Origin of the sequence: Nostoc sp. JL31 (assembly GCF_017114965.1) — a bacterium.
In the GTDB taxonomy this organism is placed as follows: domain Bacteria; phylum Cyanobacteriota; class Cyanobacteriia; order Cyanobacteriales; family Nostocaceae; genus Nostoc; species Nostoc punctiforme_A.
The window spans coordinates 1-57671 of record NZ_JABXKO010000119.1; the positions used below are offsets into that span (position 1 = coordinate 1).

General features: G+C 41.8%; 54 protein-coding genes and 1 pseudogene. 25 read left to right on the plus strand and 30 right to left on the minus strand.

The features are described 5' to 3' along the window. Positions 1 to 225: 225 nt before the first annotated feature. Both HWQ43_RS31525 and HWQ43_RS31530 read left to right on the plus strand, forming a co-directional pair. Positions 226 to 1113: a hypothetical protein gene (locus tag HWQ43_RS31525; RefSeq protein WP_292740938.1), complete on the plus strand. Its 888-nt coding sequence runs from the start codon at positions 226 to 228 to the stop codon at positions 1111 to 1113. An 87-nt stretch (positions 1114 to 1200) separates the two neighbouring features. Then, on the plus strand, positions 1201 to 1338 hold the full coding sequence (locus HWQ43_RS31530) for a hypothetical protein (protein ID WP_292741158.1): 138 nt from the start codon (positions 1201 to 1203) through the stop codon (positions 1336 to 1338). A 31-nt stretch (positions 1339 to 1369) separates the two neighbouring features. Here HWQ43_RS31530 and HWQ43_RS31535 read toward each other — a convergent pair whose 3' ends face one another. Both HWQ43_RS31535 and clpP read right to left on the minus strand, forming a co-directional pair. Continuing rightward, complete coding sequence (locus HWQ43_RS31535; protein ID WP_292740940.1) at positions 1370 to 1843, minus strand: hypothetical protein; 474 nt, start codon at positions 1841 to 1843, stop codon at positions 1370 to 1372. Between the two features lie 496 nt (positions 1844 to 2339). Beyond that, positions 2340 to 2951 (minus strand): ATP-dependent Clp endopeptidase proteolytic subunit ClpP, encoded by a 612-nt coding sequence (clpP, locus tag HWQ43_RS31540; RefSeq protein WP_094347831.1) that lies wholly within the window; start codon positions 2949 to 2951, stop codon positions 2340 to 2342. A 478-nt stretch (positions 2952 to 3429) separates the two neighbouring features. On the opposite strand from clpP, the gene HWQ43_RS31545 reads away from it, so the two are divergent. Beyond that, positions 3430 to 3585, plus strand: a complete 156-nt coding sequence (locus HWQ43_RS31545) for a hypothetical protein (protein WP_179065022.1) — start codon at positions 3430 to 3432, stop codon at positions 3583 to 3585. A gap of 245 nt (positions 3586 to 3830) precedes the next feature. After that, positions 3831 to 5888, plus strand: a complete 2058-nt coding sequence (locus HWQ43_RS31550; protein ID WP_292740958.1) for a thioredoxin domain-containing protein — start codon at positions 3831 to 3833, stop codon at positions 5886 to 5888. A gap of 102 nt (positions 5889 to 5990) precedes the next feature. Here the strand turns inward: HWQ43_RS31550 and HWQ43_RS31555 are convergent, their stop codons facing one another. Together HWQ43_RS31555 and HWQ43_RS31560 are read right to left on the minus strand one after the other, a co-directional pair. Further along, complete coding sequence (locus HWQ43_RS31555) at positions 5991 to 6413, minus strand: type II toxin-antitoxin system VapC family toxin (RefSeq protein WP_292740960.1); 423 nt, start codon at positions 6411 to 6413, stop codon at positions 5991 to 5993. Next, on the minus strand, positions 6410 to 6634 hold the full coding sequence (locus HWQ43_RS31560; protein ID WP_292740962.1) for a hypothetical protein: 225 nt from the start codon (positions 6632 to 6634) through the stop codon (positions 6410 to 6412). The genes HWQ43_RS31555 and HWQ43_RS31560 overlap by 4 nt, the downstream gene beginning before the upstream one ends. A gap of 93 nt (positions 6635 to 6727) precedes the next feature. Between HWQ43_RS31560 and HWQ43_RS31565 the strand changes: the two genes are divergently transcribed. Together HWQ43_RS31565 and HWQ43_RS31570 are read left to right on the plus strand one after the other, a co-directional pair. Next, complete coding sequence (locus HWQ43_RS31565) at positions 6728 to 7330, plus strand: molybdenum cofactor guanylyltransferase (protein ID WP_292740964.1); 603 nt, start codon at positions 6728 to 6730, stop codon at positions 7328 to 7330. 191 nt (positions 7331 to 7521) lie between these two features. Next, a complete protein-coding gene (locus tag HWQ43_RS31570; RefSeq protein ID WP_292741146.1) occupies positions 7522 to 8148 on the plus strand; it encodes a hypothetical protein in 627 nt (208 codons plus the stop codon). Between the two features lie 107 nt (positions 8149 to 8255). On the opposite strand, the gene HWQ43_RS31575 is transcribed toward HWQ43_RS31570, so the two are convergent. The 5 genes from HWQ43_RS31575 to HWQ43_RS31595 all read right to left on the minus strand — a co-directional run bounded on the left by HWQ43_RS31575 (position 8256) and on the right by HWQ43_RS31595 (position 14272). Further along, on the minus strand, positions 8256 to 9755 hold the full coding sequence (locus HWQ43_RS31575; protein WP_292740965.1) for a family 10 glycosylhydrolase: 1500 nt from the start codon (positions 9753 to 9755) through the stop codon (positions 8256 to 8258). Between the two features lie 895 nt (positions 9756 to 10650). Then, entirely contained in the window at positions 10651 to 11055 is a 405-nt protein-coding gene (gene psb27, locus HWQ43_RS31580; protein WP_292740966.1) for a photosystem II protein Psb27, read from the minus strand. 165 nt (positions 11056 to 11220) lie between these two features. After that, positions 11221 to 12366, minus strand: a complete 1146-nt coding sequence (cofH, locus tag HWQ43_RS31585; protein ID WP_292740968.1) for a 7,8-didemethyl-8-hydroxy-5-deazariboflavin synthase subunit CofH — start codon at positions 12364 to 12366, stop codon at positions 11221 to 11223. Between the two features lie 272 nt (positions 12367 to 12638). Continuing rightward, positions 12639 to 13808, minus strand: coding sequence for a hypothetical protein (locus HWQ43_RS31590; RefSeq protein WP_292740970.1), 1170 nt, complete (start codon positions 13806 to 13808; stop codon positions 12639 to 12641). Positions 13809 to 14080: 272 nt separating this feature from the next. Further along, a complete protein-coding gene (locus HWQ43_RS31595) occupies positions 14081 to 14272 on the minus strand; it encodes a CbtB domain-containing protein (protein WP_292740972.1) in 192 nt (63 codons plus the stop codon). A gap of 702 nt (positions 14273 to 14974) precedes the next feature. Between HWQ43_RS31595 and HWQ43_RS31600 the strand changes: the two genes are divergently transcribed. The 6 genes from HWQ43_RS31600 to HWQ43_RS31625 all read left to right on the plus strand — a co-directional run bounded on the left by HWQ43_RS31600 (position 14975) and on the right by HWQ43_RS31625 (position 19655). Further along, complete coding sequence (locus tag HWQ43_RS31600) at positions 14975 to 16000, plus strand: multicopper oxidase domain-containing protein (protein WP_292740974.1); 1026 nt, start codon at positions 14975 to 14977, stop codon at positions 15998 to 16000. Positions 16001 to 16161: 161 nt separating this feature from the next. Then, the gene (locus HWQ43_RS31605) at positions 16162 to 17199 is read left to right on the plus strand and encodes a helix-hairpin-helix domain-containing protein (RefSeq protein WP_292740976.1); all 1038 of its coding nucleotides are present in this window, start codon (positions 16162 to 16164) and stop codon (positions 17197 to 17199) included. 165 nt (positions 17200 to 17364) lie between these two features. Further along, on the plus strand, positions 17365 to 17799 hold the full coding sequence (locus tag HWQ43_RS31610) for a ferritin-like domain-containing protein (RefSeq protein ID WP_292740978.1): 435 nt from the start codon (positions 17365 to 17367) through the stop codon (positions 17797 to 17799). 170 nt (positions 17800 to 17969) lie between these two features. Further along, positions 17970 to 18938 (plus strand): FTR1 family protein, encoded by a 969-nt coding sequence (locus HWQ43_RS31615; protein WP_292740988.1) that lies wholly within the window; start codon positions 17970 to 17972, stop codon positions 18936 to 18938. A gap of 21 nt (positions 18939 to 18959) precedes the next feature. Beyond that, positions 18960 to 19112, plus strand: coding sequence for a hypothetical protein (locus tag HWQ43_RS31620; protein WP_292740990.1), 153 nt, complete (start codon positions 18960 to 18962; stop codon positions 19110 to 19112). A 105-nt stretch (positions 19113 to 19217) separates the two neighbouring features. Beyond that, positions 19218 to 19655: a hypothetical protein gene (locus tag HWQ43_RS31625; RefSeq protein ID WP_292740992.1), complete on the plus strand. Its 438-nt coding sequence runs from the start codon at positions 19218 to 19220 to the stop codon at positions 19653 to 19655. A gap of 376 nt (positions 19656 to 20031) precedes the next feature. On the opposite strand, the gene HWQ43_RS31630 is transcribed toward HWQ43_RS31625, so the two are convergent. Both HWQ43_RS31630 and polA read right to left on the minus strand, forming a co-directional pair. Then, positions 20032 to 20967, minus strand: a complete 936-nt coding sequence (locus HWQ43_RS31630; protein WP_292740994.1) for an ABC transporter substrate-binding protein — start codon at positions 20965 to 20967, stop codon at positions 20032 to 20034. Between the two features lie 333 nt (positions 20968 to 21300). Further along, on the minus strand, positions 21301 to 24243 hold the full coding sequence (gene polA / locus HWQ43_RS31635; RefSeq protein WP_292740996.1) for a DNA polymerase I: 2943 nt from the start codon (positions 24241 to 24243) through the stop codon (positions 21301 to 21303). Positions 24244 to 24798: 555 nt separating this feature from the next. On the opposite strand from polA, the gene HWQ43_RS31640 reads away from it, so the two are divergent. Next, complete coding sequence (locus HWQ43_RS31640) at positions 24799 to 25500, plus strand: choice-of-anchor E domain-containing protein (RefSeq protein WP_292740998.1); 702 nt, start codon at positions 24799 to 24801, stop codon at positions 25498 to 25500. Between the two features lie 321 nt (positions 25501 to 25821). Then, the gene (locus tag HWQ43_RS31645; protein WP_292741000.1) at positions 25822 to 26673 is read left to right on the plus strand and encodes a Cof-type HAD-IIB family hydrolase; all 852 of its coding nucleotides are present in this window, start codon (positions 25822 to 25824) and stop codon (positions 26671 to 26673) included. Positions 26674 to 26853: 180 nt separating this feature from the next. On the opposite strand, the gene HWQ43_RS31650 is transcribed toward HWQ43_RS31645, so the two are convergent. Next, entirely contained in the window at positions 26854 to 27801 is a 948-nt protein-coding gene (locus HWQ43_RS31650) for a DALR anticodon-binding domain-containing protein (RefSeq protein WP_292741002.1), read from the minus strand. A 312-nt stretch (positions 27802 to 28113) separates the two neighbouring features. On the opposite strand from HWQ43_RS31650, the gene HWQ43_RS31655 reads away from it, so the two are divergent. Next, positions 28114 to 28833 carry a Crp/Fnr family transcriptional regulator gene (locus HWQ43_RS31655; RefSeq protein WP_012412419.1) on the plus strand — a complete coding sequence of 240 codons (720 nt, stop codon included), beginning with the start codon at positions 28114 to 28116 and terminating at the stop codon, positions 28831 to 28833. A gap of 79 nt (positions 28834 to 28912) precedes the next feature. Here HWQ43_RS31655 and HWQ43_RS31660 read toward each other — a convergent pair whose 3' ends face one another. From HWQ43_RS31660 to HWQ43_RS31675, 4 genes are all read right to left on the minus strand, one after another. After that, complete coding sequence (locus tag HWQ43_RS31660; RefSeq protein WP_292741004.1) at positions 28913 to 29959, minus strand: PstS family phosphate ABC transporter substrate-binding protein; 1047 nt, start codon at positions 29957 to 29959, stop codon at positions 28913 to 28915. Between the two features lie 287 nt (positions 29960 to 30246). Then, a complete protein-coding gene (locus HWQ43_RS31665) occupies positions 30247 to 31644 on the minus strand; it encodes an ABC transporter substrate-binding protein (protein WP_292741006.1) in 1398 nt (465 codons plus the stop codon). Positions 31645 to 31945: 301 nt separating this feature from the next. Beyond that, positions 31946 to 33370, minus strand: coding sequence for a serine/threonine-protein kinase (locus tag HWQ43_RS31670; protein WP_292741008.1), 1425 nt, complete (start codon positions 33368 to 33370; stop codon positions 31946 to 31948). A 305-nt stretch (positions 33371 to 33675) separates the two neighbouring features. After that, positions 33676 to 34689: a LysR family transcriptional regulator gene (locus HWQ43_RS31675; RefSeq protein WP_292741010.1), complete on the minus strand. Its 1014-nt coding sequence runs from the start codon at positions 34687 to 34689 to the stop codon at positions 33676 to 33678. Positions 34690 to 34901: 212 nt separating this feature from the next. Here HWQ43_RS31675 and HWQ43_RS31680 point away from each other — a divergent pair, with 212 nt between their 5' ends. The 5 genes from HWQ43_RS31680 (at position 34902) to HWQ43_RS31700 (ending at position 43960) form a co-directional block, all read left to right on the plus strand. Next, positions 34902 to 35618, plus strand: a complete 717-nt coding sequence (locus tag HWQ43_RS31680; RefSeq protein ID WP_292741012.1) for an NnrU family protein — start codon at positions 34902 to 34904, stop codon at positions 35616 to 35618. A gap of 605 nt (positions 35619 to 36223) precedes the next feature. Further along, positions 36224 to 36610, plus strand: coding sequence for a thioredoxin family protein (locus HWQ43_RS31685; RefSeq protein WP_292741014.1), 387 nt, complete (start codon positions 36224 to 36226; stop codon positions 36608 to 36610). A gap of 198 nt (positions 36611 to 36808) precedes the next feature. Then, positions 36809 to 38917 (plus strand): NAD(P)H-quinone oxidoreductase subunit 5, encoded by a 2109-nt coding sequence (locus HWQ43_RS31690; RefSeq protein ID WP_292741015.1) that lies wholly within the window; start codon positions 36809 to 36811, stop codon positions 38915 to 38917. A gap of 917 nt (positions 38918 to 39834) precedes the next feature. Continuing rightward, complete coding sequence (locus HWQ43_RS31695) at positions 39835 to 41832, plus strand: MASE1 domain-containing protein (RefSeq protein ID WP_292741017.1); 1998 nt, start codon at positions 39835 to 39837, stop codon at positions 41830 to 41832. A gap of 550 nt (positions 41833 to 42382) precedes the next feature. Further along, positions 42383 to 43960 (plus strand): NAD(P)H-quinone oxidoreductase subunit 4, encoded by a 1578-nt coding sequence (locus tag HWQ43_RS31700; protein WP_292741148.1) that lies wholly within the window; start codon positions 42383 to 42385, stop codon positions 43958 to 43960. 166 nt (positions 43961 to 44126) lie between these two features. Here the strand turns inward: HWQ43_RS31700 and HWQ43_RS31705 are convergent. From HWQ43_RS31705 to HWQ43_RS31715, 3 genes and pseudogenes are all read right to left on the minus strand, one after another. Further along, positions 44127 to 44384, minus strand: a pseudogene (locus HWQ43_RS31705) (hypothetical protein); the annotation flags it as partial. A gap of 27 nt (positions 44385 to 44411) precedes the next feature. Next, positions 44412 to 46184, minus strand: coding sequence for an ATP-binding protein (locus HWQ43_RS31710; RefSeq protein WP_292741018.1), 1773 nt, complete (start codon positions 46182 to 46184; stop codon positions 44412 to 44414). Positions 46185 to 46226: 42 nt separating this feature from the next. Continuing rightward, positions 46227 to 47012, minus strand: coding sequence for a cache domain-containing protein (locus tag HWQ43_RS31715; protein ID WP_292741020.1), 786 nt, complete (start codon positions 47010 to 47012; stop codon positions 46227 to 46229). Between the two features lie 401 nt (positions 47013 to 47413). Here HWQ43_RS31715 and HWQ43_RS31720 point away from each other — a divergent pair, with 401 nt between their 5' ends. Next, entirely contained in the window at positions 47414 to 48136 is a 723-nt protein-coding gene (locus HWQ43_RS31720) for a Uma2 family endonuclease (RefSeq protein ID WP_292741022.1), read from the plus strand. 170 nt (positions 48137 to 48306) lie between these two features. On the opposite strand, the gene HWQ43_RS31725 is transcribed toward HWQ43_RS31720, so the two are convergent. From HWQ43_RS31725 to HWQ43_RS31740, 4 genes are all read right to left on the minus strand, one after another. Further along, on the minus strand, positions 48307 to 48516 hold the full coding sequence (locus HWQ43_RS31725) for a type II toxin-antitoxin system HicA family toxin (RefSeq protein WP_292741024.1): 210 nt from the start codon (positions 48514 to 48516) through the stop codon (positions 48307 to 48309). Beyond that, positions 48513 to 48713 (minus strand): type II toxin-antitoxin system HicB family antitoxin, encoded by a 201-nt coding sequence (locus HWQ43_RS31730; RefSeq protein ID WP_114084373.1) that lies wholly within the window; start codon positions 48711 to 48713, stop codon positions 48513 to 48515. Before HWQ43_RS31730 ends, HWQ43_RS31725 begins: the two co-directional genes overlap by 4 nt. A gap of 133 nt (positions 48714 to 48846) precedes the next feature. Then, positions 48847 to 49140, minus strand: coding sequence for a hypothetical protein (locus tag HWQ43_RS31735; protein WP_292741027.1), 294 nt, complete (start codon positions 49138 to 49140; stop codon positions 48847 to 48849). A gap of 73 nt (positions 49141 to 49213) precedes the next feature. Further along, a complete protein-coding gene (locus HWQ43_RS31740; protein WP_292741029.1) occupies positions 49214 to 49381 on the minus strand; it encodes a BrnT family toxin in 168 nt (55 codons plus the stop codon). 242 nt (positions 49382 to 49623) lie between these two features. On the opposite strand from HWQ43_RS31740, the gene HWQ43_RS31745 reads away from it, so the two are divergent. Continuing rightward, on the plus strand, positions 49624 to 49953 hold the full coding sequence (locus tag HWQ43_RS31745; RefSeq protein ID WP_292741031.1) for a hypothetical protein: 330 nt from the start codon (positions 49624 to 49626) through the stop codon (positions 49951 to 49953). Positions 49954 to 49964: 11 nt separating this feature from the next. On the opposite strand, the gene HWQ43_RS31750 is transcribed toward HWQ43_RS31745, so the two are convergent. From HWQ43_RS31750 to HWQ43_RS31775, 6 genes are all read right to left on the minus strand, one after another. Continuing rightward, positions 49965 to 50135 (minus strand): hypothetical protein, encoded by a 171-nt coding sequence (locus HWQ43_RS31750; RefSeq protein WP_292741033.1) that lies wholly within the window; start codon positions 50133 to 50135, stop codon positions 49965 to 49967. After that, complete coding sequence (locus HWQ43_RS31755; RefSeq protein ID WP_292741035.1) at positions 50101 to 50544, minus strand: DUF29 domain-containing protein; 444 nt, start codon at positions 50542 to 50544, stop codon at positions 50101 to 50103. Before HWQ43_RS31755 ends, HWQ43_RS31750 begins: the two co-directional genes overlap by 35 nt. A 34-nt stretch (positions 50545 to 50578) precedes the next feature. After that, the gene (locus HWQ43_RS31760) at positions 50579 to 50836 is read right to left on the minus strand and encodes a BrnA antitoxin family protein (protein ID WP_292741036.1); all 258 of its coding nucleotides are present in this window, start codon (positions 50834 to 50836) and stop codon (positions 50579 to 50581) included. Positions 50837 to 50839: 3 nt separating this feature from the next. Continuing rightward, complete coding sequence (locus HWQ43_RS31765; RefSeq protein ID WP_292741038.1) at positions 50840 to 51106, minus strand: BrnT family toxin; 267 nt, start codon at positions 51104 to 51106, stop codon at positions 50840 to 50842. Between the two features lie 82 nt (positions 51107 to 51188). Continuing rightward, positions 51189 to 51467: a LapA family protein gene (locus HWQ43_RS31770; protein ID WP_292741040.1), complete on the minus strand. Its 279-nt coding sequence runs from the start codon at positions 51465 to 51467 to the stop codon at positions 51189 to 51191. 138 nt (positions 51468 to 51605) lie between these two features. Continuing rightward, positions 51606 to 53030, minus strand: coding sequence for a phosphoglucomutase/phosphomannomutase family protein (locus HWQ43_RS31775; protein WP_292741042.1), 1425 nt, complete (start codon positions 53028 to 53030; stop codon positions 51606 to 51608). Between the two features lie 146 nt (positions 53031 to 53176). On the opposite strand from HWQ43_RS31775, the gene HWQ43_RS31780 reads away from it, so the two are divergent. The 3 genes from HWQ43_RS31780 (at position 53177) to HWQ43_RS31790 (ending at position 55617) form a co-directional block, all read left to right on the plus strand. Then, positions 53177 to 54040: a PD-(D/E)XK nuclease family protein gene (locus HWQ43_RS31780; protein WP_292741044.1), complete on the plus strand. Its 864-nt coding sequence runs from the start codon at positions 53177 to 53179 to the stop codon at positions 54038 to 54040. 97 nt (positions 54041 to 54137) lie between these two features. Then, positions 54138 to 54857 (plus strand): hypothetical protein, encoded by a 720-nt coding sequence (locus HWQ43_RS31785; RefSeq protein ID WP_292741046.1) that lies wholly within the window; start codon positions 54138 to 54140, stop codon positions 54855 to 54857. A gap of 214 nt (positions 54858 to 55071) precedes the next feature. Then, positions 55072 to 55617 carry a hypothetical protein gene (locus HWQ43_RS31790; protein WP_292741047.1) on the plus strand — a complete coding sequence of 182 codons (546 nt, stop codon included), beginning with the start codon at positions 55072 to 55074 and terminating at the stop codon, positions 55615 to 55617. A gap of 87 nt (positions 55618 to 55704) precedes the next feature. Here HWQ43_RS31790 and HWQ43_RS31795 read toward each other — a convergent pair whose 3' ends face one another. Further along, a complete protein-coding gene (locus HWQ43_RS31795) occupies positions 55705 to 57375 on the minus strand; it encodes a transglutaminase family protein (RefSeq protein WP_292741049.1) in 1671 nt (556 codons plus the stop codon). Positions 57376 to 57671: the final 296 nt, after the last annotated feature.

Sequence of the window (57671 nt, forward strand, 5' to 3'; positions counted from 1 at the left end):
CCCAGCCATACACAGATACACCCCTCTCATACGAGAAGTAGATTACCATATTTCGGTATTAGTGGGATAGGTTCATAGTAGGCAATTAAAAATGAATAAATGCAATATTCGCAGGCATCCTGGGTATCGAGTGGATGTAAATTAAAGTAAGGGCAACCGATCTCGCTTGAACATCCAGGCAGTATCAACCCCGTTATTAAAAATATTTAGATTGGTAGCAGTATTATGTTGGCTCAATTCCAGAGCTTGTATCCCAAAGGCAGTTTGATTTCTGAATTAGTGCAAATTTTTCAAGGAAAATATATTGTCCGGGCAAGCGTGCAAATTGAAGGTGTAACCCGTGCTACAGGTATGGCAGCAGCAGAAACAGTAGAAGCCGCAGAAGACCAAGCCAGAACTAGGGCGCTGATAGTTTTGGGTATGACAAACGCGCCACCAGAATCAGTGGTGTTGACCTCAAATCCAGTTTCCCCGGCACAGCTAAATCCCTCCTTGAATACTAAAGGTGGATTGAGTGAGCCTGCTGCTTATTCCTCTGCAAAAAATGAGAATTTTGTTAGTAGTCAGTGGCCAGCAGTCAGCGACAAAGAAATATCTATACCGCCTTCCAAAGAACGGAACATTAAACCAGAAATAGTAACAAGCAGTAACGAACAGTACGGGTACAGTAATGCTGCACCCCTAGCAAACGATACCTATAGCCAAGATTTAGGTCAAAACTTTCCTATGACTGCCAAGCAGGAGCTAGAATTTGATCCTCCATCTGAGAACTTGGAAATAAATTTTGATAACCAGCCAGAAAATCAAACCTTTCCCGCGATTTCTGCCAATAATGTCACACCATTTACACCCCGGAGTTACAGTCCTCAAGAGAATGCTGCTACCCCATCAGTGACAGGGAAGAGAAAGAAAAAAGCTGAACCCGTGGATTTATCAGATGTAATTGCTAAAACAGATGTCGAACTTCAGCGTTTAAACTGGACACCAGAACAGGGACGGGAGCATCTGATTGAAACCTACGGTAAGCGCGGGCGGACTTTGCTGACTGAAGAAGAATTACACGGATTCCTCAAATACTTACAATCTCAGCCAGACCCAATAGCGGGATTTTGATTTGTCATTAGTCCTTTGTCATTGGTCATTAGTCATTTGTAAGGACTAATGACTAATAACGTAGGCTATTGAAACTGTGGCGAAGCTATGGAACCTGTGAATTTTTCTGAGGTAATTGCTCAAACAGACGTTGAAATGCAGCGACTAGGGTGGACAATAGACCAGGGACGGGAACATCTCATAAAAAATTATGGGAAGCGATCGCAATTTTTACATAACTTCTAGTAATAACTAATATGAAGTTCTCAAAGATTGATTACACCCGTGCATCGACACTGACTTGATACTGAACTTTGTTTGAGCTAAACTGTCTGCTGCGGATAATGACGAAGTAATCTCCTGCGGCTAGATTCTGGCGTGTAATTTGGTGGGAAAATGAGTCGCGACTTTGGCCAATCACTTCGCCTTGATTACGATCAATTTGACCATTGTTGTTTGAATCCCTAACTAATAACAAATCTGTCCGTCCCCCGTTTGGGGCAACGCCTTCCAGTCTTAAACGTAAGTTAGAGCGCCCGGTGAGTAGCACTTTTCTAAAGTCTTCTAAGTCATCGGTGGTGGTCACATCGCCTTTGATCTGAAGAAATCCTTGACCACTATTCAAATTCCCCTCAAAATCCGCTGCAAAAATGCTATTGTCGTTATCGGGTGTCGCAAAAGCTGGGGAAACCAATCCACAAGTCAATAAAGTTAGCAACGTTAGCTTGAGACTTGATTTGAAGCAATTCATGATGTTTCTTCCTGAAGATAAATAATTTATTTTTGGTATTACACACTGTACAAAATGACTTAGTGTCTTTGTAACCTAAATCTAAATTAAGCTTTTAATAAAATAAATACAGTCTGAAAAAGACTTTAATAGTATGAAGTTGAAAATAAAATTCAAATTGCTTGGTATTATTTAGTCACAAAAAGTTTGTTTTGATAACATTTCTCTACTCCAGCAAACTAGTTTTGAGGCTATTGTAGAGCGACAAATTATGCTTATTTCCAACTTTTGATGATCCTATGTCAGGATCAAAATGTGTATCTTCAGACAATTAAAAGTTGGAATTTATTCAATATCTGCTACCGATTCAAGACTACCTTCATCTTGAAAAATAGGATATTGATCCTTTAAAATCGAGTTTTGAAGTCAAATAACCCCTCTTCAGTTATGAAAAGGGGTTATTTTTAGAGTTTAAGAGAATTAAAAGTGGTAAATCACCATTTACCAATCGTGACTATTAATTAACAGCAGCAACTGCTGGACGGCTACCAGCGGCGTGACGGTCAATCACTTGGTCAATCAAACCGTAGTCCCTGGCTTCCTCTGGCGACATGAAAAAGTCACGTTCAGTATCTTCAGCAATGCGCTCAATTGGTTGACCTGTATGTTCAGCTAAATAGTTGTTTAGCCGTTGCTTATGGTACAAAATTTCCCGCGCCTGAATTTCAATATCAGTCGCCTGTCCTTGAGCGCCGCCTAAAGGTTGATGAATCATAATCCGAGAATGGGGTAAACTCATCCGCTTACCCTTAGCACCCGCGCTGAGGAGAAAAGCACCCATACTCGCTGCCAATCCGGTACAAATTGTACAGACATCAGGGCGAATATGCTTCATAGTGTCAAAAATGCCCATACCAGCCGTCACCGAACCACCGGGAGAATTGATGTACATATAAATGTCTTTCTCCGGGTCTTCAGCATCCAAATACAGCAGTTGGGCAACAATCAAGTTGGCAATATTGTTATCAACTTGTTGTCCCAAAAAGATGATGCGCTCACGTAACAGCCGTGAGTAGATGTCAAAGGCGCGTTCACCTCGACCCGATTGTTCAATAACGATAGGAATCATGGAAGCGTGTTTGTGGCTACTTTAAATACATTTTATCGGTGACAGCACGAAACTGGGGCTGATCTCTACTATTCCCAAGTAGATATAAGTAAATCTTGGCTATTCTGTCTTTTTCAACCAAGGAGCAAAATGTGATTTTGCAATAGATTCAACCTCCAAGGGCACTTTTTAGCAACAAAAGCTGTCTAAGAAAATATCCCGGTCTAGCGAAGAATAAATCAAAAAACTTCAATTGTCGCCAATCTTATATCTCGGACTTTGCTGTACAACCTTGGCGATGTATTGATTAGACCGATAACCGAAATCCGATTTGCTTAGGGAATTATGTTAACTATCAGTAACATTTTAAACATTTTTTTAGGATTTCCTTCGGCATTTATCAAGTTATTTTTGTTAGATTCGGTAAATCGGGAGTACGAGGTGTATTTAGAATAACCAGTCGTAGTTGAAATGCTATCCATTCAGAGAGAGACGTGCCATGCTGGAAAAACTTATACAAGCCGCCATCATCACCTTCTTGCTCCATCTGATAGCAGGACTTAGCCCAAACACTTTAATTCAAACAAAGACAGCATCACCTATGCAAGAAACGCCACCAAATATTGTTAGCTTGCTATTGCGATCTTTTCAATAAGAATGTTTCAGAAGTTGCACAGGTATAAGTAAGTTACCGTAAATAAACTCAATATATAGATGCTTGCCTTGTAGTTAGCGCTAACTACAAAACTGCATTTTTTTACACCAACTTACTAGGCGATATTAAAAACAAAGGGATAATTCGCTCGTTGACTTTCTTACTTAATGTATATAGTTGTCTAGGCTAACAAGCCTGAGAACAGGCTAGACTGAGCAAAGAAGGCAACTAACTTGCGTTTGATTATGACTAATCGCCTTGCTGAAGCTAAGAGCCTCTATCTCCGCAAACACGCCGAAAACCCCATTGATTGGTGGCCTTGGTGTGACGAAGCACTTGCAACTGCAAGGGCGCAAAATAAACCGATTTTTCTTTCCATTGGCTATTCTAGTTGCCACTGGTGTACTGTCATGGAAGGCGAGGCTTTTTCTGATATTGCGATCGCTGACTACATGAATACCAATTATCTTCCCATCAAAGTAGACAGGGAAGAAAGACCTGACCTCGATAGCATCTATATGCAAGCTTTGCAGATGATGAGCGGTCAAGGGGGTTGGCCTTTAAATATTTTTCTTTCCCCAGAAGATTTAGTGCCGTTTTACGCTGGTACTTATTTTCCTGTAGACCCGCGCTATGGTCGTCCGGGATTTTTGCAGGTGTTGCAAGCGCTTCGCCGTTATTACGATACAGAAAAAGCGGAATTACAACAACGCAAAGCCTTAATTATTGAGTCTCTGCTCACGTCTGCGGTGTTGCAAGACGGTACAACAACTGAGCTTGAAGACCATGAATTACTCCGCCAAGGTTGGGAAACTAGTACAGGTGTAATTACTCCTAATCAATCTGGTAACAGTTTTCCGATGATTCCCTACACAGAATTAGCACTGCGGGGAACTCGATTTAATTTTGAATCTCGCTATGATGGCAAGCAAGTTTGTACCCAACGGGGACTAGACTTATCACTGGGCGGCATTTATGACCATGTAGGCGGTGGTTTTCATCGCTATACTGTTGACCCGACTTGGACAGTACCCCACTTTGAAAAGATGCTCTACGACAATGGACAGATTGTCGAGTATCTGGCTTATTTATGGAGTGCAGGAGTACAAGACCCAGCCTTTGAGAGGGCAGTTGCTGGGACTGTACAATGGCTGAAGCGGGAAATGACTGCGCCTGAGGGTTACTTCTATGCTTCTCAAGATGCCGACAGCTTCACAGAATCCACGGCAGTAGAACCAGAAGAAGGAGCCTTTTACGTCTGGAGTTACAGCGAATTACAACAACTGTTAACGCCTGAAGAATTAACGGAATTACAACAACAGTTTACGGTGACGCCTAACGGCAACTTTGAAGGACATAATGTTTTGCAAAGACGGCATTCAGGTCAACTGAGTGCAACGCTGGAAACGGCACTGAGTAAGCTGTTTACAGTTCGTTATGGCGTTAATTCTGAGTCGCTGGAAACATTCCCCCCTGCTCGTAACAACCAGGAAGCAAAAACTACTAATTGGCCAGCTCGCATTCCCTCGGTGACAGATACAAAAATGATTGTCGCCTGGAATAGCTTGATGATTTCTGGGTTGGCTAGGGCTGCTGGGGTTTTCCAACAACCTTTGTATCTGGAATTAGCAGCACGAGCGGCAAATTTTATCTTGGAAAATCAGTTTGTCGATGGGCGTTTCCAGAGACTCAACTATCAAGGAGAACCAACTGTTTTAGCGCAGTCTGAAGATTATGCTTTGTTTGTTAAAGCTCTCTTGGATTTACAAGCTTCAAACCCTGAGCATAAACGATGGTTAGAAAAAGCGATCGCTATCCAAGATGAATTTAACGAATTTCTCTGGAGTGTAGAGTTAGGTGGTTACTATAACACGTCAAGCGACTCTAGTCAAGATTTAATTGTTAGAGAGCGTAGTTACGCAGATAATGCGACACCATCAGCCAATGGAATTGCGATCGCTAACCTTGTCCGTCTCGCTTTACTCACCGATAATCTAGATTATTTGGATTTAGCGGAACTTGGTTTGAAAGCTTTTAAGAGTGTAATGGAGCGCGCTCCCCAAGCTTGTCCCAGCTTGTTTACAGCTTTAGATTGGTATCGTAATTCTACTTTAATTCGCAGCACCACTGAGCAAATAAACTCGCTGATCCCCAGATTTCTACCAACGGCTGTATTTGCCATCACATCTGATTTACCAGAGAGAAGCGTTGGCTTAGTTTGCCAAGGCTTGAAGTGTCTGGCACCAGCAGAAAGTGTAGAGCATTTATTGCAGCAAGTCCAGAAAAGTCAGGTGAGGGCGTGAAATAGTTTTATTTCTCCCAACTAGAATGTTACCAGCAGGTCATCCAGTCCCGATCGTAACTTTCTGCGCGGTTGCTCATTTGACCCCCTATAGTGATGATGCCTAAACAGACCAAGGATTAACCATTACAAGCCCTATCCCAGCAAAATCTTTTTCGTTACGGGTGACAAGTGATAAAGAGTTATGAATTGCGATTGCTGCAATAAGAGAATCCATGAGAGGTAGAGGTCGCCCATTCTGTTCTAGTTGCCCAACTAAATTTCCCCACAACACCATTGTTGAGACATCTATACTTAAGATTCTTTGTTGAAAGCGATTGGGTAGGGTTTCATTCAGCCAAGTTGTTAGAGATTCTTTGCGCTTAGATGCAGTAATTTTGCTGATGCCTTTAGCGATTTCGCCAATTGTAATGACGCTGAGGTAAAGTGTTTCTGGCACTTGGGCATCTAGCCAATCTAAAACTTTTTGATTTGGTTGTTTGGCAACAAGTTCGGAAATCAGGCAGGTATCAAGGAGATAAGTCATGGCGTGAAGGCATCGCGCGGAAGGGTGCGATCTCGACTAAGGTCAAGTTCTTCGGTGAGTTCAGCCAAGGGGGATTGACGGAAAAACTCTGAGAGTTTGCTTGGTTGATCTGGGTGGATGTTGTTGTGTGTGGTTAGGCTTTGGGCAAGGAGTTGGATGATGTACAGTTTATCGTTGGGGGAAAGCTGAAGGAGTTGTTGTTCGAGTTCTTGGATAGGCATGATGGGGTTTAAGTAGAAGATAAATTTATTCTACTTTCAGCGTCAGGGGTTAATTTAGTTTGACTCGTTTTTTACCCTCTGTTTTTTTGACGAATGACTATTAACTCATGTAGCAAATTAACAGCAATTGTATTAGCAGGCGGTAAAAGTTCTCGGATGGGTCAAGATAAAGCCTTGATTCCCATTCAAGGAGTGCCATTGTTGCAGCGAGTTTGTGGGATTGCCAAAGGCTGTGCTGATGTTGTTTATGTAGTAACTCCCTGGCCAGAACGCTATCAAGACTTGCTTTTGCCTGGTTGTGAGTTTATTCGGGAAGTGCCTTTGTCTGGAGAATCTTTAGCCCACGGGCCTTTAGTTGGATTTGCTCAAGGACTAGCTGAAGTCAAAACAGATTGGGTACTGCTGCTAGCTTGCGATTTACCAAGATTGCGGGTTGAAGTGTTGCAAGAATGGGTAAATAGACTTGATAGCGTGGGGGATAATGCGATCGCAGCTTTAGCTCATAATCCTAAAGGTTGGGAACCTCTATGTGGTTTCTATCGCCGTAGCTGTTTGCCACAACTCCTAGAGTTTATCAACCAAGGGGAGCGATCGTTTCAGCAGTGGCTTCGGCAATATCCGGTAGAAGTTTTGCCATTAGCAGAACCAGAAATGCTGTTTAACTGTAATACACCAGAGGACTTGGCTTTAAATTGAGTTGAAAAGTGGGGACTTAATCGTGAACTGAACCTGCCGAAACTTTGGTAATAAAGTCATTTTGGGGATGATCTACGCGCAGCGTCTTGATTCTGAATTCTGAATTCTGACTCCTGAATTCTTGCCTATTCAACATTTTAGCCCTAACGTGGAACTGCTAACTACATGTATAAAGGATGCAAGGAGGAATCATGGGGCAGACACAGGAGCTTGGACAGATTATCATCCTGAATGGTGTCCCGCGATCGGGGAAGTCGAGCATTGTCGCAGTCATTCAGGAAACATTTGATGGTCTGTGGATGAATTTGGGTGTTGATAGATTTATGCAAATGACTCCCGCACGATACCTGCCTGGGATCGGTCTGCGGCCAGGGGGAGAACGCCAGGATATCGAAGCCCTTGTTCCCATTCTGTACAGCGCTATGTATGAGTCTATCGCTGCTCACAGCCGTTTGGGTCTGAATGTCGTGGTTGATGTCGGACACCATGACGCCTACGCAACAGAACGGGGCATTCTGGCTGATAGTGCCCGACGTTTAAAAGGATTGCCGGTTTTGTTCGTAGGTGTTTACTGCCCCATCGAGATCGTTATGGAACGACGACAAAACACGGGGTGGAACGTGGGAAGTACATCTGACTCCGCGATACCACATCCGGTTCAGTTATGGCAACGTGAAGTCCACATCCCTGGCATCTATGACCTTGAAGTGGATACCTCTTTGTTAAGCCCAGGTGCTTGTGCTGAGATGATACGCCAGTACCTCGCAGATAGTCCAGCACCGTCGGCATTCCAACGACTCGCTACACACTATACTTAAGCTGTAGTTATGACTGTGTTAACTATATTTGGTATGAATTTGTAAAGTGTGTGATTCTATAAGTTGAAAGGGAAATTCAATCCCTTTTTACTAATTCTGCAAGAATTCTACTTAACTCGACAGAATTTGCGATCGCTATCACTCTGAGGATATTGCCAAGAATAGGCAAAGTGGCTAACTCCCTTCAGTTGGGGGGCAAATTTGCGAAGTGCTTGCATTTGCACTTCTAGGGATGGACGATTACTAACAGATTTTCCCCACTGACCGGCTAAAGCCGGGATTATCTGCGTACCCGGTTTTGCCATACTCAAAACCCTTTGCACTTGCGCCACAATGCAACTAACATTACCGCAATTCCCATAAGCCATAGGATGCCACTCTAATGAATTGGGGAACCGATCCCAAGGTTGCAAACGGGAATCATACCCTTGTCCTACAGTTTGGTTGCCATCAGGAAAAAACACCACTCCTGTGGAAACACCTTGCTGCTTTGCTGGGTAACTAGCGATGGTGACAAAATCTAGAATTCCTTGCATAGCATGGGCAACGGCAAGCTGCCACAACTCCCATTGTAAAATTGGTTGTCTATCGGTTGCAGACAGGATTGACTTTTGCGCTAGTGGGAGAGTGCGTCCTTGCCAAAGCGGTTCTCCTTCCTGGGGATAAAGTTTATCAATTTCGGTTATATCTCCACCAGTGACAAATCCCTTGCTTAAAAAGCGACGAATTAAGTCCAGCGCTTTGTAATTCTGTGCCCGTTTAAATAAAGCTTCTTGGGTTGCGGGACTAAATAGCCATAAATCTGAAACTTTAGTGGCGATAGAATCACTTCCAGCTTGGCGGGGATAACGCACGTAATCTAATAGCAAGCCATCTGGACGACGGCGCAAAACTTGTTGTACTAATTGGTAGTAATCGCGTTTTGCTTGTAGGTTGTAGGGATCGATAAATAGTTGAGAGCCATTATCTACTACATATAAACTCGTTTGACCTTTGCCATTACGAGCGATCGCAGCTTCTCTATCTGGACGCTGGGCGTAAGTATAGCCGAAATTTGTGGTAAACATCCAGGCGTAGACCTTCAAACCACGTTGCCGACCTTTTTTAATTGCTGTGGCAAGTATATCGATGTTTTCTGTCCCTGGAGTGCGAATCACAGCAGGCCAAACCGTTGGGTTAGCTCTTGCTGGTAATAGTACCTGCCCATCGTAAAATACTTCTAAATAAACTTGGTTATAGCCGCCATTAACAATCCGATCCATAATCTGATCGATTATTCCTGGCTGAATGTCACAGGGATACAAGCGTAACCAAATGGCTTGGGTTTGCGGCCAAGTTCGAGAGCGACATTGCTTTAATTTCTGCGCCTGTTCTTGTATTATGCTTTGGTAGCGTGTTTGAGCATCTTGTTTGCCTTTGAGCGCTAACAAACGCAAATTTTCTTTTTGTTGCGCCGCAGCCGATGATAACTGACAATACTCAGTTACTTGCGCCTTTGCTGGTTCGCTTCCCAAGTTGGGGAGCAACAAACTACCAGTAAAAAAAACAGCGAATAAGCGCCGCCAAAATAATGTTGATCTTGCAACGTTCAAGGGACAGTTAGACATACCTACCAGTAGATGAACAAATTCAAAAGAGTTTCAGACAGGGATTTAAATTCCGACTGTAACTTGCTTACCACAGGGTAACTGAGGAAAGACGTAGTGGCTCTAACTCTGAGCTACGTGTTGACGTTCGGTCTTAAAGCCTTTAATTTGCCATAATCATCGATCCCAACTCAAATAATTGTGGGCAACGTGTATCGAATTATATAGTTAAATACTAAGGGTTTTAAAACGAATGGCACTAAGAAAAGCCCAAAGGCTTGTGTGTCTTGTTCCCAGTCTGGAGGCTAGGAATGTATTTAAACTGGGCTTCTGCCTCTTGTTAAGCTACTGGAGGCGGCAGCCCTTCCAGAATGGGTTCCTAGCCTTTAGGCTTGTTCCAGTCAGAGCAAGGGCTGTATCTTTTCTTAGTGCCATTCGGTTTTAAAACCTATTTTTTTTAAGACTCTCAAAGGTCTATTTCTGTTGCCGTATTCTTGTATAGCGGTTTCCAGTGCATGAAGTAAATATTAAAACTTCACCCTCAATGTTAATGCGTCGGCTTGCATTGTTACAGCAGTTTTCAAGTAAATGAGCTATAAAACAATACAGTTCAGTTAAGCAATTTTTTCTTTCTCTTTCTTCTCTCTGCGTCCTCTGCGCCTTCTCTACGAGACGCTGCGCGTTGGCGGAAGCCTCTCGTAGAGAAGGCGGTTCGTTAAAAAACTGACTTGGATAACAGAGTTTTAGCCTTAACTGAACCGTATTGAGCTATAAAATGTAGGACTTACGCATCAGATATAAAGAGTTTCTGCCTTTTGCCTTCTGCCTTCTGTCTCCTGCCTTGACAAACAAAATAGTCAGGAATCAAAAGTTTTGACACCTGACTATTGATGATGGAGTAAGCAATAGTTAATAGCTAACCGCCACGTTTCAACGCCGTCTCTACCTGCTGCAACTCTTTCTCTAGACGATTTTTGAGTTTTTCGGGTACGGGACGATTTGGGTAAGAACTGTAGTGTCCAGCTAGGGAATTGAGGGCTGTTCGTATGGTTGTAAATGAGCCAAGACCAGAAACAGAGTTAACCCGCTGGTAGCGAGCTGAAAAGTCATTAATTTTTTGACGCGCTTCTGCTTGAATTGCTGTCTTATCTGGTGAATCTTGTGAAAGATCCAGAGCTTGTCTCATAATATTGACCACAGCTAAGGTGTCTTGACGATAATCCCCAGTCAAACTATCTGGACTGCCAGAACAACCCATTAAGCCGATAGCTACAACCAAAACCAGCGCAAGCAAACGCGACCAATAGCGCTTCATATGCATTAAGTAAAAGAATACGTAAATCAACGTCCATCCTATCTTGGATTGGTAACTTGGGGATCAATTGAGTGAGGAGTGAAGAAGGGAATAGGGTACAGGTTACAGGGTACACATTATTCCCTATCACCTTTCACCTATAACCTCTCCCCTAATCGCAATGCCCAATGCCTAACGACTAATAACTTTTTGATAAAGAGTATCTCGTTGTTGGTAAGGTCTTTCTAAAGAAGCGATCGCAGTTTGTAAGGTTTCTACTTCCATACACGTACCGCCTAAAGCACCTGCCATTGTGGTGATATGTTCCTCCATCAAAGTGCCGCCGATATCATTGCAACCCCAAGCTAAGGATTCTGTGGCACCTGCAAGCCCCAGTTTTACCCAACTCTGCTGATGGTTGGGAATCCAATTACCTAAATAAATCCGTGCTACAGCCCCTAATAGTAGTGCATCACTCAAAACTGGTTGATCGCGTCCGACACGGCGACGTAAAGATTTGGGTGCTTCTTGGCCAACAAAGGGTAATAAAATAAACTCTGTAATCCTGACTGGATATCCCCGATTGATGGCAGTTTTTTGGAGAGATCGCAATTTTTCTAAATGTCCGATTTGCTGCTCGTGGGTTTCAATATGCCCAGATAACATGGTGCTAGTGGTATGCAAGCCTAATTTGTGAGCGGTGCTGACAATTTCTAGCCAAGTGGCTGTGTCAATCTTCTCTGGACACAATATCCGCCTAACTTCATCGTCTAATACTTCCGCTGCTGTTCCCGGCATTGAGCCAACACCAGCATCGCGCAAAGCAGTAATCACCTCAGCATATTCAAGTCCGTCAAGTCTGGCGATAAATTGCACTTCTTGGGGAGAGAAAGCGTGTAAATGTATGTGGGGAAATTCCTGTTTAATGGTTTCTACGACTTTCAGGTAGTAGGGCAAAGATTTACCATTTATCTGCGCTTGTGGATTTAACCCCCCTTGCATACAGATTTCTGTCGCACCCCGTTGTACTGCATCTGTCGCTTTTTCCAAAATTTGCGCCGAATCTAACCAGTATGCATCGGCATCACCATCATCTCGACGGAATGCACAAAAACTACAGTGCTGCTCACAAATATTAGTAAAGTTAATATTACGGTTAATTATGTAGGTGACAGTATCGCCTGCTTGTGTGTGGCGGAGTGTATCGGATGTAGCACGTATTGCTGCGATCGCTTCTGGCTCAGTTTGTTGTAACAATACCACTCCCTCTTCGGGGGATAAGTCGTATCCCATCAAAGCACGTTCCAAAATTGTTTCAAACGCAATTTTTGTCAGCATTACTTTCTTAATTTCTCGGTAAATCTTAATTTATGAGCTTGTAAATAATAAAATTCTACTTAATAAATATACCAATTTATCGAAACTCCCAAGCTCGAACATAAATTTTATCTTTTAAGCTATTGCAATAGCTTGCCTTGTCCTGTTGCACTACTTTTTATAGTTTATACAACCCATTAACAAAAAAAATAGTGTGGTTAAACCACAACTATTTTAATTGATTAATATATATCTTTGTATTAGCAGGAATCTTTAGTAAAACTCTGATATTACTAATTTGTCCTTGCTTGTGGTTTTCGTCGATGTTGTATTAGCAATCCAATCGCCATGCCAATACCGACAAAGGCTGTAAAGTAGAATAAACCAATCAGTCGGATGTAAATTGGTGGTGCGATCGCTTCAACTTCAACTTCTTGCGCTACCTTCACTGGTGCAAATTGACGGCTAGATCCTGGTAGAGGAGTGGCTTCCACCTCGACTTTGTGGGGTGAACCGTCAAAAAATTGTTCAAGCCATATTAACTTCCCTTGTTCGTCGGGAATACCTTTGTAGTCAAAAACTGTTAAATTATGTTCTGTGGCGATCGCTTTCACCTGCAATGCTACATCTGTTATAGGCTGTCCGGTTGCAGCATCTTTCACCTGTAACGCTAAATTTGCAAGTTTTCCAACAGTTGCGTTTTTATCTCCGCCAAGGTTAATTTCTAATCCCTGAGATTTTTGAGATGATGGTGCGATCGTTTCAGTACTATTTGAGTGATGTTCACTGCCATGAGCTTCTGCAACTTCTGCACTAATGTTAATAACTATTAGAGTTATTATAGCTACTACAGTTAATGCACTTAATAAAAGCCGGACTGACTGGGGTGCAATTTCTCCTTGTTGTAGTTCTTCTTGTCCACCAATAATCCAACCACCCAACAATCCAAGTGATAGTAATATAGCTGCAATCACAGCAAAATATTTATATTTTACTGGATTTTCATGGACATTCAGATTTAAAGTTTGTTCATAAGCAGCAAAAGTATTTGCTACCAAGGGTGACACTTTAACTAACAGTTGGTAATTACCACGGATGGGTAACATCTGCTGAATTTCTAACTTACCATCAGGTGCGGTGGCATTCATTTGCAACAATTTTGTTCCCTCGACAATGGGAAAATCTGTTGTTAACCAAGGATTACGCGGCGGTGTCAGAATTTGTAAACTAATTTTGGCATTTGCTAAAGATTTACCTGCAGCATCAACAGCTTGTAATGTCAGTTTAACGGGAGACTGTGGTTTTTCTGCCTCTGCTTCAAAGGGGAGAATACGTTCTAAAGGTGGGTTGGTGGAAAGCAAGACTCTGGATGTAGGAATTTGGGAACTTCCCACAAAGGAATAAAGAACTGACAAAGTAATACAAACAGCGCTGATAACTCCAAAAAGCCGATATTTTTTCATAAAAGCTTACGGTAAATGTGAAACTTATGTAATTTCTACAATTGAAACTTTCATAGTAATGGATGAAAGTTACTCCAGATTATTATTAAGTATAAAAATTCTAGCCAACGAATTAGTCAGATATCATCTTAAATTAAGGTGATGTAGAGATGATAAACAAAGCATCTCTACAAAACCTAAAAGTTATTTACCAGCAAAAACACTGGCGCGAAATCCGCTTTATTTTAGCGTCAAAGCTTCATGCACCTAAAAAATCTTGGGATTATGATAATTTAGTGACATGCAACGCCTAATGTGTGGTGACGCGCTGAGTGTGCTGTGTTATGAACCGCAGGATAGGTGGAGAACAAAACAGTCCAGATAACTAAAGAAGATAGCAGCATATAAAGAGTTACCTGCACAGGCTTGGATAAGGTAATACCTGCGGTCTTCTGCAATAGCGAAATATGAGAAAAAGTAGTCATTTTTGACCTCCTAATAATAAATTTGGGTAATTGATCAATCAAAGGGCATAATGCCACTTGATTGCAAAAAGATATACCATCAACTTTGTATTTGACAAGTGTGTATCAAATGTCTTCTGTAATTCGACTTTAGTGAATACTATACTATCCTTTGACATTCGCTGATCGCGATGCAGAAATCTACACAGAAAGTCCATACAAATAACAAAAGAATGACACATGGTTTTGAGTGACGGCATTTTCAGCGCTGCTAACACGAAGGTAACAGATAAAAATTAAAAATTAAAAGTTCTCATATTACCAAGCATTCAAAATTCCTTGAAGAAGCGTGATTTATGTTATCCCTAAACCAATTAAATACACTACAGATTAGCAACAGTTTCTTGCTCGCGTCTATATTCAAGGTGCTATTATACTCATTGTTTATACTCTAAGTACTGCTGAAGCAATCAGCATATCAGGAATAGATATGAAGCAGTTAGTTTTATCTAACTATTATTTATACATAACTCAGCGTATAAATACAGTTAAAATTAAGAAAATATTGCGAGAGTTTTGAGAGCTTGATCTAGATTTAACAACTTAACTGACAATTTCTAAGCGCTAAAAAATTATTGACAATAATTATTAATTCCTCTAATATTTAAAAGCAATTGCAAATCTTTTGCAATTCTTTTTTGGTGCTAACTGTAACTAAATGTCATGCCCAACAACTTCGCTCTAGGTAACGGAAAACCCTGGAGCCGTCGTCAATTATTGAAACTGGGACTAGCAGGTGCTGGAATAACTGGTACAGCTGGACTTTGGCAGATGCTAAATCTACAAAGTAAGTCAATCGTTAAAGTGCCACCATTCGATAGGTCAGCACCAGACGATGTTACTAACCCAATGAAGATGTTAAGGGATTTTGATTATGGGACGGTAAAGCACGAAAATGGGCGGACTATCCGGGAATTTCAGTTAACTGCTGGTTCTTCCATCATAAAACTCAATAGTGCTGTCTCTTACAACATCTGGGATTTAAACGGTCGCATACCAGGGCCAACGCTACGGGCCAAACAGGGCGATCGCATCCGGGTACTATTTCTCAATAATGCGGGACATTCTCACTCTTTGCATTTTCATGGCGTTCATCCGGCGGAAATGGATGGTGTTCGCCCAATCAGCAATGGTAATGCCACAATCTACGAATTTGATGCTGAACCTTATGGCGTTCATTTATACCACTGCCATATTGAACCAGTCACCCGCCACATTGCCAAGGGGCTGTACGGAATGTTTATCATCGATCCACCGACTCCCCGTCCCCCGGCTGATGAAATCGTACTAGTGATGAGTGGGTATGACGTGAATGATGATAGCCATAACGATTATTACGCCTTCAACGGTCTGCCCCACTATTACATGCATAACCCGATTCAGATTTACAAAGATCAGTTGATTCGGCTGTATGTCCTCAACATCATTGAATACGATCCGGCTGTGACGTTTCATCTCCACGCCAACTTTTTTGATGTCTATCGCTACGGCATGACTATGACTCCTAGCGAGAAAGCAGATGTGATTACGATGGGTGTAGCAGAAAGGCACATCTTAGAGTTTGCTTTTCGTTACCCAGGTAAGTATATGTTCCATCCCCATCAAGATGCGATCGCAGAAAACGGTTGCATGGGTCAATTTGAAGTACTTACTGAGAGCAACTCTCAAAATCCTGTTAAGAGTTCCTGACGATATTATTTAATTAATTTATTAAAGTTTAGGTAAGTAGTTGATAAAAAATCGCATTATATGCAACAGTAAAATCTATGACAATCTGTCAAACAAACTACTTTCTAGTAATAGTTTGAAATGTTTCAATTAATACCTTTTAAGTTCTGTGAGGAGAAAAGATGATAAAACTTCGTTATATCTGTTTAACAGCAGCAGCAGCCGTAATAGTTAGCTTGAGTTCCTGTAGTGGTACACCAACCGCAGAAAATCCATCAGCACCAGTTACTAGCCCTCCAGCCACAGAGGCAGTAAGTAATAGCAGTCATAGTGGTCACGGTGGCAAAGAAAAAATTAACATTAACAGCGCTATATTGTCAGAATTGGATAAGTTTGAAGCCAAACTAGGTGTTCCGGCTTTATCGAACAAAATCCAGGCAGCTCGTCCTTATGGTAGCCCAGAAGATTTAGTTACTAAAAAAGTAATTACTCAAGAGCAGTTCGACCAAATTAAAGACCAGGTTGGTGTTCAAGAAGTGGTACTTACAGGTGAGGCAAAAGATGTTGACTATATGTCTAAATTAGGCTTAATGAAAGGGCATCTTTTGGTAGCCAAAGAACTGCTAGATCAGAATCAACCGAAACAGGCAGAACCTCATATTGGGCATCCAGTAGAAGAGATTTACGTTGATGTAGAAGATCAACTTAATGAACGAAAAGTCAAAGAATTTAAGACAACTTTGGTAAGTTTGCAAGATTTAGTGAAATCTAGTCCGAAAGATAGCAAAGTTAAAACTAATTTTACCTCTTCAGTGCAAGCAGTTGATGGAGCGATCGCAGCTTTGCCAGAAGCTCAACGCTCAAAACCAGGATTTGTGCTACAGGTAATTAACGAACTACTAGATTCAGCCAACTCCGAATATGGTGCGGCGATCGCAGATGGTAAAGTAGCCGCGCCAATTGAGTATCAAGACTCCCGTGGTTTTGTCTTTTACGCCAATGAATTATACAAAGGAATTTCTAGTCAAGTAGCTCAAGCAGATCCCGAAGCACACAAAGCGATCGATACTAGTTTCACTGAACTCATAAAAGTTTGGCCCGCCGCCATCCCACCAGCAAAAGCAGTCAAAACACCTAATGATGTTACCAAACTAGTGAAAACCATTGAGGAAAACTCTCAAAAAGTGGTTGACAAATCCAATACCCAAGCACAGCGATAACACTTTAATTTAATGGGAAGTATAGGTTAAGGAGTTTAAAATAGTTAGGAGCTAAGAGTTAGGAGTTATGAATTATGAGTTATGAATCTCAAACTACTAACTCTTAACTTCCAACTCCTCACTCCTAACTAATTACACTCCCTTCGTTACTTTAACTAACAACTGATGCAAGAACTTGACCATAAAAAGACTATTGACCTGCTGAACGCCATCATGGAATTTGAACTAGCAGGGGTAGTGCGCTACACACATTATTCTTTGATGGTAACTGGCCCTAACCGGATTCCAATTGTGGCTTTTTTCAAAGCACAGGCAAGTGAATCTTTACTTCATGCCGAACAAGTGGGAGAAATTCTCACCGGTTTAGATGGGCATCCTTCCTTGAAAATCGCCCCAATGGAAGAAACCTACCAGCATAAAGTCAAGGATATCTTGGAAGAAAGCTTATCCCATGAAAAAAAGGCATTGGAACTGTATAAAAAACTGCTTGATACTGTCACCAATGCCAGTATTTACCTTGAAGAATTCGCTCGCGGTATGATTGGGCAAGAAGAGATGCATAATCTCGAACTGAAAAAGATGCTACGCGATTTTAGTTAATAGTCATTAGTCCTTAGTCATTGGTCATTAGTCATTGGTTATTAGTCATTAGTCATTAGACAAAAACAAAGGACAAAGGACTAATGACAAGGGACTAATGACAAGGGACTAATGACAAAGGACAAAAGACAAAGGACAAAAGACAAAGGACAAAAGACAAAGGACAAAAGATGAATTTTAGTACTGCTCTACCTACTTTTGTAATCACACTCCGAGAAGGAGTGGAAGCTGCCCTTGTTGTTGGTATTGTGCTAGCTTTGCTAAAAAAAGCTAAACAATCCCGACTCAACTCTTGGGTATATGCTGGTGTCGGTGTTGGTATTGTCATCAGTGCCTTAATAGGCGTGTTATTCAGTTGGATAATTCAAGTACTGGGAGCCGCGAATCCTCAATACACCACCGTAGTTGAGCCAGCGCTAGAAGGTGTGTTTAGTGTATTAGCGATCGCAATGCTCAGTTGGATGCTAATCTGGATGACTAAACAAGCCAGATTCATGAAAGCTACAGTTGAGGGAGCAGTAACAGAAGCCCTGACACAAAACTCAAATGCTGGCTGGGGTGTTTTTACTTTAATTTTAATTGCCGTTGTCCGCGAAGGCTTTGAAACTGTTCTGTTTGTTGCAGCTAATTTTCAACAGGGATTAATGCCAGCGTTGGGCGCTATTGCTGGTTTGGTAGCGGCAACTGCTATTGGAGTGCTGCTATTTAAATGGGGTGTCAAAATTAACATCCGCCAGTTTTTCCAAGTAATGGGCGTTTTATTAGTGTTGATTGTGGCTGGATTGGTAGTTTCAGCCTTGAAACATTTTGACGAAGCTGTAGCTAACCTTGCCCTTAGCAGTCGTGCTACAGAAAGCCTTTGTTTCTATTACGAACGTTTTACAAAAGTCCACTCCTGTATTTTGGGGCCAATTGTTTCCAATACTTCCACAATCTTGCCTGACGAACAGTTCCCTGGGATTATTCTCAAATCTTTATTTGGCTATAGAGACAATCTCTATCTTGTGCAAGCAGTGGGATACGTGGGATTTTTACTCACCATTGGAGGATTATATTTCCGCAGCCTTGGAGGTGCTTCTCCTGAAGGTAAAAAAAATACCCCCTTTCCTCAAAAACCAATTAGTTCTGCAAAAGATTAAAAGCACAGTCAGTTACCTCGTTTGCAGTCTTCCTTATTCCCAGTCTATGACTGGGAATCGCCTTTGGATAGCTACGCTAATGTCGATTTAGAAGTAGCTGCCTTAGTTAAAACCACAGTTAATATTTTTGCCATTGTAATTGAATACAAATATTTTCAAGTAATACCAATTTGAAAAAATAATGCAACAAATCAACTATTTGTAAAGACGCGATTCATCGCGTCTTTAGCTAAGGACGTGTTGCAATCATTAATTGAATTGGTGTAATCAAAAAAGTAAATGAGCAAAATTTTTATATTAAATTCCTTATTGTTACTTTCTCAAATACCCAATCAAGAAGCAAAATTTTTAGATTTAAAAAATAAATTAGAAAATAAAGGGTTTCAGGTAATCATTGCATTACCACCAAAGCGAGGAGCTTATGGTTTACTAAGAGAAGCTGACAAAAAAATCTGGATCAATCCCGTAGTGTTTGAATTACATATTGGAACTCAAACACTAATCCATGAAACTGTTCATGCAGCGCAGGTATGTGCCGGAAAAGGAAAAATAAAAGCTTTAGGTTTAAACATTCAACCAAGCAATTATGCTCGACCATTTTTTAGGCGCTATACCGATGTCAAACGACAAGATTTAGAAAAAGAAGCTTATGCAGTGCAAACTCAACCTAATAGTTTTGAATTAGCTATATCTCTTCTTCAACAACACTGTAAATAGCTAGTTTAGTAGATGCAAAAGCTAAAGCGCCTTTATTTAACTGCTTTTTAATACAAAGTGTTGTTGAGTAATAATATTAAGTGCAAAGAATGCTTTAAAACACGAATTTATTAATGATTTTTTAATACAAAATAACAATAAAGATGCTTTGCAGCAGTTTCAAATTAATTTGAATGTTGAAGTAATCATAGTAATTGTAAAATTGATGTTGTCTTACTATCTATCGGGTACACGCATTTATAAGACGGTTTGGAAAACTAGGTTCTCTAGTGTTAACTTGACAATTCTTTTCTCCAACTTCCTTGCTGTTTTTGATAACTCCTATAAAAATTCTCTCTTGTTGTAACTCAAATCGGCAAACAGCGTCATCAGAAAGCTAAGTACCCTGTGGTGCAAATAACGCTTGCTTAAGCTGCTGACAAGCCTTTTCTATTGCATCTATACTACCTGGATTCACCAAACCAAAATAATCAAACACATAGACTCGGTTATTTTTAGTTGCTTGTAGTTGCTGCCAAAAAGTTTCCTTTTTCAACGAATCTAAAAGCGCCGCTTCCGAATTTCCTTGTGGAGCATTAACTAAAATTATCACCTCTGGATTTGCCTCTAAAACTTTCTCAGCAGAAAGCGTCACATAGCCACCAACTGGGCTTTTTCCTTGTAAATCTGCTGCTATATTTTTCACCTGAAACTTCGCCAGCAAATCCCCTGCCCAACTATTTTTATTTGGCGCTAAAATTGGTTGACGACTAACCAGCGCTAGAGTAGAAGGACTCTGAGTTGGCTTATCTGGCAAAAAAGTTTTATAACGGTTTAACAAAGACTGAGGATCGGCATTAATTAATCCAGCCAGTTTTTTAGTAAGTTCTTCTAGAGATTCCCAGCTATTCACCTTAGTGAGCAAAGTTTGAATTCCTAGCTGCTGAATTTTTTGAATTGGAATGTTAGAAAAACCTTCAGCACCAATAACTAAATCTGGTTTGAGTGCTACCACTTTCTCTAAATTTGGCGGACTTTGACCTTCACTAACGCGGGGAATATCCTTGAATCTTGAGTCATTCTTAAATAATTTACTACCAGTGATTCCAACAATTTTTGTTTGATCGAGTCGAGAGATGATATCAGCAGAAAGAGAAGAAAGAGCAACCACTCTTTTTGCCGATTCTTTTGCTAATTGCTGAGAGTTCGTGTTAGTCGCCTCAGTGGTATTTTCCACTTTGGTTTGTGCTTGCTGAGTATTTGCAGTGGTGCAAGCAACTAAAACTATACTCAACAAAATTGCTAAAGCAGATAAGAGCCAACGACGATGCATATTAAAATTCCTTATATAACTAAGAATGGTATAACAGAATGTTTGTAAAGCCCTGGCGACTAGAAGTCGCGGCTACACAGACTTGTGTTGAGCATCTCGACTTCGCTCGATGGAGCCGGAGTCGAAATACAAAACCTGCCTCCGCAGGTTAAAGACCCTTAATTTTTTCTTAGTCCACGGAGATGGACTTTGTTTGTGTAGCCGCAATTTCCAATCGCCCAATACTTTTAAAACATCCTTTAAAATTGATATCGATTAGGCCTGTTGTAACTGCTAAGACCAATGTACGCCCATCTCAATGTAATTCTTCCAGTCCCCAATCCCCAGTTAAACTTACTTCGTCTCCATCCAATTTTCACCAACACGCGCCTCTACCAATAACGGCACACTCAACTGGACTGCATTTTCCATCACCGATTTAATTTGCACGTGTAATTCTTCCCACTCATTAGGGGGAATTTCAAACACTAATTCATCGTGAACTTGCAACAACAAACGCGCCTGATATTTCTTCAAAACCTCGTGCAATCTCACCATTGCAATTTTGATAATATCAGCATTGGAACCTTGAATTGGTGCATTAGCAGCAGAGCGTAGTAAACCTGCATCGAAAGCACCCAAATTCTTCAATTTACTCAGATCGATATCTTCTGGATTACTGCCTTTTAATTTGCGTAAACTGTTATTAGTAAAGTCAAAATAACGACGACGACCGAAAATAGTTTCTACATAACCAAGAGCGATCGCTTCTTTTTTCACTCGCTCCAAATATCCAAAAACTTTCGGATATCGTTCATTAAACCGCTTAATGAACTCGTTGGCAATGTTTTTATCTATCCCAGTTGAGCGCGAAAACCTTAGAGAACCCATTCCATAAATCACACCAAAATTGATAGTTTTTGCCATCCCTCGTTCTTCTGAGGTTATATTTTCTTTCTCAAAAACTAATCGTGCGGTAACAGTATGAACATCTTCGTTTTGCTGATATGCTTGAACTAATATCGGCTCTTGACTCAAATGAGCCAAAATCCGCAATTCAATTTGTGAGTAATCAGCAGCCACCATTAACCAACCAGTTTCAGGCAAAAACGCCTTCCGAATTTGGCGACTAAAAGCTGTACGAATAGGGATATTTTGCAAATTCGGATTAGAAGAAGATAACCTACCAGTTGATGTTGCTGCTTGATTAAAATCAGTATGCACTCGCTGTGTATCTGGACGCACTAATGCAGGTAAGGCATCAACATAAGTAGACTTTAATTTAGATAGAGTGCGATACTCAATAATCGCCTCAACAAACCCAGTGTTATCATCTTCTTGAAGTCTTTCCAGAGTTGCTGCGTCTGTAGAAAATCCTGTTTGAATTTTACGAGAATGTCTAGTACTTAACCCCAACTTTTCAAACAAGATTTGGCTCAATTGCTTAGGAGAACCTAGGTTAAAATTTTCTCCAGCTATTCCAGTTGCTTCCTCTTTTAACCTGGCTAACTCAGTTTCTAAATGCTGCGAAAGTTCTTTTAAATAAGCTGAATTAATCCGAACGCCTGTATATTCCATTTCGGCTAAAACCGCTTCTAGTGGCTGTTCGACTTCCACTAATAGCTTAGACAAAGACGGAACTTTCTCCAGATCATCACGCAATTTTGACACTAAACCAAAGGTAGAATAAGCATCCATCCCGCAGTAGTCAGCTACGGCGGGAATATCTATATCAGCGATGGTTTTGCCTTTAGGAACTAAATCTAAATAACTTTTAGCCGTCAATCCCAAATATCGCTGCGACAAATCCATCAAATTATGACTTGAATCTGGATTTAAAATGTAACTTGCCAGCATGGGATCAAACACTACTCCTGCCAAGTTAATTCCTTGACACCTGAGAACTAAGCGGTCAAATTTGGCATTTTGTAAAGCTTTGGGATAATCGGCACTTTCAAGAATTGGGCGTAATGCTTCTAGCACCAAATTTTTATGCAAATTTTCCCCAGTTTTGTGTCCCACAGGAATATAGGCTACTTCATCTGGTTGCATTCCCCAACAGCAACCAATTCCTACTAACTCAGCATCTCTTGGTTCTAAAGCGGTAGTTTCAGTATCCCAAGCAACGGGTGTTTCTGGATTAGTGAATTTTTCTAAAAGTTTCACTAACTCAGTTAGTTTGGCTTCGGTGTTGATGATGCGTGGTGTAATTGGAGAAGTAGATTGTTGTGGAACTGCTGCTGTATCACTAGCACTGAAAAACCACAGATCATTATCTTCATCAGCGCTGAATTCTGAGTTAGCAGAGTTAGTATTACTTGCGTCTATTTCTGCTTCTTGTTTTTCTTCAACTTTGCCACCAAAACGTTGCTGAAGGTCGTTTATCCTACCTAAAAAAGACTTGAATTCTAATTTTTCTAAAATTGGTGATAAGACGCTTGTATCAAACCCTTTTAATTTGCATTCTTCTAAATCAAATTCTATAGGAACATCTAAAACTATGGTTGCCAAATAGCGAGACTTCTCGGCATCTTCTTTACCGGCTGCCAGTTTTTTCTGAGTTGCGCCTTTAATTTCATCTAACGCAGCATAAACATTCTCAAGTGAACCATAAGTATTCAGCAGCTGAACTGCTGTTTTTTCTCCAATTCCCTTGACACCAGGAATATTATCTGATTTATCACCACAAAGAGCTTTGAAATCAACAATTTGTGAAGGCAAAACGCCCATCTTCTCTTTTACTTGTTCTGCTTCAAATTCCGTGATGCTATTTGTAGAGCGCTTTAGGGCATCTGGACTAAAATTTAGAACAGTGATTTCTTTGTCAGAGTCGATTAGTTGAAATAAATCGCGATCGCCAGTGAGAATCTTTACCCTATAACCAGCCGCAGTGACTCGTTGTGCTAAGGTTCCCAAAATATCATCAGCCTCGAAACCAGGGGCGGTGAAAAAGGGTAGATTGAAGCCATTCAACAACTCATGCAGGTTTTCTAAGTCGGGAATGAAGTCTTCTGGCGTTTCCGGGCGATCGGCTTTATAAGTCTCGTCAGCTTCGTGGCGAAAAGTTGCCTCAGCCAAATCAAAAGCGATCGCCATTGCTTGAGGCTGTTGTGTTGCCATGACCTCCAGCAGGCATTTCACAAAACCAAAACATATACTCGTAGGAATCCCTGCTTTAGTGCGCAGTCCTCCATCTCGCCCTTTGGCGAAAGCAAAGTATGAACGATAAGCCAGCGAGTGCCCATCTACGAGGATGAACGTGGGGCGTGTTGCAGTTGCAGAAATGATTTCAGACATAGCCCTATTTTAGCCAGAAGCTTTGTCACATAGTTAGCAATTTCAGATGCTTGTTCTGCTTGGCTTTGGTGACAATAGCCCAGTTTTGGCGTATCAATTGCTATTGAGTATAATTTTAGACAAATTGATGTTTACGCATTTGCAGCTTTAGTACGGAAGGCAAGTAGAACCAACTTTTGGTAGAGATCCCAGCTCAATTAAGTACGTGAGTATAAGTATAGTAACCAGATAGTAACTAAATGACCAACTTATCACCAGAAGTCGGGGTTCTATCTCCTGAGCCTTTTTATGTTTAATTAGGTTGACCTAGCTTACATCTCAGGAACTAACAAAAACTAGCTTAATATTTCGACATAAGATTGCCACTATGCAAAACCTCTTTGCCTTAACAAAACTTTATATATACCAATCAAAAAGTCTATTTGCCGAAGGAATTTGAACATAATAATTTTACATAAAGTTACGTGTATTTATCAAGACTACAAGAAAAGTTTCAAAGTTACAAATAGGTTAGTCATCCCGTAATGATTCGTTTCAGAAAGGCATCTTTTATCCATGACAACAAAACTATTCAACACTCTAGCTGCTGCTACAACTTTGGCAGGAATTGTTGCAACATCTGGAGCAGCTAATGCAGCTTCTCTGTCCTATACTAGTTCCACTAATTACGATTTCACAAATATCATTGATGCACCTCTGAGCGTCCAAAAATTTGACTCATCTCTGGGTACACTCAAGGGTGTAACGATAAGTTTTACTGGCGACATACTTGGAAATGCAGGTTTTGAAAACAGGAGTCCAACCGCGGCTCCGGTGACAGTCAATCTTGCTAGTCAACTCAGCTTAAAACTAAATAATCAGTCTCTGTTTGCGCTCAATCCACAAGATATATCGAGTTATCAAGCTGCTAAATATGACGGCATCACTGATTATAGTGGCACCTCTGGAAAGACTATTTCTAACTTAACTGCCACACAATCTGCTACTCAGTCTTTCACCAATACCCAATTCTTGCAGTCTTTCACTGGTAATGGCGACATAGACTTTTTGTTCTCAGCTTTAGCCAATTCTGTAGTTACGGGTTCGGGCAACATGAGATCCTATATTGATACTTATGCCAAAGCAGGTATCAAAGTAACTTATGACTACGATGCTAAAGCAGTACCTGAATCCTCTGCCACACTTGGAATTGGTTTAATTGCTGGGCTTTGTCTGTTGTCACAACGCAAAAAAAGCTGGATCAAGGTGTCCAACTAATAGACTTTCTTGAATAGATAGGTTTTTTTCATCCTATCTATCAGGCTATCTAATTTAAATAAAAAACCCGATTCTCGAAAAAATCGGGTTTTTTATTGCGCCTAGTTCATTAGCCATTATTTTTAAGACTTTTTAAGTAAATCCAAAATCCTCAAAACAAGCGTATTGCTCGCTGGGGTCAATCTAAAATCTAAAATTGTGTAAGTCAACATCCTCACAGTAAGGAAATTGGATTGACTAGAAATGCCAATTTTTTTTACTACTCCCCACTGGTCGCTAGAGCCTGTTAACCTCTTACTGGAACTTAAAATCTAGGAAATTATGCAGAAAGCATCTACTGACAATCAGGCTGCTGCAAAAGACATTAAGCTACTAGTTTTGGATATAGATGGCACGATCGCTGGACAGTCTAACACTATCAGCGAACCTGTAAAGCAAGCAATCCTTGCGGCGCAAGCACGAGGAATTCAAGTAGCGATCGCCACAGGTCGAATGTATCGTTCAGCCCTGCGCTTCCACCAAGATATCGGCTCTACCCTACCATTAATGGCATATCAGGGAGCCTGGATTCAAGATCCAATCACCCAAAAAATTCATCGCCATTGGGTTGTTTCCAGGGAAATCGCCCACCAGTTACTCGACTATTTTGAACAACCTGAGTTGCGATCGCTTCTATCTGTTCACTTTTACATCAACGATCAGCTATACGTTCGTGAGTTAACCAGAGAAACCAAAATTTATGCAGAACGTTCTGGTATTATTGCGATTCCTGTAGGTGATTTGCGTCAAGCCTTAACGAATGAACCGACAAAAATTCTTGCTTTGTCTGATGACACTGACTTAATCGATAAACTATTAGGAAATTTGCGCCGCCAATACACACCGGCTGAACTTTATATGACGACCTCTGTTGCTACTTTTTTTGAAGCAACTAACGCCTCTGTAAATAAGGGGACTGCTATACGTTACCTAGCTGAAGAGTTGCTGGGATTACAATTAGCCAACGTTATGGCGATTGGCGATAACTTCAATGATGTGGAAATGCTGGAGTATGCCGGACTTGGTGTAGCTATGGGCAACGCACCAGCAGGAGTGCAAGCGATCGCTAAGTGGGTAGCTCCTAGCGTAGAGGAAGATGGGGCAGCAGTAGCAATTGAAAAGTTTTTACTATAGTGAAGGCATTTTTTCAAATCTAACCCATATAAATCAGAAAGGACACCGACGACTGGCCGTGTTTCGTCTCGGTGCCCTAGCTGGTTCGCTCCTCACACACCTGCTAATGTATCCGAGGTGGTGCATTGAGTCAATAGCTATATAAAAAGTTTTTATTTTTGCCTAAGCAACATTACCGATTTATAACTCCAAGGGCGCAAAAACCCCCAGGTTTTTCTCTAGGACGAATTTTAATACTGACTGAGTAGCCATGAGCAATCCGAGTCTAGCTTGGGCCAGTTCTGGTGACATAATTTTCACCTCACCCCAAATCCGGCAATTAGACCAAAACTTTTCAAAAGCTTGGCTCAAATTCAGCGCTACTTTTTCCCATTTCACAGAACTGCTAACATCAGGGCACTCTATGTTGTCTACCACTTGTATTAATTCGCCAATTAAACGACGCTCATCTGGGTGATTGAGTCGTAGTATTCCGTCGCAATTAAGCCAAGGTAGGGGGTGAGGAGAGATAACATCCCAAAAAGCTGGACTAGTATTTGGAACTGGTTCTCTAAGTTTAATCAATCCCTCTCGATGAGCCAGCAGCACTAGCGAACAGCAGCGTGCATGAGTATATTCAACAGCAAACAATGAATTGGGCATTGGGGATTGGGAAAGAGGAGGCAGGAGACAGAAGTTCTTTAATTTTGAATTTTGAATTTTGAATTTTGAATTGATTTCTCCCCCTGCTCCCTGCTCCCTGCCCCCCATCTCCCCCTCTTCCCCCAAACTCCCGACTACGAGACTTTGTAACCAAGTCGCTAAGGTTAAGTGAGTTAATTCAAAATTTATCCAACCAGGGGGAACTATTTGGATGTTAAAAACGTCCTCACAAATCCCTGATAAATCTGAAGCGATCGCACTGGCAAGCTCCATCGCTTTTCGATTCTGAGATTTTGATAGTCGCAGTGACACATTTGAAGTGTATAAAACTCTTTTATCATCTCTATCTTTATATAGAGGAATTTTTTCCCCTTTTATGCATCTATTTTCTGAATTATAAGTATCAATGCTTAGTGATTTTATTAGATAACTATACAATAGCTGTTTGATTGACGTATATTTGCTAACTGGTAATTTATAATACACGTAATATTATTTAAATAGTCATGTAATATATATTTGTTATATTTCTGTCATCTATCTTGCGGTATAAATTTAATTTAGATGAAGAAAAATGAGAAGAGGATAAAATTTGATGAATAATCGATGAATAGTAAGTAAACTTTACTACCACCATTGTACAGTAGGAAGTATAACAAAAGAGTAGAGAGTAATTTGCTTTCTATTCTTTGGATTGGCTGGCGCTGTTAGGCGTTAAGCCTGCCTCGTCAACACAAAGACACTCCTTGCACCCTTTTATTTACGTCTTTGTCTTCAGCCGAACGCTCTTTGTTACCTATGCAATCTCCATCCTCCTTTTCTGAGGCATCACGGCCTTTTTTGACTTGGCAACGCATTCTTGACTGGGCTCAAGAACACTATCGCTGCCGCACCTTTAGCAAAGATGAGCGCATTCCAGCCCGGCCTGGATTGCTGTATTTGGTGCAAAGGGGCGCGATCCGGATGGTAGGAACCGCCCAAGTTAGTGCGACTGCTAGTCAGCTAACGTCTCGACGAATCAACAGAACTCCAGAAGAAGCGTTCTTGGGTTTTGTAGGAGCGGGACAGCCATTTGAAATCGTTGCTCAATCACCATTCACACTCCAGGCTTACGCCCATGTCGATCAAACTGCGGTGTTGTGGATGTACTGGCACGATTTAGACAATTGGCCTCACTTCCGTCGCGAAGTTATGGATGCCTTTAGGTATCAGCACCAGCGTAAGCTGCTGTGGCTGAGTGCCTTGGGACAACGCCGCACAATTGACCGACTCTTAGGATTTCTCACATTGTTAATTGAGGAATATGGAGAGCCAGCAATGAGCGACACTGATCCTGATGTGATTCGCGGTTATTGTCTGCCCTTTCCCCTCACTCATGCCCAAATTGGTAGCGCGATTGGTTCCACTCGTGTCACCGTCACCCGCTTGATGGGTAAGCTGCGTCAACGTGGTTTAATCTTGACTCAAGGCGATAATCTCATTTGCTTGCCAGCAGAGTCGATTAATAGAGCTGGTTAAGGTACAGTTCAGAGCGGCGATTTCCGCCACTCTGTCTTGAGTGCGATGGGCTAAACCCCGCCACAGGCGATCGCAGGTGTCAGCGAATTTTGACAAACCCCGCTTGGGTAATCAGTTGCTGTCCCTGCTCGGTCAGCAGTAAGTTGGCGTAAGCGACACCTGCTTGCTGCTCAGTCTGACCATTCTGTTTGACCACCACAAACAGATTGCGGGTAATTGGGTATTTTCCTGATTGGAAAGCATCAATGTTCAACTTGTTCCGTTTACCAGGACATTCAGACGGGAGGACAGAAGGTTCTTGGTATGGAGCAATGTATTGCCCTTGCGTGCGCCCCAACGGCAAGGCTTTGATTGAGCATTGAGGAATCACCTCTGGGGCAGAAGCGTAATAGATGCTACCAGGACTATTAGCCAATTTTTGCAAGGCTTGGGTGGTTGTGGAGATAAATTCTACATTGGAGCTGAAAGCTTGACCACCCAAGATGTCTTGGACAAAAAGTTCGACAGTACCGCCATCAGCAATGCGACGGGAATAGGGCTTGATCGGGATATTGGGGCCGCCCACCTGGCTCCAATTATTGATTTTGCCTGTGTAAATTGACTTTAACTGTTCTACTGTTAATCCTGGGATATTCAGGTTGGGGTTAACTGCAACCGCTAAACCATCAATTGCCACAGGAATTTGTTTCAAACTGAACCCACGCTGCTGGGCACGGCTTAATTCCTGATCTAGAACTGGTCGGGAGGACTGGGCAAAGGCTAGTTGACCGTCTATCAAGGACTGAATACCAGTACCAGAACCAGGCGATGCATTGCTGGGTTCTACATAGCGCAGCCGTAACTCTGTCCGCGCGGCTTGAATTGCTGGATCGACTACTAGTCGAATCGGTGCCCAAGATGTACTGCCTCCGTAATTGAATAATCCTGTAGGAACATCCTTGACTGAAGTGAAAGTATTGCCAGTGGGTTGTTCCGATCCAGTTTGGGGCGTTTTGGTGTTACCAGAATTAATAGTATTTAGATCGACACCAGATTTTCTAGTAAACCACCAAAAACCGCCAGCTATTAGCCCAACGGTTATTAGGATGGATAATACAAGAATAGTTGTTTCATTTTTTTGGGACATAGTATAATTACCCGCGCGTCCATTCAATATAAGTGCTTGACTTGACAAGTGCTTGCTACTTGAGATTGTATTTGGAGGACGGGGATTTTGTTAGCAAATCCTAACTTCTGGGTAATTTAGAAGTCAAGGTATAATAAGTTTCATTTGGATTATTTGTCTATTATTTCAAGGTTTGAGTGGTTGTAAGAATAAATTGACAGTAAAATTTTTCCCCATAAAGCTCAATTTCCCATCTTGAGAGGTTTTCCAGGTTAAGTATTGGTTAATTTTTAATTTTTTATTGCTGATTAACGCACTGGTTCAAAGTCATAACCAGTACGAGAGCGAGAACCAGGAACAATTTTTACAAGTTGGACTGGCGCATTGCGATCGCCTGATGCTAAAAACCGAATTGTACCAGAAGCCCCAGTGGCAGAAAAGTCAGATGACACTAATGCTTGCTGGACTCCATCTCGCGTAGGATTACGTTCTAATGCCGTAATTAGAGCTACAGTGGCATCATAACTAAGGGCACTTCGCCAACTCACATCACCGCCCCATAACTGCCGCGATTTCTGGGGAAAATCTGACTTAGGATCGCCATCAATATGCCAGGGAACAGCTACTACCATACCCACAGCTTGTTCTCTGCCAATTTCCAAAGTTTTAGCGGTGTAAACATCATCTCCCGCCAGCAAAGTTAACTTTTTCTGGTTAATCTGAATTACTTGCAGCGCTTTATCCAAAGTTTCAGTGTTAGCAGCTAACATCAATACTTCTGCACCTTGTTTAGTTGCTTGTTCTAGACTTTTAGCTGCACTAAAATCCGCCTTGGATAAGTCAAATTCGCTGGCTACCTGTCCACCCTCTAGGGAAACAGATGAAACAAACTCCGACTTTAAAGATTGGCTATAGTTACTCTGAGAATTAAAGAAAACCACTGCATTTTTTTTCTGCAAAATTCTCACCATATAATTGGCTAAACTTCTCGCAGCCATAAAATCACTGGGAACTGTCCGAAAAACGTAGCGGCTAAAGTTAGAAATTTTGACAGATGTGCTGGTAGGAGATATAGCTACAAGTTCTCCAGAAGTATAGATAGTACCTGCGGCTAAGGTGGAATCGCTAGTATTCGGCCCAACGACACCCAATACTTCGGAATTGCTGACTAGGGTAGAAGCAATTTGCTTGGCTATTTCTGGATTGTCGTCGTCATTAGCTATACCTACCCTCAAAAATACTCCCTTGATTCCTCCAGAGCTATTAACTTGATTTTGGGCTTGGGCGATACCACGTAAAATTTCTAAAGAAGTATTAGGGTCAGTGCCAAATGGTACAGAAGCCACGATGGTATAGCTCTTGGAAGAGTCGATTCGGGCATTATTAAGAAAAATTAACGTTTCTGGATCGTTACGGTTGAGTTTTAAGGCAGCTGTGAAATTAGCGATCGCTTTATCATAGCTTTTAGCAGCGATCGCCTGTACTCCTTCTTTTTTTACTGGAGAAATATCACCCTGACTAAAAGATTTTTCTCCAAAACTAATGCGGTCTTGTAATGATGGATTGCTTCCTGGTTCCTGATTTGGAACGATGTTATTACCAATTTTGGCCCCATTGTTACTAAACCACCAAAAACCACCGCCAACTATGCCAACTGTCAGCAGCAAAGCCAAAGCTAAAATTGTGGTTTCATTCTTTTGTGACATAAATAAGTTTCAATAAAGTAAAAAGATTTATTATGAATAATTCCGAATTCAGGAGTCAGTATGAATTCTGTACGACTAGGTGGTGAATGTTGGGTTAAAAGCGTACTTCGTCTCGCTACACGCTTTCGCCCTTGGTGAGCTAAATTATTATTAAATATACGTTTCGTTTAATTGCGCCCACCGTTCTATAAGAAACCATAGACCACTAAATATTAAATCAATAGTGATGACAACGGCTAAAAAAAGACTAAGTGGTTCCTTTTTTTGAGGCATTTATGTAGCTGTTAGCATTAGAAGTTTTTTAAAGTAAGAGAGATAATAATTTATAAATAAGTCGAAATACAGCTGTTAGTGAAATAGCTACTAAGCTTGCTCCAATTGCTAAAATCACCACTGACGGAAGATCAAGACCTCCTCGTAAAAAAGGGAGAAAAAAAATAATCGCAAAAGTAATTGTGGGAATAATTAATAAATCGAACTTTTCAATCCACCGCCTGGTTTGGGCAAAAATTAGTATACCTAAAATTACGGATGCAACACTGAAAGTAACTATTGGTTCTTTGACTAGACTGAAGAGGGCGATCGCGATCAATGCGCCCTCAAATCCACTGAATGCCGCCCCACCCAATAATTCCAATGTAGAAAACGCTGGTTGAGTTGGTGGACGACGGGGAACGACGGGACTAGAAGCTTTGAGTGGTTGTGGCGGGAGTGTTACAGAGGGTGAATTAAGTTGTATAAGGGTTAGAGGCTGTGAGTTAAGTGCATCTAGAACTTCTTGGGCTGACTGGAAGCGCTGATTGGCAGCAGGTAACAGCATTTTGTCTAATATATCAGCAAGGCGAGGGTTAACAGTCACTTGCGTTGGCGAAGCCTGCACTACGTGCGTTCGCCATTTCCACTGGTTGCTATAGGCATCAAATAGTTTAACTGCTTCCTGATTTGTCAACAAGGTAATAAGAGTTACAGCTAAGGCGTATAAATCTGTAGATGGGAATACTTGACCCCCAGCCATCTGCTCAGGCGGTGCAAATCCCATCGAATAAATTCCTGTGGAAGAAGCGGCAGAACCCAGCGCAACATTTGTTACTTGCTTAACTGCGCCAAAATCTAGTAAAAAAAGTCTACCATCGCGACGGCGCATGATGTTAGAGGGTTTAATATCTCTGTGGATAATGCCTCTATGATGGACAAACTTTAGTACCTTCAGGATTTCTTGCAGCACCTCCAACACTTGCTGCTCAGAAAATTTGCCTTGTTGAACTAATTCTTCTTCTAAGTTTTGCCCATCAATATATTCTTGTACTAAGTAAAAAAATTGGTCTTGCTGTCCTGGTTGCAAACTATTAACTATCACTGGAAAGAAGGCAAACAAGTCTGGTATTTGCTCGTGCTCGTTACCAAGTTGTGCTAAAACTTCTGCCTCTCTCTCAAACATCAACTGTGCTTGTTGCAGTTGAGTTAAGGTTAAATTTCCCGATGGTTGAAACTGCTTAACCACGCATTGACGCATTCCCGGTATTCGGCGATCGCGTGCCAAAAATGCTGCTCCAAACCCGCCCCTTCCCAGTAGCTTCGTTGGCACGTATCGACCATCTAGCATCAATGGCATACCACAGGTAGTGCAATACTTTTGCTGGGTTGTTTTCAGTGTCGTAACATCATCTAAATCGGCAAAATAGTTTTGTGGGCGTGGACAACGTGGACGAGTGCAGTAAACTTCCATTTTCGTGATTAGTCAAAATAATTCGTAATTGATAATACTTGCCTTCTCTACGAGATGCTACGCGAATGGCAAGAAGCAAGCTACGTAATTCGTAATTAGTTCAGGTTACAGATAAACTAAATTTGTTAATGGGGAACACGAAACTTTTTTCCTGATGTCAAACCTTTGGTTTGCCTACAGCACCCTGCACGAACACAATGGGTTCATAATTACGAATTAAGTTAGCGACAGAGGAGCGTCATTACGAATTATTTGGTCATTTACAAAAAACGAAGCACAAATGACAAGGGACTAATAACCTGATTTTAGTCTTCGCCAGATGACGTGGGTGTTGCTACCTCCAATGTAGTTAACACTAGACTTTTTTGTGTTAATTTTAACACATCTTGATTCCATCCTGGGTTAGCAAACTGGGGCAAAATTTCTTGACTAAAGGCTTCTGCGGCCTTGGATCTATAGCGATTGGGATTACAAATCAGCCACAGCGTCCGTTTGACGACAACGCCTTCAATGGGAGTACGGTGCAAAACGCCCATTTGTAACTCTTTAGCGATCGCACTAGTTGAAACAAAGGCAGCCCCTAGACCAGATTGCACAGCATTTTTAATCGCTTCAATGGAATTCAATTCCATTTCAACTTTAAAACGTCTGGTATCGATTTCACAGCGTGCTAGCACTTGGTCAATTACTTTGCGGATAGTTGATTGGGAATCTAGAGCAATGAATTGTAATTTATACAGGTCTTCTTTCTGGATTTTTTCAAGTTTGGTAAAAGGATGAAAGACAGGTAAAATCAGCGCTAGCTCGTCCTCAGCGTAAGGAATAACTTCTAAAGATTCTGACAGTTCACCAGGAATTTCACCACCGATAATTGCCAGATCGACTTGTCCGTTAGCGACACTCCAAGCAGTCCGTCGGGTAGAGTGGACGTGTAATTGTACTGCTACATCTGGATATTTTTGTCGAAACATACCGATCATTCTGGGCAAAAGATAAGTGCCGGTGGTTTGAGAAGCACCGACAATTAAAGTACCACCTTGGAGATTTTGTAAATCCTCGATGGCGCGGCAGGTTTCCTGACAGAGACTGAGGATTTTTTCACCGTAGTTTAAGAGTAGATGCCCAGCTTCGGTTAATTGGGCGCGTCGTCCTCCACGATCAAATAAGGGAACATCGAGTTGCCGTTCGAGATTTTGGACTTGTAAACTAACGGCGGGCTGGGAAACGTAAAGACTATCAGCGGCACGCTTGAAGCTTCCTTCTTGGGCGATCGCTTTCAGGATACGTAACTGATCTAAAGTGAAAGGAAGGTCAGACATAAGGCTCAACCCACAAACTTTTAAAGGAGCAGATGCACGTAATAAATCCGGTTTGGCAGCAATCAGCCGGACATGATTTGTTGCATATTAAACTTGAAGGCTTGACTCGAAAAAGACAGTAGCACAACATCTTGACTAAAGTCCCCTTTTGAATACTTTGTGGTATTGGTTGTACTGAATTCAGTTTTCTTTAAATTACTTCACCTGTGTATATGCTGCTGATTTCTTGGTTGACACCCAGTCATTTTGTCATACTGGGGTTACAAATAGTTTTTGCGATCGCTCACAGTGGAGGCGCTGCTTTACGCCCTTGGGCAGAAAAATATATTGGCCCAAGGTTTTATCGCATTCTCTTTGCATTAGTCAGCCTACCGTTGGCTGTGATATTAATTATTTACTTTTTTGGGCACCGTTATGATGGTTTGCAAATTTGGCAGGTACAAGGGGTGCCAGGAGTGCGAGAATTTGTTTGGCTGCTGTCAGCAATCTCGTTCTTGTTTTTATATCCTGCTACCTTCAATCTACTAGAAATTGCTGCTATTCAAAAGCCCCAAGTTCATCTCTACGAAACAGGAATTATTCGGATTACTCGTCATCCCCAGATGGTGGGACAAATAATTTGGTGTGTTGCCCACACTCTCTGGCTGGGTACTACCTTTACCCTTGTGACTTCCATTGGATTGATATTGCATCACTTGTTTGGGGTTTGGCATGGGGATCGCCGCCTGAGCGCTTGTTATGGGGAAGCTTTTGAAATTGCCAAACAGCGGACTTCAATTATTCCCTTTAAAGCAATTATTGACGGCCGTCAATCTCTCAAATGGCAGGAATTTCTGCGCCCTGCCTATTTGGGAGTTGGCATTTTTATAGTTTTGCTTTGGTGGTCGCACCCTCTGTTGCTGGAAGCAACTAGTAGCATAGGATGGTAGCCTTAGATGATCCCCAGTGTCAGGAGAAAATCTGAAATAGATGGAAATTTCAGCTTATCAATTGCCCCAAATCAATGTAGGATAAATTCAAACATCTATTCAGTGGAGGGTGCATTCAGTCAACTTGAGATTTTATATTGGTAGTTGTTGGTTGCTTGCCTTTCCTTGAAAGAAAGTGGCCAATTCAGTCAAATCCCCAGGCAGCCACGGCAATTAGGAGTTGAACATCCAAAAAAGCCAACGCGACTTCTAAGGTGGCTTTTCTGTCAGAGACACATTAACGCACTCAATTTTTGCCAATTATTTTGTGTCCTGAATATTTTTGCCCTGAAAGCATCTATCGGGAGTTACTGACTTGCCAATCCTCCACTGAAGCAGTAGCTGAGTCCTGAGTCCTGAGTAAAAGCAAGCAACTTAGTATTCACCGCTTGGCAATTAGTCCCAACCTCGGCTTTACTCTAAAAGAAAAATAAAAGAGTTCCTCATTCAATCCGCTAGCTTTAGTTATGGACTTCTACTCAGCAACCAGAACTCGGAACTCAGCACTACTCAGTTCAGTATTGATAGCTAGTTTGATATAAAAACCTTATAATCCAAGAGGCGTCATGGTGTTGTCGGTTAGTGAGCGGACATTTACTCAAGAAGTTTTAGAATCTCCTATTCCTGTTTTAGTTAACTTTGAAGCCCCTTGGTGTGGCTTGTGTCGAGTTATCCACCCACTATTGTTACAATTTCAAGCCCTGTGCGGGGATGAAATTAAATTAGTCGGGGTTAACGCTGATCAAAATTTTAAATTGTCTACTACCTATAGGCTAAAATCACTACCCACTTTACTATTGATTGAAAATGGCACTATTCGCCATCGCTTGGAATGCTTTCGTGGCAGAGAAGATTTGCGTCTAGCTTTAGAAGAGATTAAAGCCAGCTACAGCAATTATCCCAAAATCCACAAAAGTTCAAAAACAGTGGACTTAGAATGTCGATCTGCCTGATGGATATTGGGTATGGGGCATAGGGCATTGGACAAATGACCAATGACAACTGACCAATGACTAATGACCAAATCTAAAACCATGCTTAATACCCCACCCAATCAGCCTTGGGTGGGTTATTTTATCCTAAAGGGTGTGTGTCACAATTATTAACAGTTTCGACACGCTAATCAAGAATTCTAAAAGTAGGCGTCAGTGATGGAAGTAATCTATCAGTATGCCTGGCTGATTCCGGTATTCCCTCTTTTTGGGGCGATGCTGGTCGGTCTAGGGTTAATCTCGTTGAATCAGGTGACAAACCGCCTACGGCAGCTTAACGCTGTGGTGATTATCTCCATGATGGCAGCAGCTATGGGGCTGTCGTTTGCCTTGTTATGGAGTCAAATTCAAGGACACGCGCCTTATCTCCGCACCTTTGAGTGGGCGGCAGCAGGTAATTTTCACCTGAGCATGGGCTACACTATTGACCACCTGACAGCCCTAATGCTGGTGATTGTCACAACGGTAGCCTGCTTAGTCATGGTTTACACCGATGGCTACATGGCTCACGATCCCGGCTACGTGAGGTTTTACGCCTATCTCAGTTTGTTTGGCTCCTCAATGTTAGGTCTGGTGGTCAGCCCCAACCTAGTACAGATTTATATATTCTGGGAACTGGTCGGGATGTGTTCCTACTTGCTGGTCGGTTTTTGGTACGATCGCAAGTCAGCAGCCGATGCCGCGCAAAAAGCCTTTGTAACCAACCGCGTCGGCGACTTTGGTCTATTACTCGGCATTTTGGGGCTATTTTGGGCAACAGGAAGCTTTGATTTTAATATCATGGGCGATCGCCTCGCCCAACTCGTCGAATCAGGTTCTATCAGCAATTTTCTCGCTGTCCTGTTTGCGATTTTAGTTTTCTTAGGCCCAGTAGCAAAATCAGCCCAATTCCCCCTCCATGTCTGGCTACCAGACGCAATGGAAGGCCCCACCCCCATTTCTGCCTTGATTCACGCGGCAACAATGGTGGCGGCGGGTGTTTTCCTGATTGCCCGGATGTACCCAGTATTTGAAGACGTTCCAGCCGCAATGAATGTCATTGCCTTTACTGGGGCGTTTACGGCGTTTTTGGGGGCAACCATTGCCATTACCCAAAACGACATCAAAAAGGGCTTGGCTTACTCCACCATTTCCCAACTTGGTTACATGGTGATGGCAATGGGAATAGGTTCCTACAGTGCTGGACTATTCCACCTAATGACCCACGCCTATTTCAAGGCGATGCTGTTCTTGGGTTCAGGTTCCGTAATTCACGGTATGGAAGGTGTTGTTGGACACGACCCCGCCTTAGCGCAAGATATGCGCTTGATGGGTGGACTGCGAAAGTATATGCCTGTCACAGCAACTACCTTCTTAATTGGTTGCTTGGCAATTTCTGGTATTCCACCCTTTGCTGGTTTCTGGTCAAAAGATGAAATTCTAGGGAAGGCTTTTGAAGCTAACCCACTCCTCTGGTTCATCGGCTGGCTAACTGCCGGGATTACGGCTTTCTATATGTTTAGAATGTATTTCTCGACATTTGAAGGCAAATTCCGGGGTACTGACGAGAAAATCAAGGAAAAACTCAAGAAGGCGGCGACAATTGTTCTGGAGTTAGAGTCAGAAGAACTAGCCCCAAATTTTGGGCCTGGGGCAATGAAGAAAGGAGAATTGGCTGCCACTGGTGAACACCATGACTCCCATGACTCTCATGACTCCCACGGACATCACAGCGACTCGCCTCACGAATCGCCGTGGACAATGACTCTGCCATTAGTATTTTTGGCTGTGCCTTCGATTTTCATTGGTTTGGTGGGAACTCCCTACGCCAATTATTTTGAAGAGTTTATCTTTCCTCCTAGCGAAACTCTCTCCGAAGTTATAGAAAAGGCTTCCGAGTTCAATCCGACGGAATTCTACATCATGGCGGGTGCCTCAGTGGGAATTTCCTTGGTTGCGATTACCTTAGCTTCGCTAATGTATTTGCGCCGTAAAATTGACCCGGCTGCGATCGCTGCTCAAATCAAACCACTTTACGAGTTATCCCTTAATAAGTGGTACTTTGATGACATTTACCATCGGGTTTTTGTCCTCGGCTTGCGTCGCCTAGCTAGACAAGTTATGGAAGTTGACTTCCGCGTTGTCGATGGTGCTGTTAACCTCACAGGCTTTTTCACCCTTGTTAGTGGTGAAGGTCTGAAGTACCTAGAAAACGGTCGCGCTCAATTCTATGCCTTGATTGTGTTTGGGGCGGTTTTGGGCTTAGTGATTGTTTTTGGTGTTACCTGATTTTTATAGGGGTGGGCGGCTGTCCGCCCCTACATTATTTTTTCTCTCACGCAGAGGGGCAGAGTCGCTCCAGAAGAATTGGGAGTTGGGTCTGAAAAGATGACAAGATTTTTTATTTTTAATATTTGTTTGGCTTTAATTATCACGAATTTACTATCTACACCTCAGATATCGATTGCAACACAATAATCCGACTTATCTTCAACAGTTAGGAAGTTGCGTAAAAATAATATTTGGTTATAAATGGGAAGCACGTAGGAATAAAGTACGAGTGAGAATCGGATAATAATTGGTATTCCAGGTTTGGGAATGTATGGAAAGGTTATAAGGTGCAAGCTTTGCGATTATTTTGACAGAAAAATTAAAACCAACGCTAGAAGATGCAGCAAAAAAACTGACTGGAGTAAAAAAAAGAGCGTTGGGGCTTGCGTAAAAATAAAATACCAGCTAGATAATTGGTGTTTAGCAGGAAAATCTCAAACTTGATTGATAGATTATTAAACTGCAAGTCCATAATTGCTTGTTTTAATACTTTTTGTCTTTTACTTTCATAACTGTTTTATGTTCCGACCTTAAGAGGATGTTTGAAAAGTATGGGGTGAATAGAATGAGACTGTTGGCGAATTGCGATCGCTACCCTCAAAGCATTGAGATGTCGTAGCGCCTCACCCCGTAAATTGTGGTTTACATGAATTCGCCAACAGAGTCATAGAATTCGCTACTACACAAAACTTAGTCCACCTCCGGGGACTAATCAAAATCAAGGGTTTTTAACCTGCCTCCGCGGGTTTTGTCTGTATAGCCGCGACTTCTAGTCGCCTGGTGAGTAATAAATTAGACTTTTCAAACAACCTCTAAGGGAAAGGGCATTCTATGTAAAGACAAGCAACCTTGATATCAAGCAGCTAAAACAACGGATGATTCAACAAAAATCCCCTATATTCCCTCATTCCCTAAGACAAATCGGAGGCACCGTTGTTTTGGCGATCGCCTACTATGAAATGGCTGAAATTTCACGTCATCTTGCCTCCACACCTCAGGATGTGACTCCAGTTTGGCCCCCGGATGGAATTGCTGCTGGGGCTGTTCTGTTGTTTGGTAACTGGATCGGGTACGGTGTTTTGTTGGGTTCATTTCTCGCCAATTTCTGGGCGTTCCAAGATCCAACAAATTTCTTATCCTTAGTGATTTCAACGCTGCCAGTTTTGGGAATTGCGATCGGAACAACCCTGGGGACTATGTTGGGTGGGTTTCTGCTGCGGAAAACTAGCAGCCTTCACTATCCCTTAGAACGTGTCAGCGACGTGTTCAAATTTTTGATCTTAACCGGCATGGTGGGGCCGAGCATCAATGCAACTGTTGGAGTGGCTTGCTTGGCCTTGAGTGGTAAAGTTCCCTGGACAGCTTATGGGACAGTTTGGTTTACCTGGTGGATTTCTAATGTTTCGGGAATTTTTATCGTCACCCCGATTCTGCTTAGTTGGGGGCAATTTATTCAAAAAAAACAACATCCAATCTGGCAATGGTTATCCCTCAGTTCAACATCAGAGGATTGTGAAAATCTCTCTGATATTCGACACTCAAGAGCAAACTCACACCGTTTAAGATTCTGGTTCAGCGTAGTAGAGCCAGTTATCCTGATCGGGTTGGTCATTTTCATCGGCAAAGTTGCTTTTGGTAAGGGATATCACCTGGAGTATATGTTAATTCCGATGTTGATCTGGTCTGCCTTTCGACTGGGGCAACCGGGTGCAACGCTGTTAACTTTTATTGTGGCTGCGATCGCTGTGATTGCAACCGTCAATGGCAAAGGTGGTTTTGTGACTGAGGATCTCAACCAATCTTTGATCCAACTGCAATCGTTTATTGGCGTGATTACACTCACCATTCTTGTGCTGACAGCGACGATCACAGAACGAACACAAGCACAAACCAAGCTGCGTTTAGCTTTTGCCGAATTAGCCAGAACTAATGAAACTCTGGAAGCTCGAGTTCAACAGAGGACTGAAGAATTGAATGAAAAGAATACGGCTCTGAAGCAAACCCTACAAACGCTTAAACAGACCCAATTACAGATGCTTCACAGTGAAAAAATGTCTGCATTGGGACAGATGGTGGCAGGGGTTGCCCATGAAATTAATAATCCAGTTAGTTTCATTGATGGCAACTTAATTTATCTTTCTGAGTATATCCAAGGTCTGCTGAGAGCATTGGAAGCTTACCAACAGCAATATCCAAATCCACCTATTGCCCTGCACGCAGAATTGGATAAACTTGAACTGGATTTTTTAAAAGAAGATGTTACCAAGATTCTTCAGTCCATGCAAATCGGTACCGAGCGCATCTCTACTATTGTGTTATCACTGCGTAACTTCTCACGCTTGGATGAAGCAGGATTGAAAGCGGTAGACATTCATCAAGGCATTGATAGTACCTTGGTAATTTTTCAACATCGATTGCAATCGACAGCCGATCGCCCCCAGATCCAGCTTATTAAAGAGTATGGTCAATTACCACTGATTGAATGTGATGCTGGCTCCCTTAATCAAGTGTTTATGAATCTTTTGAGCAATGCTATCGATGCATTAGAAGAATCTAATCAGGGGCGTTCGTTCCAAGACATTTCAGCAAATCTCAATACCATCTGGATTCAAACTCGTCAAATCGATACAAGCCAAGTGATGATTATGATTTCTGACAATGGAATAGGCATTCCAGAAGAGATTCGCTCTAAACTGTTTGATCCTTTCTTCACCACCAAGCCCGTTGGCAAAGGCACTGGCTTGGGTTTATTTATGAGTTATCAAATTGTGACTGATAAGCATGGGGGTAATCTTTGGTGTGAATCCACACTGGGGGAAGGCACAAAGTTTGTGATTGAGATTCCTGTAAAAGCTAGAGGATTGGTTAAGTAAGCACAATTTATGTCTTAACCAGTTTTTTGAGCGCCCCTTGGGTTTGAATGGAAAAATTTTCTATCAAACATTCAATAACCTGCGTCTTCGGTTTCGCAGTCCGTTAGAGCTAATTGTTAAGCGTGAAAAAGTCAATTTATTTTATAGCAGTAGAACGAAGACACATTCAGGTATGACATAACGAATCTGACTTTCAATTTGTGCGATTATCATAGGGGTTATTTTTTATGTCATGCTTTTTTTGCACCAAATCGCTTTTTTCAATAACCACCAAACAGCATCATGTATTTTTAACGATGGGTTGGGCTACGCGATCGCATCGTAAAATTCTAGTCTAGCGGCTTTTTTAGGGTAAATTTTTGACTTGACTGAGAGTATCACAACGCACATTCCGCACCCACAATGGTCAAAAAAGACTCCCAAGAGGAAAAATAGGGGATTGCCAATTTAATTAAATCAACCTAACGAGGAAGACGAAATCCCCAAAAAGCTGTTACTTAATAACTAGTGACTTTTTGCCAAACATGATTTTGATAGCAGACAAATTGTGATGAATACAGCTAATTTCCCGTGGCTGACGACGATTATTCTGTTGCCAATAGCCGCGTCGCTACTTCTTCCCATCATCCCTGACAAAGAAGGCAAAACAGTGCGCTGGTACTCCCTCGTCGTAGGGCTGATAGATTTTGCACTAATTGTTTACGCTTTTTATACTGGGTATGATTTCTCCAATCCAAATTTGCAGTTGGTGGAAAGTTACCCTTGGGTACCACAATTGGGTTTGAATTGGTCAGTAGGGGCTGATGGCTTGTCCATGCCCCTAATTATTTTGACTGGATTCATTACCACGCTGGCGATTTTAGCAGCTTGGCCTGTCACCTTCAAGCCCAAGCTATTTTACTTCTTGATTTTGGCAATGTATGGCGGTCAGATTGCCGTGTTCGCTGTCCAGGATATGCTGTTATTTTTCCTGGTGTGGGAACTGGAACTGGTGCCGATATACTTTCTGCTGTCGATTTGGGGAGGCAAAAGGCGGCAATATGCAGCGACCAAATTTATTTTATACACCGCTGGCGGTTCGCTGTTTATTTTGCTGTCTGCCCTGACAATGGGATTTTACGGCGATACGGTGACGTTCGATATGCGAGCGATCGCCTTAAAAGATTTTGCCCTGAATTTCCAACTTGCACTCTATGCTGGCTTCCTGATTGCTTACGCCGTCAAGTTGCCGATTATTCCCTTGCACACCTGGCTACCTGATGCCCACGGTGAAGCTACAGCCCCTGTACACATGTTATTAGCAGGTATTCTCCTGAAAATGGGCGGTTACGCCTTAGTTAGGATGAATGCCCAAATGCTCCCCGATGCCCACGCTTATTTTGCACCAGTGTTGGTAGTCTTGGGGGTAGTTAATATCATCTACGCTGCCTTAACATCCTTTGCCCAGCGAAACCTAAAGCGAAAAATTGCCTACTCCTCAATTTCTCACATGGGCTTTGTGATGATTGGTATCGCCTCCTTCACCGATTTGGGATTGAGTGGGGCAGTATTGCAAATGGTTTCCCACGGGTTAATTGGGGCGAGTTTGTTCTTCCTTGTAGGGGCAACTTATGATCGCACCCACACCCTGATGTTGGATGAAATGGGCGGTGTCGCTAAGAGAATGCCGAAAATTTTCGCCATGTTCACCACCTGTTCAATGGCTTCTTTGGCATTGCCAGGGATGAGCGGTTTCGTGGCAGAATTGATGGTATTTGTGGGCTTTGCTACTAGCGATGCTTATAGCTCTACCTTCAAAGTGATCGTGGTGTTCTTGATGGCAGTGGGAGTGATTTTAACTCCGATTTATCTGCTGTCGATGTTGCGAGAAATTTTCTACGGTAAAGAGAACGAGGAATTAGTTTCTCACCAAGCTTTGATAGATGCCGAACCCCGTGAAGTATTTATCATTGCCTGTTTGTTAATTCCAATTATTGGTATTGGTTTCTATCCAAAATTGCTGACTCAGATGTACGACGCTACAACTGTACAATTGACCGCAAGATTGCGTGATTCCGTGCCGACATTAGCACAGCAAAAAGACGAAACACTAAAGGTTTCTTTGAGTGCGCCGGAAATTGGTAATTAAGTTGCGATCGCTAGTTTAGTTTAAATATTGATTACTTTGAGGGCGGGTTTTGTACCTGCCCTTTTTGTTACTCACTTGTAAAGTTTGATTTATTAAAGTAAAAAACAAATCATAGAGCTGAGTTCAAAAATACTGTATAGGGTAACTGAGTAGATATATTTATTACAAAAAGTTCTTCCCCTTGGGTTTGCCAAACTTTGACTAGTTGATCGGCATATCTCTTACCCTGTTCAGCTTCAATAGCTATTTGCTGAAATTCTTTATCTAGAAACTCGTATGGGCGTTCTCAATCAATTAATGCAGAAGTTTCTGGAAAAAAGAAATGCATGGCTTGGGGAAAATAGGCTTCTATTATTTCTTTCCAAGGGCTATTAAAATCAGCGCGTAGGCGTAGCCCGTCGTAGACATCGCTAACATTAGTCATGTCATTTTTCATTTGACCAGAATAGCATCAAATTCTGGATAGAGTCGCAGTACTTGCAGTCCCTAGTTTAGAACTTTGATTAATCGGAATCTCTACCCAAAACTCTGCTCCCTGTCCTGGTTCGGAAATACACCAAATAGCTCCGTTGTGTTTTTCTGTGACAATTTGAGCGCTAATTGCTAATCCTAATCCAGTGCCTTTACCTGCGGCTTTTGTGGTAAAGAAAGGATCAAATAATCGTTGCTTAATGACTTCGGTCATACCAGGGCCATTATCTGCAATTTGCACAGTTATACGATCCAAGTTGCGTAACTCAGTACGAATTACAATCTGGCTGGGTTTAGCTTCTATCTCCTCAAGAGTTCGCTTACTGTTATAACTATCCAGGGCATCAATGGCATTACCGATCAGATTCATAAACACCTGATTGAGTTGTCCGGCATAACACTCTACTAAAGGGATATCACCATATTCCTTTAGTATTTCAATTGCGGTATTTCCAGACGTTTGTTTGAAGCGATTTTGTAAAATCAGTAGTGTGCTATCAATACCTTCATGAATATTGACAGGTTTCATATCTGCTTCGTCAAGTCGAGAAAAATTCCGCAAGGATAGAACTATTTCACGAATGCGATTAGCTCCCATTTCCATTGAAGTTAGGATTTTAGGTAGATCCTCAATCATAAAGTCAAGGTCGATTGCTTCTATATGAACTTGTATCTCATGTGTTGGACTAGCATTAGTTTTTTGATAGAGTTCTACCAGTTCCAATAAGCCCAGCATATATTCATTTACATGGGTCAGGTTGCCGTAGATGAAGTTAACTGGATTATTGATTTCATGAGCTACCCCAGCGACTAATTGACCTAAACTCGACATTTTTTCAGTTTGAATTAGTTGAGATTGAGTTTCTTTGAGATTGTGCAAAACTTGGTTGAGTTGTTCTGCCTGAGTAGTGGCAGCAGCAGTAGCAGCGCGGCTTTGATTATACAATTGCGCTTGGTCAATAGCGATCGCTAACTGGTCAGCCACACCTCGAATGATTTCTACCTCATCATCACTCCAAGGGCGAAGCTCTCTACTATGTTCGCAGACAATCACACCCAAGGGATCCGACTGAGTTTGAACTGAAACTGTTAGTAGCGACTTAAAGCCCAATGTCACCAGTAAATTCCGACTCTTGAAATCAAGCCACGAATCTGTTGCAATATCATCAAAGCAAAGCAAATTCCCTTGCATAACAGCCTCACTCAGCGCTTCCACATTCTGGATAGGAGAACAGCCTAAAGGTTCTGTTAAATCGGGAGCGCAAGCTTGCTGACTCAATTCAAAGCTAGTAGATTCATCTTCTTGATGACACCAAAAAAACTGGCATCGATCAATCTGTAGCAGTTCCCGAATTTCAACCACTACTGTACTCAAAATCGTATTTAGATCCAGCGAGTTGCGAATTTGACTAGATAGACGAGTTTTAAGGATTTTCTCCCGCTCAACTAGCTTTCGCAATTGGACTTCAGACTGTTTTAACTCTAACTGGGCCATCTGACGATTTACACTAGCTCTTGCTAGTAGCAAAGAACCAATGCCAATTAGTCCTATTAACCCAGCGTATAGCAATAACAATTGACTCAAAAATCGGTTTAATTTGGTTGTCAACGTCTCTGGCGATACCCGCGAGACAATCTTCCAGTGATAGGATTTAGGATCAATTTGATTTTGGCTTGGCGCAAAAGCTTGTCCTGCTCCCGTACTAGATTTTTGCCCTTCGACAAGTGGGCAAACTGTGGTAAAAGTGAACATTCCCTCAGCAGTTTGGAATTGTCCCGATTCTTGTTGAGAAATCTACTGCCATGCTTGAGGAAAAGCTGTGCCAAAAGTGCGGTTTTTGCGAGCGGGAAACATAAATCCCCATTCATCTTCAGGCTTCGCCCCTTTTAACCAGTAGCCATCGGCATTCAGTAGCATTCCCTGACTAGAGGCGTTAGCAAAAGTTTGATTAAAATTGTCTAGCAGTTTTGCGCCGAAATAATTTAGCACTACAACGCCTCGTTTTTGCCCACGGCTATCAAAAATGGGAGTGCCAAAGCGGATAATTGGCTTCAAGGGTTGTTCAACCTGACCTCGTTCGATGTTGAGGTCAAGGGGAGAGACAAATACTTGTCCTTGGTTTAACCGCAAAGTGTCATTAAACCAGTAACGCTTGGCTTGAACTTGCAGTTTTTCTTCAGGGACAATCTCTGGCTCACCTTGGTTAAAGTTGACTCTGACAACTTCCTTACCTGATTGATCCAAAAAGCGGATTTGGTCGTAAAGTTTTTTATATTGAGAAAATAATAAAAATTCTTGGGAAAGTGCCTGTTGTTGTTTATCCAGTCCCTCTAAAATTTTTTGTAGCTCGCTTTGTTTAGAGAGAACCATCAAATCTGAGACAACCGAGTGAAAGTCTCCGCTGATGACTTTAGTTTCTAAATCTACCTTACGGAGTTCATTTGTTTTGAGCAGAACTTGCTCGGTTTGTACTTGTTGGTAATAGATAGTTCCAATAACAACCCCAACTAAAGCTGACAATGGCAAAAAAACCGTTAGGAAGTTTTTGATTAAAACTTGTGAATGGATCTGTGGTGACATATCAGATACTTAGGTAAAACTCAAAAATTGGGCTAAAAATTAGCTAAGTTCCAGCTGCGTCACATTTTCTGAGTCCAGGTTGAGAGAAGATTTTTTCTCTTGGTAGGTATAGATAATCAGCCCAGCTACTAAATTAACCATGAAATTGAATACTTTGTGACTTCTGGAATGTTCTAGTTGAGCAATATTCCACCCTTTTTTGCTATTGTCAGTTAGACACTCTGGTAGTCAGTACCGAAAATCCACGAATTTAATGTATTAATTTTACACTTGTAAATATCTAATTACTGAGAAGAGAGATACAAGGCGATTGCTAAAAATGGCTTTTCATTCTTGCTATGCGATCGCACATCAATAGATTACGTACAATCTATCTAAAATCAGATTTGGCAAAACCGCTCATGTTAAACTACAATCCGCTGCATTGTTTGCCATCTTCCGAAGAACTACCTGACTCAGATGATACTGCTGTGGATAATGAACTCCAAAATTTAATTCCCGGCTTGCTAAAAACGATACTAGCTTTGGTTTGGTGCGATCGCTGGGATTGGTTTTTTGGTGTTGAGATGGGTATTTATTATGACCCTGACAGACCAGCCATTGTCCCTGATGGTTTTCTCAGCTTAGGAGTTAAACGCTTCATTGATGAGGATTTGCGACTAAGTTATGTGCTGTGGGAAGAAAAGAAACTGCCAATTTTAGCGCTAGAAGTTGTTTCCCAAATATATCGGGAAGAATATAGCACCAAGAAAGAATTTTATGCCAAAAAATTAGGAATTTTGTACTACGTTGTGTATAGTCCCCTTCGGCGTAAAAAGTCGCCTTTGGAGGTGTATCGCCTAGTTGATGGAGAATATATTTTAATGTCAGGAAATCCTGTTTGGCTACCAGAGATTGGTTTAGGAATTGGGCGAGAACGGGGAATTTATCAAGGTATAGTGCGGGAGTGGCTGTACTGGTATGACGAGGAAGGGCAAAGATTGCTAACACCAGAAGAACGCATCAGGGAAGCTGAAGAACGCACAACTTTTGAAGAACAGCGACGTGTAGAAGCAGAACAACAAGTGAAAATGTTGCTGGAAAGGTTGAAGATGCTTGGTGTTGATCCAGAAACTTTGTCATAGATTTACCAGATTTTGTCATGGCAAGCGATGTCTACGACGGGCTACGCCTACGCGTCTACGACTCACTGATACAGAAATTCTGGATTTCATTGATTACCTGAAGCTACAACTAACCCAAAATTGCTAAACTTAGGTGCTGTTATGTGAACTTTGGATAATTGCGATCGCTTTTAGTCCAAATCTTCTTCGGTAAGTCCAGCATCTTTCATAATGCTTTTCAAAGTTCCAATCGGTAAATCTCGATTACTATGAACCGGAACGCAGAGGATTACATCAACACCTTCTTTTATGTAAATATGATGACTGCCAGTAATCCGTTTCAATTCCCAACCCTGCCGTTCCAAAATTTTACAAAGTGTTTTACCTGAAACCGCTTTCATAGCGATATTTCAACCAACTGTTTCTCCGGATCAAGTTCTTCTCGTTCGCTAGCAACTTCCAACCAACCTTGAATTGCATCTTGCAGCATCTCTAACAAATGTTCATAGCTGTCTCCCCAAGTGTGGCATCCGGGCAGGGCAGGTACAGAAGCACACCACACACCGTCTTCTTGCCAGATAACTGCTTTAATTTTCATTACCAATCATCTCCACAAGATTGCGACTAATATTCTAGCGTCAAGCCGAGTGCGTAGGTGTAGCCCGTCGTAGACATCGCTTGTTTGCTGCACTGAGGTTATTGTTAAAAACATCCAATTTAGTATTGTATTATTAGGTTGACTTCGCCTCAGACGCTGGATAAGCTTTATGTGCTTCTGCATAAATCTTTAATGCTACAGCCATCTGCTGTTCGGCAGTGTCTCCCTGCTCTTTGAACCAAGCAAAAGTTTCAGGATCTACCTTAACTGTTATTGTTACAGGTGAATTGGGCATTCGCAATTGTGCTTTAGCAAAAAATTCTTCTGACAAGGGTGGAATATCTGAGGTATCGATGTCTTCGTCATTCATTGCATCGACTCTAACCCAATCTGTTCTTGAGGTATTGTTCATAGCGTTTTCGTTCATGAGACAGTGCCTTTCTTAATGAGATGATCCGAACCATTTCTTCACCTGGCTCGGTGTAAATAACTACTACAATTCAACCATCAAGTAGTCCAATGCCGAGATACCGTTCCTCTCCATAGTCCTCTCGTTCATCTAGGTAGACAAGCATGGGTAGATTAAAGATGCGGAAAGCATCAGCAAAGTCGAAACCATGCTTTGTGATGTTGCTTTGGTTTTTACGCTCATCCCACTCAAACTTCATGGACACAATATATCAGTGACACCGGGCAAATGAACTCTAAAAATATATAAATTGCTCGGTTTTCTCAGGTGAAATTAATTTCAAGATTGCGACTAATATTCTACTGTCAGTCCGAGTGCGTAGGCGTAGCCCGTCGTAGATATCGCTTGTCCATTGCAGTGTTAGCCTCCCACAGGAATCGTACTCAACACAAAAATGATTGACAACTGCATTAATCGCAGTCTCAAGAATACTTACAGCAAATGGTTTCAGCCTATACTGAATATAAAATAATTGCCGAACAGGAACAGACAAAGAGACGAGAGATTGATGTTTGGGAAAACGAAACAATCACCAAGATTAACGCCCAGCGAGATTTGCTGATGGCGTATCTAGATCGCTCTTTTGATGAACGTGCAGAAAACTTTCGCGCTTTATTTGCTGTCGTTGATAATGCGATCGCATCCGGCAATAATGAACAACTAGCCCTTACATTAAACTCAATCACAGAAATTGCTAAATCAAGCCCTTTCAAAGACCTTGCTAACTTAGCTTCTGTTCGCGCCGCCCTGGATGATCCAGCTCATGAATGAACATTTTGATTTTATAACAGTGCGATCACTCTGCCACAAATTTCTAAAAAAGCCTGACAACGCAGGCTTTTTTCATATAGTGTGAGGCTTACAGGCGTTATTATTTCATAGCGATCGCCACCACCCACGCAGCCACAAATAAAGTTATCAAATATCGCTTGCTTCTGGTAGCCAGTCTTCATCCAACACTAATTCTACAGAATACGGGCATTCTTGTGGAAACACAGAAACTAATATTCCCGTTTGCTTGGCTGCTTGGCGACGTGCCCTTTGATAACTTTCCTCAAGCTGCTCTGTAGGATAGCTCTTAAGACTAAGACTATCTTCTATAGCTAACTCAATTTGGGTGCGAGAATCAGTGATGGAATCGAGCCAACTATCTGAGCGACGCTGGAGGTGATATTGCCACTTGAGCAGATGCAAGAGTAAGCGAGTTAGTTGACTGGCAATAGCTCGCCTTTCACTTTTGCCCAATCCTTCAACCTCTTCAATCAGATGTTCTACATCAACTTCATGCCAGCGATGCGATCGCAATAGTTGGGCTGTCTGTTGAATCCACAAGTTAAAATCTGCTTTATAAGTTGCGCTCATAGCCGTTCTTGATCTTAGGCAAGCCAAAATATCCTTATTTTCCAATACGCTCAAGTTCCTCTCGCAATACTCGCCGTAATGTATCTTCTAACGGTTCACGGCGCTGCTGAATGTACTCACGCAAGGCATCGTTAATCAAAGTTTGGTAATTTCCTCCACCTGCTGCGTGAACTTGGTCACGAAACCATGCTAGTACTTCATCATCTAGGCGAATTGTAATTCGAGTTTTGCCTGTTGATGTTGATTCAATCGCTCCCCGCTTGCCCTGGCTAAAATCATACTCAGCTTCCATCACTTATCCATCCTCATACTGCTTTTGTTCATAGCGCGTAGCTTTGCGGGCAGAAATCAATCGAATCTCATCATTGCGCCATGTATACACAACTACTAAAACTCGACTAAAAGCATCTATCCCAATAGTGATAAATCTCTCTTTATCAAAACGTTCATCTGTGATGGTAATTGCTAAATCGTCAGAAAAAACGGTTACTGCATCAGCAAAGTCAACGCCATGTTTGCGAAGATTGGCTGCTGCCTTATCCCTATCCCACTGATACGCCATCTAAATCTATAGTATGCACGAATGTGCATACTAGCAGATGAAGAGTACTTAACTGGCTTACTTCTGTGTGTTTTTTCAAACCTCAAAAGTCTTCATCGTCAACAAAAAATTCCGCATCGTCTTCCAATCGAGAATTACCCTGCCCAATACCAGCAAGTCCCCACAGAGGTTGCAGCAGCGCCATGCCAATTAACCCGATAACGGCACTAAAAGCTAGCACTAAACCCATTGGTATCTGAATCGATTGGAATGTTAAGAATTTTAACGATACGGGTGTGGCATTTTGGACTGAAATAATTGCGATCGCAATTACCCAAACTGCTACAACTAGAGATGTCAAAAAAGGAGCAAGAGTTTTCATACTTTGATCGAAATGAGGAGTTAGAAGTTAGGAGTTATATTTTGCTCGAAATTAGAAACGAGGAGTTAAGAATTGTTAATTTACAACTCTTAACTCCTAATTCATAACTCTTAACTTTTAATTCCTAACTCTGACAGATTAAACTGCTACTGCCTCTAGTTTAGCAATGGCACTCTCTAACTCTTGGGCGATTTGGGTGAGTTTTTCGGGAGTGTTGGTTTCTAGGTAGACGCGCACCAGTGGTTCTGTACCGGAAGGACGCAGTAGAACCCAGCTACCTTCTTCTAAATAGAGCTTAATACCGTCTTTACGCCCCACTTCCTTGACTTTAATTCCTGCTACCTCTGTAGGTGGATTTTTAGTAAAGGAATCGATGACAGCGGTTTTGTGCGCTTCTGTGAGGTGCAAGTCTAGGCGGTTGTTGTAAAGTGGGCCATCCGCTTCAGCGATCGCTTCTTTAACAAGTTGACTTAGCGGTTTGCCTTCATAGGCGATCGCTTCTGCCACCAGCATATCGGCTAATACTCCGTCTTTTTCGGGAATATGCCCAATAATACTCAAACCACCTGATTCCTCTCCACCAATTAATACGGCAGTTTCCCGCATTTTTTCACCGATGTATTTAAAACCAACTGCTGTTTCGTAAATTTGCAGCCCATTTTTAGCAGCGAAATTATCCAGCAGGTGGGTTGTAGCGACAGTACGGACTATGGCGCCGGTTTTACCTTTGTTTTTGATTAAATGACGTGCGAGAAGTAGCAGCACAGTATTGGGAGTGAGGACGTTTCCTTGTTCATCAACGATACCAAAGCGATCGCTATCTCCATCCGTCGCCAAGCCCAAATCAGCTTGATCTCGAACTACTGCTTCCACTAACTCAACTAACTGTTCTCCTTTGGGTTCTGGCATTCCACCCCCAAATAAAACATCTCTCCAATCGTGGAAACTTTCTAATTGAACCCCACTATGTTGCAAAACTTCATCTAAATAGCCGCGAGAGGTAGAATACAAAGCATCGTACTTTACCTTTAAATTAGCGCTTCTGATCTTTTCTACATCAAGTAGGGTGTAGATAAATTTCAGGTAATCTGGTTTCGGATCGAAAATTGAAATTGAACCTGATGGGTTGCTCCCAGGCAACTCATCCGATGCACCTTCTATATTTGCCACAATAGTATCAGTAATCTCTGGAGTGGCAGGCCCAGCATAATCGGGTATATATTTAATTCCACAGTAAGGTGCTGGATTATGACTAGCAGTAAACATTAACGCCCCAGCGGAATTTAGATGACGGGCATTGTAGGCAATTACTGGTGTAGGGCAATCCCGATCGGTAATTTTCACAGTCCAACCCAAGTCTGCTAATACTTGGGCCGCTGTTTGGGCAAACTGATCAGCTAAAAAGCGAGTATCGTAGGCAATAAGTACTGGTCTATCTTTTGTGTAGGCTGTTTCTAAGTAAGTGGCGATTGCCCTTGTTACTTTTCTAACATTGGGGAAAGTAAAGTCATCGGCAATAATCCCTCGCCATCCATCGGTACCAAATTTTATCTTGCTAGACATTTTTGCCACTTGCTCCGGTACATTATCAGTACTATAAAAGCTTCCCGCAAAGCGTGTGTAGCAGCAAGTATCCTCCGAAGTTCTTTTCTAAGCAAGCCTTAGCTTAAACTTCTCCCCACCGTATTTTCTCTCACTGTTTCTGAGCAATGTCAACCCCCGATCGACCTTTTGCCAGTTATCACCTTTGGTCTCTAGTTGCCCCAGCGACTGGGCAAGAACGCTGGCATTGCCAGATGAGACGGGGGTTTATCAAAGCACGGCAACACGAACCACAAGTCAAAGCGCTTTTAACGCAAGCCACCGCGCCCCAGCGGATTGGCATACTAGCTCAAAAAGGCGTTTACGAGTTTCATCATCACACGCATCTGTTAAAGCAAGCAGATGGTGTAGAAAGAGTTGCCCAGCTACTAAAATTAGGCAACTCAAGCGTTCAAGTCCAGCAACGCGTGCTGCAAATTTTGCAAAAATATCACGATTCGCCGTTGCTTTTGGATAAAGATATTATCCAATTAACTCCGGGTGATGAAGGCTTTCCCAAACCGATAGTAGTTGAGCAAGAAGATTATTGCTTTCGCTTATACGCGGCTATGGACTGCGTTTTTATTGAGTCTGATAGCACTTTACATATTTTGGATTTCAAAACTGGTAAATCGGCTTTTGACAAACGACAGGCATTAGTTTACTTGTTAGCTGCTCGTTATCTTTACCCTGGACGAGAAGCTGTTGCATCATTTTATAATTTAGAAATATCTAAAAAATCAGATTTAATTAGTATTAACAATAGTGAATTAGAATCCTTAAAATTTGAGTTGGCGAATATTGCTCATAAACATCAGCACGATTTGCAAAAATATCAGGAAGAAAATACTAATTTCAGTAAAATATTCCCTCCTAATCCTGGTTCTCACTGCCGCTTTTGCCCATTTAACTCCATCTGTGAGTTTGCCGATTTTAAGCAGCATCAATCATATCCACTGCCCAGTTTAAGAAGTTTAAGAGTTAATAGTTAATTAGTTTATTTATTTACCTTGGTTCAATTTTCCAAAAAATCTACTAAATACTCGTATTTTTACTGGACTGATTCTCTTCTCCTATCAGACAACCTAGATGTCAGATACACCGATTTTTATCTTTGGTTGTAAGGAGTTAAGACTAGTGCGATTAACCGCAAATAAATCTGTATTTAGATTAGTAGGAATTTCGGCGTTTATTTTACTTCTAATTTTTAAGGGGATTTTACATCAACCTGTTTATGCATTGCTGTCATCTCTAGTAGACGCTTGTGCTGTTCAAGCTGAATGTGCTGCAGCTGGCTCGGAATTAGCTCCTACTGCTAAGGCTGCAATTAGCACAACTAAAGCTCAAAATGAGCAGGTTCCAAATAAAGCTCAGGAGAGATATTGTTCTTTCTATCCACTTAATTTAGTTTGTGGGCCACAAGGTCAATCTTCAGTTCTTTATAATTACAAATTTCACCAAACAGTACATTACAGGAGGTCTGGTTCTCCTGACAAATTTGTAACTCATCATTTTCGAAGTTGGCGACCTGTTCCAGGGGCAATTAGAAGTTTAGCTCAACCTCCAGGTATTGAATTTGGTGGTGGTTATCCTCCATCTAGTGATTATGTAACCTGGATTCATTTAAATGATGGAGATGGTAATAATCAAACTCGTGGAGTCGTTTATGAATATTCAACTGGCGACACCATGACATGGGATGATTATGCAAATTATTCTAACAATAATGTTGAGGGAGAATGGATTAGCGATGTGGTTCGTGCTGATACAGGGCCAAATAATTCGTCCCCTCGTGATAGAAAAGATTGAACTTAATAAAAGCGCGATGTAGTTGTTCAATTACTAAATTTTCACCAAATTAGAGGCTGCTAGCATGAAAGAGCTTTTTACGCTTCTCCAAAAGATTAAATAAAATCCAGTTATCTACATAGACAAGCCATCAATTACTTGTCTTCGTTCATTCTTAAGTGGGTACATAGATAGTCTAATTACACTCGGATTTACTGACATAAACTCTTGTGGAATGGAAGGGTTTCAAGAGTGGATACAAGAAAGAGCAAAAACTAATCTGAGTCAATCTTGGGCTGGGATAATTCTCTTTGGCTCTGGAAGTGAACGAGCTGCTTTTAATAGGTTCTTTGAAGAATTTGAGCAGTTCTTAAAGCAGAAAGATGATTCAAAAATTCAAAAGAATGAAGATATTTTAAGGCTTAGTGAGGATATGAGTTTTCCTCAGTTTGATATTTACAACGAGATTCTAAGTAATATAAAGAAAAGACCAGGAATGTTTTTAGGAGCTAATTCAATTACTAGACTTGATATGCTTTTGCGAGGATATAGTCTGGCTCGAAAAGAAGTTGGTGTACCTCCAACTGAGCCAGAAAGGGAATTTGAAGGTTTTCAATCATGGGTTGAAGAAAAATATGGAATTAACTCAGGTCAGTCATGGTCTAAAATAATTCTTTTCTATTCTGTAGACGAGCATGAGGCACTACAGAAATTTTTTAAATTGTTTGAAGAATACTTGAATGAGAATAAGAGCTTAGAAGTAGACGAAAATAATAGTTAAGCAGACAGTATTAAGGTGCGTTAGCCTACGGCATAACACACCCTACTCACTTTCTCATGGTCTTTCCCCAATTCCTAATGCCCTACTTCAAAAGTCCGGTAATTCTTTAAGAATTGTGAACCGAATATGATTTATCGCCAAATCACCGATGGGGATATCTTCTTTGGTTAGCCGTTCACCTTGACTTGTCACCGTTTCAAAGGTGATACCTTTACCAATTTCAATGTGATACCAGCATAAGCCCATAAAAAAGCGCGTCGGATAAGGACCACCTTCACCTATATCATCAGGATTTGATTCCATTGGCAACCAACCAAAATTTGGGACGTAGAATTCTAGCCAAACATGATTAAAGTCGGGTTGTAGCGGCACTCCTACTAAGTCACTATGGGGAGGACATTTGTACCTGCCTACGGTGCGGCAGGGGATGCCATTTAAACGGGATAGGGCAAGTAAAACGCCGACATATTCGCCACAAGAACCAACACCCCGCTCTAAAACTGTATCTGGTGTATCAATGTAAGGTTTAATACCGTAGGATAACTCATCATAAACGTAGTTGCGGATGCTGTGCATTTTCCGCAGCACATTGGTTTCAGAACCAATCGCTTCTCTGGCGGCACGGCGAACAATGGTAGTATCCATTGCTAAATCGTCGTCATCCACTAGGTAGCGTGTTTGTAATTCTGGGGAAAGTTCAGGAACGTCTTCTACATCTCTGGGTGTAATTCGATATTTAATCCCTCGAACTTCCAAAAGTGCTTTCCAGCCAAATATATGCCGTTCACCTGGGGCAAGAGAATCAAATTTAAAGACTGCTACACGTTGCCCTTCTATCACTTGTTCGGTGAAGGGTATACCAATGGGTTCAACGTGTTTCACCTTTTGACGCTCAGTCTCCGATGGTAAGGCGATGCGCCATTCCACATCGGGTAAATAAACCTCGTCTAGGGGTGCAATTTCCTCAGCATAAGACATTTCAATCAGATAGCCATTAGAGAGGGCGTAACGCTTATCTGGTTGGTAATGATAATACAGAGGATGAATAAAAGTGCGATCGCGGAATGTTAGCTCATGACTTGGATCGGCATTCGGGTTATCCCGGATATAAGGCTCCTCTGAGGCGTAGGCGACGTAAATACTTTCTTTGCCTGTTTCGGCATTTTTATGGATTGCTATGCCTGTAGGACATTCAAAGGGTGTCAGAACGCTGAATTGCAGTTCTCCTGTGGCTCTGTCCATCGCGTAAACTGATTGTTCGGTGCGATCGCAAATCCATAGCATTTCTTGGTTGACTGCCAAATTCTCTATCCCAACTCCAGGGGCATAGAATCTGGTAATCTCTTTTCGCGTTTCGCGGTCAAAAACCAGAATGTAGCCCAGCCTTTGGCAACTGACATAAACTGTTGTTTCCCAAACAGCAACGCCATCAGCCGGATAAGGCAATGTTACAAAATGTTCTAGACCCAAAGCATCGAGCTTGCACGAGTAAACACTATTTTCTCGGCTCACCCAGAGGGTATCATCCCACGCCGCTAAACCAGTGACATCGGTAAATTCTTCAACTTGATGGGAATTGAGAATTTTGCTGTTGTCAGAAGTGGGATCGATCTCTAGTAGATGCCCTTTGATACTGTCAATAGCAATCAATCTATCTTTGATGAAAGTAATGCCACACAGCGCAGCAGCAGTAAGCGGTCGAATTGTTTTTTGCCCAAACATCTGGCTAACGGTCAAAGTGGGGAGTGCAAAACTCATAAAACCTTGTGGTAAGTGTAAAAAACCCTCACCTTTAGGTAGGAGAGGAAACATGACTCAAGCGGTTTTACCGCCGTCACACCAATTGCTGGATATGGAAAATCCTAATCGAGCAATGGCTCCCCCGATCGGGGTGGATGAAGAGTGCTGAGTTAAAAGACTACCCACAATGGGCGTTGCTCTTACCAAGTACATCAATTAGTGGTTCTCGATCGCCACGTTTACAGCGGGGTACTAATAATTATCGGTACAATGTGTTCCGATAAACTCTTTCGTGAGAAATAATACTATGTCAA

Excerpts from the sequence above, each read along its gene's own strand:
- HWQ43_RS31525 (WP_292740938.1), top strand. The coding sequence starts at position 226 with ATGTTGGCTCAATTCCAGAGCTTGTATCCCAAAGGCAGTTTGATTTCT.
- HWQ43_RS31530 (WP_292741158.1), top strand. The coding sequence starts at position 1,201 with ATGGAACCTGTGAATTTTTCTGAGGTAATTGCTCAAACAGACGTTGAA.
- HWQ43_RS31535 (WP_292740940.1), bottom strand. The coding sequence starts at position 1,843 with ATGAATTGCTTCAAATCAAGTCTCAAGCTAACGTTGCTAACTTTATTG.
- clpP (WP_094347831.1), bottom strand. The coding sequence starts at position 2,951 with ATGATTCCTATCGTTATTGAACAATCGGGTCGAGGTGAACGCGCCTTT.
- HWQ43_RS31545 (WP_179065022.1), top strand. The coding sequence starts at position 3,430 with ATGCTGGAAAAACTTATACAAGCCGCCATCATCACCTTCTTGCTCCAT.
- HWQ43_RS31550 (WP_292740958.1), top strand. The coding sequence starts at position 3,831 with ATGACTAATCGCCTTGCTGAAGCTAAGAGCCTCTATCTCCGCAAACAC.
- HWQ43_RS31555 (WP_292740960.1), bottom strand. The coding sequence starts at position 6,413 with ATGACTTATCTCCTTGATACCTGCCTGATTTCCGAACTTGTTGCCAAA.
- HWQ43_RS31560 (WP_292740962.1), bottom strand. The coding sequence starts at position 6,634 with ATGCCTATCCAAGAACTCGAACAACAACTCCTTCAGCTTTCCCCCAAC.
- HWQ43_RS31565 (WP_292740964.1), top strand. The coding sequence starts at position 6,728 with ATGACTATTAACTCATGTAGCAAATTAACAGCAATTGTATTAGCAGGC.
- HWQ43_RS31570 (WP_292741146.1), top strand. The coding sequence starts at position 7,522 with ATGGGGCAGACACAGGAGCTTGGACAGATTATCATCCTGAATGGTGTC.
- HWQ43_RS31575 (WP_292740965.1), bottom strand. The coding sequence starts at position 9,755 with ATGTCTAACTGTCCCTTGAACGTTGCAAGATCAACATTATTTTGGCGG.
- psb27 (WP_292740966.1), bottom strand. The coding sequence starts at position 11,055 with ATGCATATGAAGCGCTATTGGTCGCGTTTGCTTGCGCTGGTTTTGGTT.
- cofH (WP_292740968.1), bottom strand. The coding sequence starts at position 12,366 with ATGCTGACAAAAATTGCGTTTGAAACAATTTTGGAACGTGCTTTGATG.
- HWQ43_RS31590 (WP_292740970.1), bottom strand. The coding sequence starts at position 13,808 with ATGAAAAAATATCGGCTTTTTGGAGTTATCAGCGCTGTTTGTATTACT.
- HWQ43_RS31595 (WP_292740972.1), bottom strand. The coding sequence starts at position 14,272 with ATGACTACTTTTTCTCATATTTCGCTATTGCAGAAGACCGCAGGTATT.
- HWQ43_RS31600 (WP_292740974.1), top strand. The coding sequence starts at position 14,975 with ATGCCCAACAACTTCGCTCTAGGTAACGGAAAACCCTGGAGCCGTCGT.
- HWQ43_RS31605 (WP_292740976.1), top strand. The coding sequence starts at position 16,162 with ATGATAAAACTTCGTTATATCTGTTTAACAGCAGCAGCAGCCGTAATA.
- HWQ43_RS31610 (WP_292740978.1), top strand. The coding sequence starts at position 17,365 with ATGCAAGAACTTGACCATAAAAAGACTATTGACCTGCTGAACGCCATC.
- HWQ43_RS31615 (WP_292740988.1), top strand. The coding sequence starts at position 17,970 with ATGAATTTTAGTACTGCTCTACCTACTTTTGTAATCACACTCCGAGAA.
- HWQ43_RS31625 (WP_292740992.1), top strand. The coding sequence starts at position 19,218 with ATGAGCAAAATTTTTATATTAAATTCCTTATTGTTACTTTCTCAAATA.
- HWQ43_RS31630 (WP_292740994.1), bottom strand. The coding sequence starts at position 20,967 with ATGCATCGTCGTTGGCTCTTATCTGCTTTAGCAATTTTGTTGAGTATA.
- polA (WP_292740996.1), bottom strand. The coding sequence starts at position 24,243 with ATGTCTGAAATCATTTCTGCAACTGCAACACGCCCCACGTTCATCCTC.
- HWQ43_RS31640 (WP_292740998.1), top strand. The coding sequence starts at position 24,799 with ATGACAACAAAACTATTCAACACTCTAGCTGCTGCTACAACTTTGGCA.
- HWQ43_RS31645 (WP_292741000.1), top strand. The coding sequence starts at position 25,822 with ATGCAGAAAGCATCTACTGACAATCAGGCTGCTGCAAAAGACATTAAG.
- HWQ43_RS31655 (WP_012412419.1), top strand. The coding sequence starts at position 28,114 with ATGCAATCTCCATCCTCCTTTTCTGAGGCATCACGGCCTTTTTTGACT.
- HWQ43_RS31660 (WP_292741004.1), bottom strand. The coding sequence starts at position 29,959 with ATGTCCCAAAAAAATGAAACAACTATTCTTGTATTATCCATCCTAATA.
- HWQ43_RS31665 (WP_292741006.1), bottom strand. The coding sequence starts at position 31,644 with ATGTCACAAAAGAATGAAACCACAATTTTAGCTTTGGCTTTGCTGCTG.
- HWQ43_RS31670 (WP_292741008.1), bottom strand. The coding sequence starts at position 33,370 with ATGGAAGTTTACTGCACTCGTCCACGTTGTCCACGCCCACAAAACTAT.
- HWQ43_RS31675 (WP_292741010.1), bottom strand. The coding sequence starts at position 34,689 with ATGTCTGACCTTCCTTTCACTTTAGATCAGTTACGTATCCTGAAAGCG.
- HWQ43_RS31680 (WP_292741012.1), top strand. The coding sequence starts at position 34,902 with ATGCTGCTGATTTCTTGGTTGACACCCAGTCATTTTGTCATACTGGGG.
- HWQ43_RS31685 (WP_292741014.1), top strand. The coding sequence starts at position 36,224 with ATGGTGTTGTCGGTTAGTGAGCGGACATTTACTCAAGAAGTTTTAGAA.
- HWQ43_RS31690 (WP_292741015.1), top strand. The coding sequence starts at position 36,809 with ATGGAAGTAATCTATCAGTATGCCTGGCTGATTCCGGTATTCCCTCTT.
- HWQ43_RS31695 (WP_292741017.1), top strand. The coding sequence starts at position 39,835 with ATGATTCAACAAAAATCCCCTATATTCCCTCATTCCCTAAGACAAATC.
- HWQ43_RS31700 (WP_292741148.1), top strand. The coding sequence starts at position 42,383 with ATGAATACAGCTAATTTCCCGTGGCTGACGACGATTATTCTGTTGCCA.
- HWQ43_RS31710 (WP_292741018.1), bottom strand. The coding sequence starts at position 46,184 with ATGTTCACTTTTACCACAGTTTGCCCACTTGTCGAAGGGCAAAAATCT.
- HWQ43_RS31715 (WP_292741020.1), bottom strand. The coding sequence starts at position 47,012 with ATGTCACCACAGATCCATTCACAAGTTTTAATCAAAAACTTCCTAACG.
- HWQ43_RS31720 (WP_292741022.1), top strand. The coding sequence starts at position 47,414 with ATGTTAAACTACAATCCGCTGCATTGTTTGCCATCTTCCGAAGAACTA.
- HWQ43_RS31725 (WP_292741024.1), bottom strand. The coding sequence starts at position 48,516 with ATGAAAGCGGTTTCAGGTAAAACACTTTGTAAAATTTTGGAACGGCAG.
- HWQ43_RS31730 (WP_114084373.1), bottom strand. The coding sequence starts at position 48,713 with ATGAAAATTAAAGCAGTTATCTGGCAAGAAGACGGTGTGTGGTGTGCT.
- HWQ43_RS31735 (WP_292741027.1), bottom strand. The coding sequence starts at position 49,140 with ATGAACGAAAACGCTATGAACAATACCTCAAGAACAGATTGGGTTAGA.
- HWQ43_RS31740 (WP_292741029.1), bottom strand. The coding sequence starts at position 49,381 with ATGAAGTTTGAGTGGGATGAGCGTAAAAACCAAAGCAACATCACAAAG.
- HWQ43_RS31745 (WP_292741031.1), top strand. The coding sequence starts at position 49,624 with ATGGTTTCAGCCTATACTGAATATAAAATAATTGCCGAACAGGAACAG.
- HWQ43_RS31750 (WP_292741033.1), bottom strand. The coding sequence starts at position 50,135 with ATGAAGACTGGCTACCAGAAGCAAGCGATATTTGATAACTTTATTTGT.
- HWQ43_RS31755 (WP_292741035.1), bottom strand. The coding sequence starts at position 50,544 with ATGAGCGCAACTTATAAAGCAGATTTTAACTTGTGGATTCAACAGACA.
- HWQ43_RS31760 (WP_292741036.1), bottom strand. The coding sequence starts at position 50,836 with ATGGAAGCTGAGTATGATTTTAGCCAGGGCAAGCGGGGAGCGATTGAA.
- HWQ43_RS31765 (WP_292741038.1), bottom strand. The coding sequence starts at position 51,106 with ATGGCGTATCAGTGGGATAGGGATAAGGCAGCAGCCAATCTTCGCAAA.
- HWQ43_RS31770 (WP_292741040.1), bottom strand. The coding sequence starts at position 51,467 with ATGAAAACTCTTGCTCCTTTTTTGACATCTCTAGTTGTAGCAGTTTGG.
- HWQ43_RS31775 (WP_292741042.1), bottom strand. The coding sequence starts at position 53,030 with ATGTCTAGCAAGATAAAATTTGGTACCGATGGATGGCGAGGGATTATT.
- HWQ43_RS31780 (WP_292741044.1), top strand. The coding sequence starts at position 53,177 with ATGTCAACCCCCGATCGACCTTTTGCCAGTTATCACCTTTGGTCTCTA.
- HWQ43_RS31785 (WP_292741046.1), top strand. The coding sequence starts at position 54,138 with ATGTCAGATACACCGATTTTTATCTTTGGTTGTAAGGAGTTAAGACTA.
- HWQ43_RS31790 (WP_292741047.1), top strand. The coding sequence starts at position 55,072 with ATGGAAGGGTTTCAAGAGTGGATACAAGAAAGAGCAAAAACTAATCTG.
- HWQ43_RS31795 (WP_292741049.1), bottom strand. The coding sequence starts at position 57,375 with ATGAGTTTTGCACTCCCCACTTTGACCGTTAGCCAGATGTTTGGGCAA.